At 44.0% G+C, this 56,869-nt stretch carries 58 protein-coding genes, 2 rRNA genes and 6 pseudogenes (1 of these 66 cut by a window edge); 24 read left to right on the top strand and 42 right to left on the bottom strand.

The window, feature by feature from the left end:
- The 3 genes in view from HADU_RS06095 to HADU_RS06085 are tightly spaced (at most 27 nt apart) and all read right to left on the bottom strand, a layout consistent with a single transcriptional unit that may run on beyond the window.
- A protein-coding gene (locus HADU_RS06095; protein WP_008304439.1) for a RidA family protein crosses the window boundary here: on the bottom strand, positions 1-205 show its 5' portion. The gene continues 155 nt to the left of window position 1, outside the view; 205 of the gene's 360 nt are visible here — the first part of the coding sequence; its start codon is at positions 203-205; its stop codon lies off the left edge, out of view.
- A gap of 27 nt (positions 206-232) precedes the next feature.
- Positions 233-1,366: an alanine racemase gene (gene alr / locus HADU_RS06090; protein ID WP_008304437.1), complete on the bottom strand. Its 1,134-nt coding sequence runs from the start codon at positions 1,364-1,366 to the stop codon at positions 233-235.
- 23 nt (positions 1,367-1,389) lie between these two features.
- Entirely contained in the window at positions 1,390-2,649 is a 1,260-nt protein-coding gene (locus tag HADU_RS06085) for a D-amino acid dehydrogenase (RefSeq protein WP_008304434.1), read from the bottom strand.
- A 139-nt stretch (positions 2,650-2,788) separates the two neighbouring features.
- Here HADU_RS06085 and HADU_RS06080 point away from each other — a divergent pair, with 139 nt between their 5' ends.
- Positions 2,789-3,256: an Lrp/AsnC ligand binding domain-containing protein gene (locus HADU_RS06080; RefSeq protein WP_008304432.1), complete on the top strand. Its 468-nt coding sequence runs from the start codon at positions 2,789-2,791 to the stop codon at positions 3,254-3,256.
- Positions 3,257-3,337: 81 nt separating this feature from the next.
- Here HADU_RS06080 and lysM read toward each other — a convergent pair whose 3' ends face one another.
- The 6 genes from lysM to HADU_RS06050 all read right to left on the bottom strand — a co-directional run bounded on the left by lysM (position 3,338) and on the right by HADU_RS06050 (position 7,121).
- Entirely contained in the window at positions 3,338-3,844 is a 507-nt protein-coding gene (gene lysM, locus HADU_RS06075) for a peptidoglycan-binding protein LysM (protein WP_004811186.1), read from the bottom strand.
- A 184-nt stretch (positions 3,845-4,028) separates the two neighbouring features.
- The gene (gene acpP / locus HADU_RS06070; RefSeq protein ID WP_004646101.1) at positions 4,029-4,265 is read right to left on the bottom strand and encodes an acyl carrier protein; all 237 of its coding nucleotides are present in this window, start codon (positions 4,263-4,265) and stop codon (positions 4,029-4,031) included.
- A gap of 86 nt (positions 4,266-4,351) precedes the next feature.
- Positions 4,352-5,086: a 3-oxoacyl-ACP reductase FabG gene (fabG, locus tag HADU_RS06065; protein ID WP_005221077.1), complete on the bottom strand. Its 735-nt coding sequence runs from the start codon at positions 5,084-5,086 to the stop codon at positions 4,352-4,354.
- Positions 5,083-6,069 (bottom strand): ACP S-malonyltransferase, encoded by a 987-nt coding sequence (fabD, locus tag HADU_RS06060; protein WP_005221075.1) that lies wholly within the window; start codon positions 6,067-6,069, stop codon positions 5,083-5,085. Before fabD ends, fabG begins: the two co-directional genes overlap by 4 nt.
- Positions 6,070-6,303: 234 nt before the next feature.
- Positions 6,304-6,486, bottom strand: coding sequence for a 50S ribosomal protein L32 (gene rpmF, locus HADU_RS06055; RefSeq protein WP_004279227.1), 183 nt, complete (start codon positions 6,484-6,486; stop codon positions 6,304-6,306).
- Positions 6,487-6,563: 77 nt separating this feature from the next.
- Positions 6,564-7,121, bottom strand: a complete 558-nt coding sequence (locus tag HADU_RS06050) for a YceD family protein (RefSeq protein ID WP_004811191.1) — start codon at positions 7,119-7,121, stop codon at positions 6,564-6,566.
- A gap of 99 nt (positions 7,122-7,220) precedes the next feature.
- Here HADU_RS06050 and HADU_RS06045 point away from each other — a divergent pair, with 99 nt between their 5' ends.
- The 3 genes from HADU_RS06045 (at position 7,221) to HADU_RS16065 (ending at position 8,890) form a co-directional block, all read left to right on the top strand.
- Positions 7,221-7,883 (top strand): elongation factor P hydroxylase, encoded by a 663-nt coding sequence (locus HADU_RS06045; protein WP_008304414.1) that lies wholly within the window; start codon positions 7,221-7,223, stop codon positions 7,881-7,883.
- A gap of 86 nt (positions 7,884-7,969) precedes the next feature.
- Positions 7,970-8,587 (top strand): L-threonylcarbamoyladenylate synthase, encoded by a 618-nt coding sequence (locus HADU_RS06040; protein ID WP_008304412.1) that lies wholly within the window; start codon positions 7,970-7,972, stop codon positions 8,585-8,587.
- A gap of 36 nt (positions 8,588-8,623) precedes the next feature.
- Positions 8,624-8,890 (top strand): hypothetical protein, encoded by a 267-nt coding sequence (locus HADU_RS16065; protein ID WP_005221073.1) that lies wholly within the window; start codon positions 8,624-8,626, stop codon positions 8,888-8,890.
- A gap of 13 nt (positions 8,891-8,903) precedes the next feature.
- Here HADU_RS16065 and HADU_RS06030 read toward each other — a convergent pair whose 3' ends face one another.
- Genes HADU_RS06030 through HADU_RS06020 form a run of 3 tightly spaced genes read right to left on the bottom strand, consistent with a single transcriptional unit; the run spans position 8,904 to position 9,947 of the window.
- Positions 8,904-9,155, bottom strand: coding sequence for a hypothetical protein (locus HADU_RS06030; protein ID WP_005221072.1), 252 nt, complete (start codon positions 9,153-9,155; stop codon positions 8,904-8,906).
- A gap of 18 nt (positions 9,156-9,173) precedes the next feature.
- Positions 9,174-9,365: a hypothetical protein gene (locus tag HADU_RS06025; protein WP_005221071.1), complete on the bottom strand. Its 192-nt coding sequence runs from the start codon at positions 9,363-9,365 to the stop codon at positions 9,174-9,176.
- Between the two features lie 18 nt (positions 9,366-9,383).
- Positions 9,384-9,947 (bottom strand): hypothetical protein, encoded by a 564-nt coding sequence (locus tag HADU_RS06020; protein WP_005221069.1) that lies wholly within the window; start codon positions 9,945-9,947, stop codon positions 9,384-9,386.
- A 449-nt stretch (positions 9,948-10,396) separates the two neighbouring features.
- Here HADU_RS06020 and HADU_RS06015 point away from each other — a divergent pair, with 449 nt between their 5' ends.
- From HADU_RS06015 to rluB, 3 genes and pseudogenes are all read left to right on the top strand, one after another.
- A complete protein-coding gene (locus HADU_RS06015; protein ID WP_026056761.1) occupies positions 10,397-11,191 on the top strand; it encodes a segregation and condensation protein A in 795 nt (264 codons plus the stop codon).
- Positions 11,188-11,777 (top strand): annotated as a pseudogene (gene scpB / locus HADU_RS06010) (SMC-Scp complex subunit ScpB). Before HADU_RS06015 ends, scpB begins: the two are co-directional and overlap by 4 nt.
- 41 nt (positions 11,778-11,818) lie before the next feature.
- Positions 11,819-12,892: a 23S rRNA pseudouridine(2605) synthase RluB gene (gene rluB / locus HADU_RS06005; RefSeq protein ID WP_004811208.1), complete on the top strand. Its 1,074-nt coding sequence runs from the start codon at positions 11,819-11,821 to the stop codon at positions 12,890-12,892.
- Positions 12,893-13,490: 598 nt separating this feature from the next.
- Here the strand turns inward: rluB and ftn are convergent.
- The 7 genes and pseudogenes from ftn to HADU_RS05965 all read right to left on the bottom strand — a co-directional run bounded on the left by ftn (position 13,491) and on the right by HADU_RS05965 (position 23,845).
- The gene (ftn, locus tag HADU_RS05995) at positions 13,491-13,955 is read right to left on the bottom strand and encodes a heteropolymeric bacterioferritin subunit Ftn (protein ID WP_004811213.1); all 465 of its coding nucleotides are present in this window, start codon (positions 13,953-13,955) and stop codon (positions 13,491-13,493) included.
- 402 nt (positions 13,956-14,357) lie between these two features.
- The gene (rlmF, locus tag HADU_RS05990; RefSeq protein ID WP_005221062.1) at positions 14,358-15,332 is read right to left on the bottom strand and encodes a 23S rRNA (adenine(1618)-N(6))-methyltransferase RlmF; all 975 of its coding nucleotides are present in this window, start codon (positions 15,330-15,332) and stop codon (positions 14,358-14,360) included.
- A 170-nt stretch (positions 15,333-15,502) separates the two neighbouring features.
- A pseudogene (gene ligA / locus HADU_RS05985) lies at positions 15,503-17,537 on the bottom strand (NAD-dependent DNA ligase LigA).
- Positions 17,538-17,627: 90 nt separating this feature from the next.
- Complete coding sequence (locus tag HADU_RS05980) at positions 17,628-18,614, bottom strand: cell division protein ZipA C-terminal FtsZ-binding domain-containing protein (RefSeq protein ID WP_005221058.1); 987 nt, start codon at positions 18,612-18,614, stop codon at positions 17,628-17,630.
- A 1-nt stretch (position 18,615) separates the two neighbouring features.
- Complete coding sequence (smc, locus tag HADU_RS05975) at positions 18,616-22,068, bottom strand: chromosome segregation protein SMC (RefSeq protein ID WP_005221056.1); 3,453 nt, start codon at positions 22,066-22,068, stop codon at positions 18,616-18,618.
- An 11-nt stretch (positions 22,069-22,079) separates the two neighbouring features.
- Positions 22,080-22,775: a GntR family transcriptional regulator gene (locus tag HADU_RS05970; RefSeq protein WP_005221054.1), complete on the bottom strand. Its 696-nt coding sequence runs from the start codon at positions 22,773-22,775 to the stop codon at positions 22,080-22,082.
- 260 nt (positions 22,776-23,035) lie between these two features.
- Positions 23,036-23,845: a sulfite exporter TauE/SafE family protein gene (locus tag HADU_RS05965; protein WP_005221053.1), complete on the bottom strand. Its 810-nt coding sequence runs from the start codon at positions 23,843-23,845 to the stop codon at positions 23,036-23,038.
- A 27-nt stretch (positions 23,846-23,872) separates the two neighbouring features.
- Between HADU_RS05965 and HADU_RS05960 the strand changes: the two genes are divergently transcribed.
- Together HADU_RS05960 and HADU_RS05955 are read left to right on the top strand one after the other, a co-directional pair.
- A complete protein-coding gene (locus tag HADU_RS05960; RefSeq protein ID WP_005221051.1) occupies positions 23,873-24,628 on the top strand; it encodes a biotin--[acetyl-CoA-carboxylase] ligase in 756 nt (251 codons plus the stop codon).
- A 10-nt stretch (positions 24,629-24,638) separates the two neighbouring features.
- A pseudogene (locus HADU_RS05955) lies at positions 24,639-25,386 on the top strand (type III pantothenate kinase).
- On the opposite strand, the gene HADU_RS05950 reads toward HADU_RS05955, so the two are convergent.
- The 3 genes from HADU_RS05950 to ffh all read right to left on the bottom strand — a co-directional run bounded on the left by HADU_RS05950 (position 25,334) and on the right by ffh (position 28,198).
- Positions 25,334-25,945 (bottom strand): RBBP9/YdeN family alpha/beta hydrolase, encoded by a 612-nt coding sequence (locus HADU_RS05950; RefSeq protein WP_005221048.1) that lies wholly within the window; start codon positions 25,943-25,945, stop codon positions 25,334-25,336. The pseudogene HADU_RS05955 and the gene HADU_RS05950 overlap by 53 nt on opposite strands.
- 136 nt (positions 25,946-26,081) lie before the next feature.
- Positions 26,082-26,648: an RBBP9/YdeN family alpha/beta hydrolase gene (locus HADU_RS05945; RefSeq protein WP_008304404.1), complete on the bottom strand. Its 567-nt coding sequence runs from the start codon at positions 26,646-26,648 to the stop codon at positions 26,082-26,084.
- Positions 26,649-26,791: 143 nt separating this feature from the next.
- Positions 26,792-28,198, bottom strand: coding sequence for a signal recognition particle protein (gene ffh / locus HADU_RS05940; protein WP_004811236.1), 1,407 nt, complete (start codon positions 28,196-28,198; stop codon positions 26,792-26,794).
- Positions 28,199-28,336: 138 nt separating this feature from the next.
- Between ffh and HADU_RS05935 the strand changes: the two genes are divergently transcribed.
- Positions 28,337-29,146, top strand: a complete 810-nt coding sequence (locus HADU_RS05935) for an inner membrane protein YpjD (protein ID WP_008304402.1) — start codon at positions 28,337-28,339, stop codon at positions 29,144-29,146.
- A gap of 66 nt (positions 29,147-29,212) precedes the next feature.
- Here HADU_RS05935 and HADU_RS05930 read toward each other — a convergent pair whose 3' ends face one another.
- Entirely contained in the window at positions 29,213-29,977 is a 765-nt protein-coding gene (locus tag HADU_RS05930; protein ID WP_008304401.1) for a class I SAM-dependent methyltransferase, read from the bottom strand.
- 211 nt (positions 29,978-30,188) lie between these two features.
- Between HADU_RS05930 and HADU_RS05925 the strand changes: the two genes are divergently transcribed.
- Complete coding sequence (locus HADU_RS05925; RefSeq protein WP_004811242.1) at positions 30,189-31,139, top strand: tRNA dihydrouridine synthase; 951 nt, start codon at positions 30,189-30,191, stop codon at positions 31,137-31,139.
- Between the two features lie 16 nt (positions 31,140-31,155).
- On the opposite strand, the gene HADU_RS05920 is transcribed toward HADU_RS05925, so the two are convergent.
- From HADU_RS05920 to rpe, 4 genes are all read right to left on the bottom strand, one after another.
- Positions 31,156-31,809, bottom strand: coding sequence for a nuclease-related domain-containing protein (locus HADU_RS05920; protein ID WP_004811243.1), 654 nt, complete (start codon positions 31,807-31,809; stop codon positions 31,156-31,158).
- A gap of 37 nt (positions 31,810-31,846) precedes the next feature.
- Entirely contained in the window at positions 31,847-32,329 is a 483-nt protein-coding gene (locus HADU_RS05915) for a methylated-DNA--[protein]-cysteine S-methyltransferase (protein WP_008304399.1), read from the bottom strand.
- A gap of 112 nt (positions 32,330-32,441) precedes the next feature.
- Positions 32,442-32,759, bottom strand: a complete 318-nt coding sequence (gene sugE, locus HADU_RS05910; RefSeq protein ID WP_004811247.1) for a quaternary ammonium compound efflux SMR transporter SugE — start codon at positions 32,757-32,759, stop codon at positions 32,442-32,444.
- 643 nt (positions 32,760-33,402) lie between these two features.
- Positions 33,403-34,089, bottom strand: coding sequence for a ribulose-phosphate 3-epimerase (rpe, locus tag HADU_RS05905; RefSeq protein WP_004811249.1), 687 nt, complete (start codon positions 34,087-34,089; stop codon positions 33,403-33,405).
- Positions 34,090-34,262: 173 nt separating this feature from the next.
- Here rpe and HADU_RS05900 point away from each other — a divergent pair, with 173 nt between their 5' ends.
- Positions 34,263-34,553 (top strand): DUF2218 domain-containing protein, encoded by a 291-nt coding sequence (locus HADU_RS05900; protein WP_004811251.1) that lies wholly within the window; start codon positions 34,263-34,265, stop codon positions 34,551-34,553.
- Positions 34,554-34,556: 3 nt separating this feature from the next.
- Here HADU_RS05900 and HADU_RS05895 read toward each other — a convergent pair whose 3' ends face one another.
- The 9 genes and pseudogenes from HADU_RS05895 to HADU_RS05855 all read right to left on the bottom strand — a co-directional run bounded on the left by HADU_RS05895 (position 34,557) and on the right by HADU_RS05855 (position 42,860).
- On the bottom strand, positions 34,557-35,597 hold the full coding sequence (locus HADU_RS05895) for a M48 family metallopeptidase (protein WP_008304397.1): 1,041 nt from the start codon (positions 35,595-35,597) through the stop codon (positions 34,557-34,559).
- 12 nt (positions 35,598-35,609) lie between these two features.
- Positions 35,610-36,729, bottom strand: a pseudogene (locus tag HADU_RS05890) (YjgN family protein).
- Between the two features lie 115 nt (positions 36,730-36,844).
- Positions 36,845-37,681: an S-formylglutathione hydrolase gene (fghA, locus tag HADU_RS05885; protein ID WP_004811257.1), complete on the bottom strand. Its 837-nt coding sequence runs from the start codon at positions 37,679-37,681 to the stop codon at positions 36,845-36,847.
- A 38-nt stretch (positions 37,682-37,719) separates the two neighbouring features.
- Positions 37,720-39,121 (bottom strand): annotated as a pseudogene (locus HADU_RS05880) (C13 family peptidase).
- 121 nt (positions 39,122-39,242) lie between these two features.
- Entirely contained in the window at positions 39,243-40,064 is an 822-nt protein-coding gene (locus tag HADU_RS05875; protein WP_008304391.1) for a class I SAM-dependent methyltransferase, read from the bottom strand.
- Positions 40,058-40,882 carry an undecaprenyl-diphosphate phosphatase gene (locus tag HADU_RS05870; protein WP_008304389.1) on the bottom strand — a complete coding sequence of 275 codons (825 nt, stop codon included), beginning with the start codon at positions 40,880-40,882 and terminating at the stop codon, positions 40,058-40,060. Before HADU_RS05870 ends, HADU_RS05875 begins: the two co-directional genes overlap by 7 nt.
- Before the next feature lie 16 nt (positions 40,883-40,898).
- Entirely contained in the window at positions 40,899-41,564 is a 666-nt protein-coding gene (gene tsaB / locus HADU_RS05865; protein WP_008304387.1) for a tRNA (adenosine(37)-N6)-threonylcarbamoyltransferase complex dimerization subunit type 1 TsaB, read from the bottom strand.
- Between the two features lie 135 nt (positions 41,565-41,699).
- Positions 41,700-42,230, bottom strand: coding sequence for a gamma carbonic anhydrase family protein (locus HADU_RS05860; RefSeq protein ID WP_008304386.1), 531 nt, complete (start codon positions 42,228-42,230; stop codon positions 41,700-41,702).
- 15 nt (positions 42,231-42,245) lie between these two features.
- Complete coding sequence (locus HADU_RS05855; RefSeq protein ID WP_004811271.1) at positions 42,246-42,860, bottom strand: NUDIX hydrolase; 615 nt, start codon at positions 42,858-42,860, stop codon at positions 42,246-42,248.
- 124 nt (positions 42,861-42,984) lie between these two features.
- On the opposite strand from HADU_RS05855, the gene HADU_RS05850 reads away from it, so the two are divergent.
- Complete coding sequence (locus HADU_RS05850) at positions 42,985-43,533, top strand: NUDIX hydrolase (protein WP_008304383.1); 549 nt, start codon at positions 42,985-42,987, stop codon at positions 43,531-43,533.
- 90 nt (positions 43,534-43,623) lie between these two features.
- On the opposite strand, the gene HADU_RS05845 is transcribed toward HADU_RS05850, so the two are convergent.
- A complete protein-coding gene (locus HADU_RS05845; protein WP_034424231.1) occupies positions 43,624-44,454 on the bottom strand; it encodes a lysophospholipid acyltransferase family protein in 831 nt (276 codons plus the stop codon).
- 187 nt (positions 44,455-44,641) lie between these two features.
- Between HADU_RS05845 and HADU_RS15995 the strand changes: the two genes are divergently transcribed.
- The 6 genes from HADU_RS15995 to HADU_RS05820 all read left to right on the top strand — a co-directional run bounded on the left by HADU_RS15995 (position 44,642) and on the right by HADU_RS05820 (position 48,779).
- Positions 44,642-44,773 carry a hypothetical protein gene (locus tag HADU_RS15995; RefSeq protein WP_004811279.1) on the top strand — a complete coding sequence of 44 codons (132 nt, stop codon included), beginning with the start codon at positions 44,642-44,644 and terminating at the stop codon, positions 44,771-44,773.
- Between the two features lie 91 nt (positions 44,774-44,864).
- Positions 44,865-46,205 (top strand): ribosome rescue GTPase HflX, encoded by a 1,341-nt coding sequence (gene hflX / locus HADU_RS05840; RefSeq protein WP_004811281.1) that lies wholly within the window; start codon positions 44,865-44,867, stop codon positions 46,203-46,205.
- A 32-nt stretch (positions 46,206-46,237) separates the two neighbouring features.
- Positions 46,238-46,609: a hypothetical protein gene (locus tag HADU_RS05835; protein ID WP_004811284.1), complete on the top strand. Its 372-nt coding sequence runs from the start codon at positions 46,238-46,240 to the stop codon at positions 46,607-46,609.
- Between the two features lie 9 nt (positions 46,610-46,618).
- Positions 46,619-47,293 (top strand): LrgB family protein, encoded by a 675-nt coding sequence (locus HADU_RS05830; protein WP_004811286.1) that lies wholly within the window; start codon positions 46,619-46,621, stop codon positions 47,291-47,293.
- A gap of 529 nt (positions 47,294-47,822) precedes the next feature.
- Positions 47,823-48,260, top strand: a complete 438-nt coding sequence (locus HADU_RS05825; protein ID WP_004811288.1) for a hypothetical protein — start codon at positions 47,823-47,825, stop codon at positions 48,258-48,260.
- A gap of 69 nt (positions 48,261-48,329) precedes the next feature.
- A complete protein-coding gene (locus tag HADU_RS05820) occupies positions 48,330-48,779 on the top strand; it encodes a DUF2147 domain-containing protein (protein ID WP_004811291.1) in 450 nt (149 codons plus the stop codon).
- Between the two features lie 61 nt (positions 48,780-48,840).
- On the opposite strand, the gene HADU_RS05815 is transcribed toward HADU_RS05820, so the two are convergent.
- The 3 genes from HADU_RS05815 to pdxA are packed head-to-tail and all read right to left on the bottom strand — an operon-like array spanning position 48,841 to position 51,503.
- Positions 48,841-49,686 (bottom strand): symmetrical bis(5'-nucleosyl)-tetraphosphatase, encoded by an 846-nt coding sequence (locus HADU_RS05815; protein ID WP_004811294.1) that lies wholly within the window; start codon positions 49,684-49,686, stop codon positions 48,841-48,843.
- Between the two features lie 5 nt (positions 49,687-49,691).
- The gene (gene rsmA / locus HADU_RS05810; RefSeq protein WP_004811295.1) at positions 49,692-50,504 is read right to left on the bottom strand and encodes a 16S rRNA (adenine(1518)-N(6)/adenine(1519)-N(6))-dimethyltransferase RsmA; all 813 of its coding nucleotides are present in this window, start codon (positions 50,502-50,504) and stop codon (positions 49,692-49,694) included.
- A gap of 30 nt (positions 50,505-50,534) precedes the next feature.
- Positions 50,535-51,503 (bottom strand): 4-hydroxythreonine-4-phosphate dehydrogenase PdxA, encoded by a 969-nt coding sequence (pdxA, locus tag HADU_RS05805; RefSeq protein WP_004811297.1) that lies wholly within the window; start codon positions 51,501-51,503, stop codon positions 50,535-50,537.
- A gap of 302 nt (positions 51,504-51,805) precedes the next feature.
- On the opposite strand from pdxA, the gene rplM reads away from it, so the two are divergent.
- From rplM to HADU_RS05780, 5 genes and pseudogenes are all read left to right on the top strand, one after another.
- Positions 51,806-52,234 carry a 50S ribosomal protein L13 gene (rplM, locus tag HADU_RS05800; protein WP_004811299.1) on the top strand — a complete coding sequence of 143 codons (429 nt, stop codon included), beginning with the start codon at positions 51,806-51,808 and terminating at the stop codon, positions 52,232-52,234.
- A gap of 12 nt (positions 52,235-52,246) precedes the next feature.
- Positions 52,247-52,633 carry a 30S ribosomal protein S9 gene (gene rpsI / locus HADU_RS05795; RefSeq protein ID WP_004811301.1) on the top strand — a complete coding sequence of 129 codons (387 nt, stop codon included), beginning with the start codon at positions 52,247-52,249 and terminating at the stop codon, positions 52,631-52,633.
- A 334-nt stretch (positions 52,634-52,967) separates the two neighbouring features.
- Entirely contained in the window at positions 52,968-53,618 is a 651-nt protein-coding gene (locus HADU_RS05790; RefSeq protein WP_004811304.1) for a glutathione S-transferase N-terminal domain-containing protein, read from the top strand.
- A gap of 13 nt (positions 53,619-53,631) precedes the next feature.
- Positions 53,632-54,059, top strand: a pseudogene (locus tag HADU_RS05785) (ClpXP protease specificity-enhancing factor).
- Positions 54,060-54,078: 19 nt separating this feature from the next.
- Positions 54,079-54,732 carry a hypothetical protein gene (locus HADU_RS05780; protein WP_004811309.1) on the top strand — a complete coding sequence of 218 codons (654 nt, stop codon included), beginning with the start codon at positions 54,079-54,081 and terminating at the stop codon, positions 54,730-54,732.
- Between the two features lie 487 nt (positions 54,733-55,219).
- On the opposite strand, the gene rrf is transcribed toward HADU_RS05780, so the two are convergent.
- Positions 55,220-55,334, bottom strand: a 5S ribosomal RNA gene (gene rrf / locus HADU_RS05775).
- Between the two features lie 207 nt (positions 55,335-55,541).
- Positions 55,542-56,869, bottom strand: a 23S ribosomal RNA gene (locus HADU_RS05770); the annotation flags it as partial.

Below are 56,869 nucleotides of genomic sequence, written 5' to 3'. Positions count from 1 at the left end.
ATTGCGCCGAAAGCAACCGGCTTTTATCAGTATTTGCCAGCGCAAGCAATTCTTCAATCTTGGCGAAGACCTCCAAGGTCTGTCCGTGTATATCCAGATCGGTACGTGTTGGTACCTGCCCTGATAAATACACGGTCTTGTTGTGAATAGTGGCAGCACTCATCACCTGATTGCTGCGGATACGTTGAATATCGCTATGTTCCATCATAAATTTTCCTCTCCATTTTTTCCGTTAATGGGTCAATATTGAATTTCCGGTTTCAAGCTGTACTGGCACACGGGCGGTAATGCCGCACATCAACTCATAGCCCACTGTTCCTGATCCTGCTGCAACTTCCTCAATGGGCAGCACTGTGCCGTGGGTCGACCGCCCCCAGAGCACTACTTCACTACCAATGTTCGTTTGAGGAAGTTCAGTCAGATCAACTGTCAGCATATCCATACTGACCCGGCCAATCGTCTGGGTTCTGACGCCATCTACCAGCACTGGTGTACCGGTCTGGCTAATACGCTGATAACCATCCGCGTAACCACAAGCCACAACACCAATTCGCATCGCCTGCTCCGCAACAAAGTTGGACCCATAACCGACACTTTGCCCAGCCTGAATATCTTGAATGGCAATGATTTCACTGCGTAAGCTCATACTTGGTTGGAGATTCCAGTCTTGAATACTATGGCTTGGATAATCTGGTGAACTGCCATAGAGCATGATGCCGCTACGTACAATATCGGAATGCAAGCTTTGATGATGGCGTAGAATGGCCGCACTATTACTGAGAGAGGTTTTAGCCTCAAGCCCCTGAATGGTCTGGCTAAAAATCAGGTTTTGATGCTCAATGCCATCCAATCCAAAACGCTGGCCATCCGCATCGGAAAAATGGGTCATATGCGTCATTGAGCGCACATTTTCAAATTGGCTTAACTGTTGCCAAACATCTGCATATTCATGCGACTGAAAACCTAAACGATTCATGCCGCTGTTCATTTTCAAGAACACATCAAACTGTGCATCCGGTGCTATTTCCGCAAACTGTTTCAGCCATTGCACTTGATGCCGGGAATGAATAGCAAAGCTCATGTCATGCTTTGCACATGCAAATAAATCCGCTAGCGTAAAAACACCCTCGAGCAACAGCAGCGGTTTTTTGCATCCCAGTGCACGTAGCCGCTTACCTTCTTCAATATCCAGAAAAGCAAAACCGTCTGCAGACTGAAATGCCGCATAAACCCGTTCAATGCCATGACCATAGGCATTGGCTTTGACCACAGCATACACTTCAGCATTTGGAGCAGAAGCTTTAGCAATATTCAGATTATGCTGCAATGCATCTAAATGCACTACAGCTTGAATTGGACGTGGCATAGATTCTTCCTTGAAACAGTAATTTAAGCCGCGTGTGAATAGCGTCCGAGTGACAGCCCTTCCGTGCTAATCTCGGTTTTATGATCCAGCACAATATCGCTGATTAACTTGCCCGAACCACAGGCCATGGTCCAACCCAAAGTGCCATGTCCGGTATTCAGGAACAGGTTTTTAAAACGGGTTTTTCCAATAATTGGCGTACTGTCTGGTGTCATTGGACGTAACCCCGTCCAGAAGCTGGCTTCAGCCAAATTACCACCCGGGAACAATTCCTGAGTGACCATTTCCAAAGTGGCACGTCGATTATCTTTTAAGTTGTGGTTAAAGCCACTTAGCTCAGCCATACCACCCACGCGGATGCGCTGGTCAAAGCGAGTGATGGCAATCTTATAGGTCTCATCCAGCACCGTAGATTGCGGCGCAAAATTGGCATCAACGATTGGAATCGTGAGTGAATAGCCTTTTACTGGATAAACTGGTAAATCCAGATGCAACGGTTTCAAGAAATCACGTGAATAACTACCAAATGCCAGCACGTATTTGTCCGCAGTGAATACCTGACCATTGACGACAACACCTTTAATTTCATTGCCCTCAGTTAGCAGATGTTCCACATTCTGGTTAAACTTGAACTGTACTCCCAATTCTTTGGCAACATTGGCTAAGGCGTTGGTAAATAGATAGCAATCACCGGTTTCATCATTGGGTAAATGTAAGCCACCGACCAGTTTATCTTGAGCGTGTGCCAAGGCAGGTTCAACTTTTGCCAAATCAGCTCCCAGTAATAATTCATGCGGCACACCACACTCTTGCAATACAGCGATATCACGTTGCACCATATCCAACTGGGCTTCATTACGAAATACCTGTAAAGTACCTTTGGAACGATGCTCATAGCTGATCCCGGTTTCTTTACGCAATTCACGTAAACAGTCACGGCTATATTCAGCCACACGGGTCATACGTTCTTTATTAATGGCATAGCTGGCTGGATTACAGTTTTTCAGCATTTGCGCCATCCAGTTCAACTGCCACATGCTGCCATCTAAATTAATCGCCAAGGGTGCGTGATGCTGAAACATCCATTTCACTGCTTTGAATGGAATGCCAGGTGCTGCCCACGGTGTCGAGTAACCTGGAGAGATTTGGCCTGCATTACCAAAACTGGTTTCTTCAGCAGGGCCAGTCTGACGGTCAAGTACAGTAACTTCTGCACCCTGCTGTGCCAGATAATAGGCACTTGCCACACCAATTACACCACTACCTAAGACCAAAACACGCATTGCCTTACCCTCAAAATCCTTCTAGTTGATTTAACTAGTATATTTTTGGATCAATAGTGAATTTCACTGTTTTAAAGTAATATATTCAGTGAATCCACTAGATTTCTCGCGTGATTTTAAAAAATTAAGGGAATAATGAATGCGCAAATTTGACCGTATTGATCGCATGATTCTAGACATCCTGCAACGCGATGGCCGGATTGCCATTAGCGAGCTGGCAGCTCGGGTGAACCTATCCACCACCCCGTGCTCTGAGCGTGTGAAGCGACTGGAACGCGATGGCATTATCATGGGCTATTACGCCCGACTCAATCCAGAAAAGCTGGAACGCAATTTACTGGTCTTTCTTGAAATCAAACTTTCAGCCAAATCCGGTGATGTATTTGAACAGGTCGCACGAGACCTGAGTGAAATTCCTGAAGTACTGGAATGCCATTTGATTTCTGGAGATTTTGATTATCTGGTCAAAGCGCGCCTGAAAGAGATGAGTGCTTATCGCCGCCTGCTGGGCGATCTATTAAAGAAACTACCCTCTTCCGCCTCTTCACACAGTTATGTGGTGATGGAGGAAGTAAAAGAGACGCTATATCTGGATGTCGGTATTTAATACTCTAGTTATCCACAATAACAACAAAGCTCCCAAAAGGAGCTTTGCCATTAATCTGAAAAATCTGAAAGTTTAAAAATATTAATCAGGAATACGTAGCACCTGACCCGGGAAAATATCATCAGCATCTTTTAATAATGGACGATTGGCTTCAAAAATCTTGTTGTATTGATTGGCATCGCCATAAAATTCTTTAGAAATTTTTGACAAACTGTCGCCTGATTTTACCGTGTAAAATTTACTTTCTGGTTCAGGGCTGCTCACCGTAAGCTGGTCATCCACTTTGGCCACATGATCAATATTTCCTACCGCGAGAATAATTTTTTCACGATCGGCCTGATTTTGTACCTGCCCACGCACAGTTGCCAGATCAGAAGTAGAGTTATAGCTAATCGACAAACCTTTAATTGGCAACCCTAAACTTTTAACATGACCCAATAACTTGTTGGCAATTTCTTGTGCCGATGGCTCTGCCGGAGCCGCTTTAGGCGCAGCCGCAGGTGCTTGTTGTGCAGCAGGTGTCTGTTGCGGTTCTGCCGCTGCGGTATTTTTCTTACCAATACCTTTTACAAAATCAAAAATACCCATGGAAGACTCCCTTATTGTCGTCTGATTTTTATCTCCCTATTGTTTATAGCGGAATTCACCTAAGCAGAAGTTAATCATTGGTAAGCTTCCTGTTAATGAATGTAAGTTACCATTAAGAAAAACACAGGCACAAAAAAACCACCTTGCGGTGGTCTTTAGGCTTAGCAGAGCTAAGAATCAACGATTAACCAAGTTTTTTAGAAACGTAGTCGATCGCAGATTGAACAGTTGTGATTTCGTTAGAATCTTCATCAGGAATTGTGATGTCGAAGTCATTTTCGAAAGACATTACCAGTTCAACTAGGTCTAGAGAGTCAGCACCCAAGTCATCCATGAAAGATGCTTCGTTTTTAATCTCTTCGATTTTGATACCAAGTTGTTCTGCAACCGCTTGCTTAACGCGTTGTTCGATATCGCTCACAGGAATTCTCCTCATTGCTTGTGGCGTTTTTAATGCCGTTAGTTTAATTGAATCTAAAAAATTTGGAAAGTTTATACTTAAGCCCCTTAGCTCATGTATAAACCACCATTTACGTGAATTACAGTACCTGTAATGTAACTTGCCTTGTCAGAAGCCAAGAAACTTACGGCATTTGCGATATCTTGTGGATCACCGAGACGGTTCAATGCCACTTGATCACTCATTTTCTTGCGAATTTCTTCACTTAACTGTTCAGTCATCTCAGTGGCAATAAAGCCTGGTGCCACAGAGTTTACCGTAATTTGACGGCTACCCATTTCTTTTGCAAGACTGCGGCTAAACGCTTCAATCCCTGCTTTGGCAGCAGAATAGTTCGCCTGACCCGGGTTAGCAAAATGCGCCACTACAGAACTGATGTTAATGATACGACCGAAACGTGCCTTGGTCATGCCTTTCAGGACACGCTTGGAAAGTCGATAAACGGCTTTCAGATGAATGTTCAGGATATCATCCCAGTCATCTTCTGACATACGCAGCAATAGGTTATCTTTGGTAATACCAGCATTGTTCACTAACGCAAGAACTGGACCATAGTTCTGTTCAATTTCAGTCACCAGTGCATCAATGGCTGCGCCATCACGCACATCAAGGACTTTACCTGCGCCATTTTCAGCAAACTGTGCAGATAATTTCTCAGCGCCAGCTTCAGAAGTGGCAGTTCCTACCACAAAGTAGCCATCCTGAATGAGTTGTTGCGCAATTGCAGCACCAATGCCGCGGCTTGCACCTGTCACCAAGGCAACTTTACGTTCCTGTGTCATGCAATTTTCCCTTCTGCCACCAATACGGTGTTTAATGCATCTTCCAGACGGGATTGATTGTCCAGTGGAAGTGCTTTTTCGATATTTGGTAAACGTTTTGCCATATTGGCAAGTACATTCCCCGGACCGCATTCCACGATATATGCAATACCTTCGTCTTGAAGGAATTGCAGGGTTTTGGTCCACTGTACAGATTCATACAATTGCGCAGTCAGTGCCTGACGTAATGCATTCACATCTGTTGCAATTTCCGCGCCCACATTTTGTATTACAGGAATACGTGGTAGCTCAATGGCAGTTTGTTCCAAAGCCGTAGCAAACTGTTCAGCGGCAGGTTTCATCAGTGAACAGTGGGATGGAACAGATACGGGCAATGCGATCGCTTTAGCGCCATTTTCTTTTGCCAGCTCAATCACCGCATCAACACGATCTTTGTTCCCTGCAACAACGACTTGACCTTTGGCATTGTAGTTGGCTGCTTCAACCGAACCTTCACCGGCTGCTGTTGCCTGTGCACAAAGCTCCACAACCTGAGCATCTTCCAGACCTAGAATTGCCGCCATTGCACCCACACCTTGTGGGACTGCATCTTGCATCAGCTTACCGCGCAGGTTGACCAGTTTCACTGCATCACCCAAGCTTAACGCACCAGATGCAACCAGTGCACTGTATTCACCTAAAGAATGGCCAGCCAGATACTTTGGTGCAACACCACCCAGTTCCAGCCATACACGCCATAATGCAATCGATGCAGTCAGAAGGACCGGTTGAGTGAATTCAGTCTGATTCAGACCTTCACCACTTTGTGCAATCTGCCACAGATCGAAGCCTACTGCTTCAGATGCCTCGGCAAATGTGTCACCTACACTACTAAACTGCTCAGCCAGTTCAGCGAGCATGCCCGCCTTCTGCGATCCCTGACCTGGGAATACAAATGCAGTTTTGGTTGCCTGAGCTGCTTGCTCGAGTTGTTTAGCAGACATAATAAAATCCTTTCAATTAAGAGGCGCTAATCTTCATAGAATTGATGAAAATTAACAGCTAAATACCACCTAACTCATTGTGGAGCGCAATTTAGCACGTAATTTTGGCTGGGGTAATTGCCAAATACAACAAAAAGCCCGACTTTATTAAAGCGCCTAAAAGTGACAGACAAAAAAAAGGGAGCTTAACGCTCCCATTTTTTCTATCAAGCTTGACGCTTAATACATCATTAATTATTCAGCAGATGCTTTAGCGAATAATTGACGACCACGGTAGATACCATCTTTAGATACGTGGTGACGACGATGAGTTTCACCAGTAGCTTGGTCTACAGTTAATGCATTCTCAGTTAAAGCGTCATGTGAACGGCGCATGTCACGGCGAGAGCGACTTTTACGGTTTTGCTGAACGGCCATGATGGCTCCTTACAAATATCGAAAAAATGGATCAGAACAAATTCGATTGTCTTATACGTATGAGTATAACACAAAAATTAGTTAAGTTTACCCTTCAAAGCTGCCAAAACTTCAAACGGATTGTCCCGTTTTTCTTCAACAACTTCTTCTTGAGCGGGTTGGTGCTTATGCTCACAAACATCATGCTTAGGAGACAACGGCATCAACAATAACAATTCATCTTCTATGAGTGCCAGTAAATCAGCGGTGGCAGGTGCATCATATGAACCTTTCGTCGTTGCTTCACTTTCACCTAAGACGATGAAATCAGCATCCTCATCCAAGCGCTCTATCAGTGATTCGTCATCCACAAGGGCAAGATGAAAATCTGAAACGAGTTCAATCTCAACGGTTTCCAGACAACGCTGGCATTCCATTGGAACTTTCGTTTCAACATGGCCATCTAGCCACACAATGCGATGATAAGCATCCATTGATAGCTTACAGTCTATGTTAATCAATTGATCATCAATTGATCCAACAGCTTCACGAGCAATACGAACAAAGCGGGATAAAGGCAGTTGACCTGACCATTTAAAGCCCTGTTCAGCCCATTTAAACGGCTCAATCTGTGCCGGAAAGGTATTTGCTGACATAATTAAGGCGGCAATTCTACAAATTCATCAGAACTCTGTCAAAGATTAAGATACAATTTTGTACTTATTTTTAGACAGACCAATTGGGTAATTTCAGTCATGCATCTGTTGCAGCCGCAAACAGAAGTGAATGTTTCATCACTCGTTAGCACACTTTCAACTCTGGATTCTGACAGCTCACTACAGCAAGTGCAACGCTTACCGTGGGCGAATGTATCGTCAGAAGCAGAACAGGTTGATTGGCTCATCTTACACTTTAATCACTGGTTTTCCCACCTAAATGTCACATTAGTCCGTGGTGATTTTGAACCAGAATATTTCCCGGCTACTGAAGATACCCCTGCCCGCATTCAATTTGCGCATGGTTTTTTCAATAGTGCCCTGCATGAGATCAGCCACTGGACCATTGCTGGTGACAAGCGTCGTCTATTGCCAGATCTGGGCTACTGGTATGCGCCAGATGGCCGCACCCAGGAACAGCAAGCTTTATTTGAACAGGTAGAAGTCAAGCCCCAGGCGATTGAATGGATGTTTGCCAAAGCCTTTGGGCGTAAATTTCGCGTGTCTTTAGACAACCTGACCGGTGAAGGCGGCAATGGAAGCAGCTTTAAAGATAATGTCTATGCACAGGTACAGCGTTATTTTAGCGGTGAAGCCAAACTACCTCGTGACGCAAAACGTTTTATTGATTGTATCTGTGCCTGTACACGGAATGGCAAAAGTTTACAATCCGACGAATTTATTCGTGAAATGCTTGATTAAATTATACAAATTTATCGTTATTGAGATTGCATGTCCGTCGCAGGCAATCTCATAATAAAGTCAGCACAGGATCGGAGACAGAGTTTATGTTGCATTTACGCTTACACCCAGACAATCCCCAACCACGTTTGATCAGTCAGGCCGTGGAACGTATCCGTGCCGGCGATGTAATTGTTTATCCAACTGATGCCGCTTATGCAATTGGCTGCCAGATCGGAAATAAAAATGCCATGGAGCGCATTGCCCAGATTCGTGGTCTAGGCCCTAAGCACCAATATGCCATTCTCTGCTGTGACTTGTCGGACATTGCGACCTATGCCAAAGTGGACAATGCCGTATATCGTTTGCTGAAAAATAATACGCCTGCTGTCACTACTTTTATTCTGCCAGCCACCAGTGAAGTACCTAAACGTTTAATGCATCCGAAGAAAAAAACCATCGGTTTACGTATCCCCAGCAATCCCGTATGTCAGATGCTGCTTCAAGAACTGGGTGAACCCCTGTTAACCTCAACCTTGATCCTGCCAGATCAGACTGATCCAATGGATGATCCATACGAGATTGAAATGCAGCTCGGCAAACGCATCGATGTATTTATTGATAGTGGCCTAGGTACATTAAGCACAACTTCTATCGTGGATTTATCGGGTGATCAACCTGAAGTAATTCGCCGTGGCGTCGGTGATGTAACTGCTTTTGAATAATTAAAACGTTTTAATTCAGTTTTAGGAGGAAATAAAGTGAATCTATTTTATCTCCTGCTAAACTTGAATGAACTTCCTGCCAATCATCTGATCTACGTCAAACGGCCTTGGACATTAGAATCTAAGGCAATTTCTATCGAAAAGAACTCTAAGCCTGTCTTAAGTCTGAATATCGACAATATTGAGTACCAGTATTTTCTTGAAGTTGCGATGACAAGAAAACTGCTGAACATTTATTCAACAAATAATCTCTGTCTAGCAGACACCTGCCAGCGAATAATTGAATATGCGTTAAAGCAGTAGGACCACAACATATTTATAACTGACTCAAAGTCATAAAATTTGGGCAATCTGCTAGTATCTGTTTATGCTCAAACACAGCCTTGCCAAATTTATTTTGAATGGTATAGCTGGATGAAACCTGATCTTCTTCAAGAACCGCTATATAGGCTTTTACCAAATCTGGCTCTTGACCTTGTAACTGGTCAACCTGCATACAACCAAGTTGTCGTACATGGCTTTGGATTTCTGCCGGTAATTGATTATCCGCTAAAGTGGTAAGTTTCATGTAAGTAATAATATTTGGCTACTGATTTAGTATATCTCCAGAGATGGGCAGACCACTATTTTCCAGTCGCTGTTGAGTCTGTGCATCCATGTGTACCTGTTTTAGATTATCTCGTGCCTGCTGTTGAAACTTATGCTCCCAATATTTTTCAGTTCCGAAAAATAGTCCGGCAATCACTAAAAGGCCAACAACAACAAATTTTATATTCATATTTTTATCCGTAGGATTTTAGCTTAAAGGTTGCGCAGCTTCTTCCGAAACCGATGCAGCAGGTGCAACCATGTCTACTGGGGCATTTTTTTGAGGTGGTGGGACATATTCTTCCCCAGCTTTTAATGCTCTCATTTGCAAAAAACTTGGACAATCCGACAGCTTTTGCTGATGTTGCATCATGTCCATACCAAATTTATTTTTGACATTCATATGAAAAACAATTTGATCTTCTTCAATCACATTTAAGACTGCAGTTCGAGACTTGTAATCAAAGTTTTGAAAAGCCTCTACAGAATCACAGGCTATGTTTTTGACATTCTGTTCACTCTTTACAGAAAGTTTTTTATTTTCATTTTCAAGCCAGCGTGTATAAAAGCGAATATTTGGATACTGATCCAGAATCGTAAGCTCTACCTTTTCTCTTTGAAGTATGGGTTGATACTTCGCTTCTAACTCGGCAAATTTACCTGATTGAAGCTGCTGACGTGCTTGGTCTTCAAGTTGCATCATTTCGTATTTTGGATAACCCCAGAATACCCCCAAGCCAATCACGGCAATAAGTACCAGCATAATAGCCATATTGATCACCCGTCCTGTTTTTAGTTGTTTTATTCATCAGTATATTTTTCTGAGATATTAGAATACTTTTTGAATGATAGATATCTGTTTTTAAGGTTTATTTTTTAAACTTTTACTTTTTAATTGCTGCTAAAGAAGGATTTTTCCTGATCTAATTCTCAATATTTGTCATTGCTCATGATCGATCTTAGGGGTTGCAAACCCAACTGGAGCTTAACTTCATTTCTATGAACCCTTAATTCAGAAAGGCATCCCTGTATTTGATATGATCAAAAACCGAAAAATAGCCGTAAAAGCTACTGTTTTTTTGTATCTAACTCCATATCCAATTTATTTAGAGGTATTTTTCGAGTACACTAAGATCAACTTTTTACATGCTTTTTCTTTCGATGTGAGATCGAAGAATCAGCCTTCATGCCTTTGAAAATTCGCGTGGCCAACAACTGTATATGAATCAAAGCATCCATAATATGATGGAACCTACTCCACACATCCGTGTACTGGATGAATGGCAGGAGACGATTCCTGAGGATCTTTACATTCCTCCTTCAGCGTTTGAAATCCTATTAGAGCATTTCGAAGGCCCGCTCGACTTTTTAATTTATCTGATCCAAAAAAATGGCTTTGACTTGCTGCAAGTCGACATTGCGCCGATTGCTGCCCAATACTTGTCCTATATGGATGCGATGAAGTCACTCAATATTGAGCTGACCGCAGACTATATGGTAATGGCGGCATTATTAGCGGACCTCAAATCCCGCTTACTTCTTCCAAAACCCAAAAGTATTTCTGCGACGGAACAAGATCCGAAACAGGAATTGATCGATCGTCTGGAAAATTATTTACGCATTAAACAGGCCGCAGAACGTCTGAACAAAATGAGTGTGCTTGAACGTGATACGTTTGAGACCAATGTCAGTCTGGGCGAGTTCATTCAACCGAATGAAGGTCATAACGTCAATCTGCTGCGTGATGCCCTGCTGTGTATCTTTAACCGTCCTGAGCCGGTGATTCATCAGGTGCAACAGGAACCGGTGCTACTTGAAGAACGCATTGCCTACATTGAAAGCTGCCTGGAAACTGGTGAAGTGCTTTCTTTTGCAGATTTACTCAAACCAAACCAGGGCCGGATGGGCATGGTCGTCACCTTCATGGCGGTTCTGGAACTGACACGTCAACAAAAAATTCAGATTATTGCTACAGGCGTTGAAGCCCCGCTCGCAATTCAGGGAGCACCTTTATGACCATTGACCATAGCTCAATCCTTACAGCGGAAGATAGTCTGCATGATGTTCTAATGCAGCTGGAAGCGATTATCTTTGCGAGTGATTCAGCGGTGTCTCTGGCACGTCTAAAAGAAGCTTTTCAGGATCGATATAGCAAGCAGGAATTACGTCAGTACCTACAGCAATTGTCTATGCTGATGCATGGCCGCTCAATTGAACTGATTGAAACTGCTCAAGGTTCCGTTTTCAAGTACGTGCGAAGTATCGTAATATTATTGCTCAGACATGGCCCGAGCGACCAGCGCGCTTGTCTCCTTCATTACTTGAAACTTTGGCCGTAATTGCCTATCACCAGCCGGTGACCCGGGCAGATATAGAACAAATTCGTGGTGTCACAAATAACAGTCAGATTTTGCGTTCGCTGTTTGACTGGAACTGGATTAAAGAATCTGGTTTTCGTGAACTCCCTGGAAGACCTGCGTTGTTAGTGACAACGCCACAATTTTTAAATGCGTTTGGCTTAACCAGTTTAGGCCAATTGCCTCCCCTGCAGGATGCCAAGGAAGCTTTTATGACCCTCGATGCAAATGCACCGAAGTCATAAATAGGTGAACTGTTGATAATTATTTCTAAGGTTATGCTGTCATGAGTGAAAAATTGCAAAAGGTGCTTGCACGTGTTGGTTTGGGTTCTCGCCGTTATATGGAAGAAGTCATTGCCGCTGGTCGTGTAAGTGTGAATGGGCAAGTTGCCCAAGTGGGTGAGCGTATCGAACCAGGTGATGAGCTTCGCATCGATGGTCGTAAGGTACAATTCCAGATTGAGGACGAAATCCGTCGTCGCGTACTGATTTACTATAAGCCTGAAGGCGAAATCTGTTCACGTAACGATCCTGAACAACGTCCGACTGTATTTGATAACCTGCCTGCGATCCAAGGTGATCGTTGGGTGATGGTTGGTCGTCTGGATATTAACTCAACTGGCCTGTTACTTTTCACAAATGACGGTGAACTGGCGAATCGTCTGATGCACCCTTCCAATGAAATCGAACGTGAATATGCAGTTCGTGTCATGGGTGAGGTAACGCCTGAGCTGAAAAATAACATGCTCAAAGGCGTCGTACTCGATGATGGCCCGGCAAAATTCGAATCATTCTCTGAACTGGGCGGTGACGGTATCAACCGCTGGTATCAGGTGGTGGTGAAAGAAGGACGTAACCGTGAAGTACGTCGTATCTTTGAATCTCAAGGTCTGAAAGTCAGCCGTCTGTTACGTACCCGTTATGGCACAGTAATTCTGCCACGCGAACTGCGTACTGGTCGCTGGATTGAACTGGATAAACAGGACATCGATAACCTGGCAAAAGCTGTTGAGCTTAAACCACGTCAAGGTACTGGTTTGTACGGCATGGCAAAACGCCGTTCTGAGCGTATGCAGGAAAAACCTATGGCAGCACGCCGTGGTGGTTTCCTGCGTCAGCAACGCCGTGACAGTGATGAACCGGCAGCGAATACTGGCCGTGAACGTCGTGAAGGTGGTTTTGGCCGTCGTGATAATAATCAAGCCGGCTCACAGTTTGGTCGTCGTGAAAACCAGAATGGTACTCAGTTTGTACGCCGTGACAATCGTCCCGAATCAGGTTTTGGCCGACGTGAAGAACGTGATGAAAACACACCACGTCGTCCTTATGGCGTAAACAAAGGCTTTAACAAGTTCTAAGCCTTTGTTAAGATAAAAACCAGGCAACTGCCTGGTTTTTTAGCTCTAAAAATAACAATATGAAAAGATCCTTCTACTGTCAAAGCTCATTGCATCCCTTTCTATGCTTAACTTATATCTTGATAAGTTATCTACTTTTTCAATTCAGCTATTATCTGCGAATCACTGATCAGGACTGGAACTTTAAGCTTGCAATACTAAGTCAGTGGTTCTCGGCTGTTTTTTATCAACCTGCTCAATATACTGATCACTACATCAGTATTATCACCTTGACCATAATGATGGCCTATTTGGTACTTTATGGAATCAGCAAGTTCAAGAAACTGGAGATAGACGCAGATCAAATTTATTGGTCTTTGGGTCATATGAAAATCGGTCAAATCTTTCCACTGAATGCCAGCACTGAAATTCAGTGCATTTTAATTCCTCCACACAGCCCCGACATTCATCTATTTAAACTTAAAACTGGTCAGGAAGAATTTGATATTAACATGAGTCAGTTTTCAGCTGAGGATCAACAAACCATCCAAATGGTATTAAAATCCTTGAAAATTCGATGTTAAAAAAATCCCGCTCAAATGGCGGGATTTTGCAAATCTTACATCTGGGACTGAATATAATTTTGCAGACCAATCAGCTCAATTAAACGTAATTGCTTTTCAAGCCAGTAAGTATGATCTTCTTCTGTATCTGACATTTGCTGACGTAACATATCACGCGTCACGTAGTCACCCTTCTCTTCACACAGTTTCACGCCTGTTGCCAGTTTTTGACGAACTTCATATTCCAGTTTCAGGTCGGCTTTCAGACAGCTCACCACATCTTCACCGATTTCTACATCATCACGGGTCATGTTCGGTGTACCTTCCAGGAACAGAACACGGCGAATAATTGCGTCCGCATGCTGTGCTTCTTCCTGCATTTCATGATCAATACGTTCAAAGATTTTGGTCAGGCCCCAATCTTCGTACATACGAGAGTGGATCAGGTATTGGTCGCGAGCAGCCAGTTCGCCACCGATCAACATATTCAAATAATCTACGACTTCTGGATTACCACGCATTTTTATAACTCCCTACCTTTATGGACTTATTATGGAGAAAATCATCTGGATTTGCAAAATAAAATTTCCGTAAATATATGATTTTTAAATAATTAAAATGAGAAGTACTTGCATTTACAGTTCTAGTTGAATAAATTCCCATTTATAAAACAATATCTTGCACTCAGTAATCAGCTTAGATGAACAAGATCAAAGTACTTTTATAATGTATTGGTTTTTTGTAACTAGATTCAAAATCATTGTGGCATATATTCATTGAACTGTATGCGTATCAAATCAGAAACGCTGAGTGCATCGGCATCAAGTTATCATATAAGCAAAAATTGAGCTTGTTCATTGCTATAAACAAGCCAAATCTTCGTCATGTGCCGACAAGCTCACTCATCCTCGGCAAAAATAAGCTTAAGCTGAAGTCCAACGTGCATTTCTCCATGCATGTTGTTGCTTTGAATCTAAAAAAGTCCAAGCGACAAAACGACTTTCTTTTTGCCCCTGCGTCATTTTAATGGTTTTCACATCTACTGCTCCGCTCTTACGCAACGCATTTAAAAGCACAGGCAATGTGGTTTTCTTAGAAACGAGTGTGCTAAACCAAAGGCATTGCTCAGCAAACTGTATGCTCTCTTGTACCATTTGGCAGACAAAGCGTTCTTCACCACCGTCACACCAGAGTTCATTTTTTTGACCACCAAAGTTTAACACCACCTTTGTCCGATCAACCGGCTTGCCGAGTTTTCTTAATTTTTGTGTTGTTGTGGCATTTGCTTCATCTTGCGAGGCATGAAATGGCGGGTTACACATCGTCAAATCAAAACGATCTGTGGGTTTAATCACACCGTTGAAAATATTGCTTGAGTTCTTCTGCAATCGAATCTGAATCCCTTTACGTAGATTTGGATTCGCCTCGACAATAAATTGAGCACTTTTAACGGATGCAGAATGAATGTCTGAGCCGACAAATTTCCAACCATAGCTACGATGACCAATGATTGGATAAATACAGTTCGCACCAACCCCAATATCTAAGACTTGAACTGCAGGTCCTGTTGGAATCTGACCTTGATGATTGGCACTCAACAAGTCAGCCAAATAGTGGATATAGTCGGCTCTACCCGGAATAGGCGGACAAAGAAAATCTTGAGGAATATCCCAATATTGAATGCCATAAAAATGTTTCAGCAATGCTTTATTGAGCATTTTCACAGCTTGGGGATCAGAAAAGTCTATAGAAAGATCGTTATATGGATTTAGGCGGACAAAAGGTGCAAGTTCCGGACAAGTCTTTATTAACTGAGGGAAATCGTAACGACTGCGATGCAGATTTCGTACATGTAATTCCGATTTTTGTTGCGGAAAAGTTTTCTTTGCTTGCGCCATGTGTATGCCAATCATCAACGGGAGAACAGAATCATCTGATGAGACAGGCTCTATACCTGTCAATAGATCGATATTGTACGTGAATTCAGCTCATCGTGACGAGCCCAACCCAATCAAGCCATTAAAAAAGACATCCTCGGATGTCTTTTTTAATTCATACTTAAGATCGATTAAGCAGAAAGTTGACCATGCTCTTTCATTAAGGCAATAAACTGTTCTTCATTTAATACTGGCACGCCAAGCTTTTCTGCCTTATCCAGCTTCGAACCAGCTTTCTCACCTGCAACCACACATTTGGTTTTACTCGACACACTGCCACTCACACGTGCGCCTAAGGCTTGCAGCAATTGAGTTGCTTCATCACGCCCCATAGAGCTTAAAGTTCCAGTCACTACCCAGCTTTCACCATTCAGTGGTTGGCGCGTTGGTGCAATTGGCGCATCCCAATGAATACCGGCAGCCAACAAGCGATCCAATACTTCCAAGTTATGCGGTGCCTGGAAGAAATCAACAATCCATTCTGCGGTAATATCACCCACATCCGGTGTTTTCTTTAAAGCGTCTACATCAGCACTACGCAAAGCGTCGAGAGTCTGGAAAGTGTTGGCCAGCATACGTGCTGTGGTTTCACCTACACCGCGAATACCGAGTGCATAAATAAACGCTGCCAATGTAGTTTTCTTACTGTTTTCAATCGAATCAATGAGATTCTGCACGGATTTTTCACCCATTTTTTCGATTTGCAGCAATTGCTCACGATGCTCATGCAAGTGATAAATATCCGAGACATCTTTTAAAAGATTGAGATGTAACAGTGACTCCACCCAGCGATCGCCCAGACCTTCGATATCCATGGCCTTACGTGAAACAAAGTGGCGAATGGTCTCGATGCGCTGCGCCGCACAATACAGCTCACCTGAACAGCGTGCCAATGCCTCACCCTCCGGCATCACCACAGGAGAATCACAGACCGGACAGTTCTCAGGTAAATACACTTCTACCGCATCGGCAGGACGAAATTCTGGCCAGACTTTTTCAACCTTAGGAATTACGTCACCACTACGATAGACACTGACGGTATCCCCGATTCTTACATCCAGACGGTGAATTTCACCAATATTATGCAGGGTCACATTGGAAACCGTCACGCCGCCCACAGCAACCGGATTCAATCGTGCCACAGGCGTTAGAGTCCCGGTACGGCCCACTTGCCAGTCAATATTTTCGACGGTGGTCAATGCAGCCACTGCAGGGAATTTATAAGCTGTCGCCCAGCGTGGTGCTCTACTAATAAATCCTAATTTTTTTTGTTGCTCTAAGCTATTTACTTTTACAACCATTCCATCAATTTCAACACTTAAATTAGGTCTCTCGATAATTAGTTGTTCATATTTAGCTTGTACTTCCTCAATACTGTTTACTACCCAATGGTTATAATTTTCAAATCCAAATTGCTCTAACCAATCTAAATTTTCTGCAATCGTTTCTATATTATTTCCAGGTTGACACTGAGCAATTCCATAAGCATAAAAAGCTAAGGGACGTGTTTTTGTTATTTGACAATCTAATTGTCTTAAACTACCTGCAGCAGCATTACGTGGATTTGCAAATTCTTTTTCACCATGCTTTTTAAATGTTTATTTAATTTTTAAAACCTGCTTTCGGCATTAAAACTTCACCACGTACTTCTAGTAGTTCTGGAGGTTTACAATTCCCTTCGCATAAAATTTTTGGCAGGTTACGGATAGTTTTGACATTCTGGGTAATATCTTCGCCAGTTTCCCCATCACCCCGGGTGACACCACGAACCAGTACGCCATGTTCATACCAGAGTGAAATCGCCAGACCGTCAAATTTCAGTTCAACATCGTATTCGATCTTTTGATTGGGTAAACGCTCTTCAATACGGCGGGCAAAAGCAAATAGTTCTTCTTTGTTAAATACGTTACCTAAAGACAGCATTGGCACCGCATGCGTTACGGTCACGAATTTAGAAAGGGCTTGTCCACCTACTTTGACTGTCGGTGTGTCCGGCTGCTGTAAATGTGGATATTGTTCTTCTAAAGCTTTGAGCTGGTGAAAGAGCTGATCATATTCACTGTCTTCAATCGTAGGTTGATCCATCACATAATAAGCATGATTATGTTTGGCAATCAGTTGAATCAATTGACGCATTTGCGCAATGACAGTGGCATCTTGGGTCATAATTTCACCATAAAAAAGGGCGGAAAAGCCCGCCCTGTATATTCTTCAGTTTTGGCTATTAAAAAATCTTAATATCTAGTTTCAAGAAGCTTAAACTTCTGCAGTCTGCCCAGCACGATAATCAATCGCCTGATGACGCCAGAATTCACGCAGCTGTGGTGTAAACTCCTGCTGGTTTTGATCATAGACAATACCGTCTACTTCACGGGCAATCAGACGTGAAATACTGTCCATGGTATCAAAAGCATTTTGTACATCGCTGTGTGGCAGTGCCAGGAAGAATGCCAGACCTTTTACTTCTTCAGTTGACAAAGTTTCCAGATCAAAACCTTCCATACCGGTATCGGTGATCTGCAATACCGAGAATAGCAGTTTAGAACCATCTTCGCTGTAGCGATGGAAACAAGCCAGCTCACCATAGCGTAGGCCATATTTCAGCAGAACTTTTAGCGTTTTTTCACCAGACAATACACGGCCTTGTGGAATGACACTCAGCGAAATAATCATTTCTGCATTTGCCAATGCGCACTCATCATCCACGACTTTCTGTTCATGCAGATGCGCGTCGAGAATACTGCTTTCATCTTCAAAGTCTGAAATTTCAGCTTTTTCAATATTACTGTTCAGGCTAAATTCAGCAGGTTTGACTTCCTCTGTAACAGCATTTTCAGCCTTAACTTCTTCAGCAGATGATTCTTTTACTTCAGCTTTTGCGACTTCTGCTTCAGTCTCTTGAACGATTGGCGTATCCAGCGGGCTTGCAGATTGTGCTACAGGCTTGGCTGTTTCCGTCAATGTCGGCTCTACTTTTGCTGCTTCTTTTGGTTCCGTAGCCGGTGCTGTGCTTTCAACAGTTTCTGCATTCAGGCTCGGTTCAACACGTTGCGCCTCTGCCTCCTGTGCTGACAGCTGGGCACGCACATGACGCGGAATAACCGGTGTCTGACTGTCCGGATCAATATGTAATTCCGAATCCAATGATGGTGCTGCATCAGCAGGTTTTTTCATGATCATTCGAATGCCCAAGAGCATAATCACGACTGCTACAACAATCCCGAGAATAGTAGTGATTTCCATTTTATGCCTCCGCAGCTAAGCCGTATTCTTTTGCCTGTTCCAAATTCACTGTAACCAGTTTTGAGGTGCCCGGTTCAGGCATGGTCACACCCAAGAGGTCTGTTGCCATCATCATTGCAAGCTTATTATGTGTGATGTAAATAAATTGCACTTGTTCTGAAAGCTCTTTGACTAAATTACAAAAACGCCCCACGTTCGCATCGTCCAATGGTGCATCGACTTCATCGAGCACACAGAATGGCGCCGGATTGAGACGAAAAATCGCAAACACCAGAGCCAATGCTGTTAATGCTTTTTCGCCACCAGACAATAAAGCCAATGAACTGTTACGCTTACCCGGTGGTCGTGCCATCAGTTTTACACCTGATTGCCATCCGTCTTCAAGACTTAAGCTCGCTTCGCCGCCATTAAATACTTTCGGGAACAGGTTTTGCAATTCAGCATTGACCTGATCAAAAGTATGCATAAACAGCTTGCGCGTTTCCTGATCGATGCTCTTCATGGCCGCCTGCAGCTGCTCGACGGTATTTTCCAGATCCTGAATCTGATGGCTCAGCTCATTATAGCGTTTTGAGACCTCTTCATATTCTTCAGATGCTGCAAGATTCACCGCTCCGAGCTTGTCGAACTGCGATTGGGCTTTTTCCAGCTTGGCCTGATGTACTTTAACTTCGATATTCAGACCAGTAATGACTTCACTATTCAATTCTTTTAACTGCTCAGAATAGTGTTGCAGATCAGATTTAGCTGCCTGCCAAGCCAGGCGTTTCTGTTCCAGTGTATTCCGCAGTATTTCATCCTGCTGCTGGAACTGATGGCGCTGTTCAGTGAGCTGCTGTTGTTTATTTTGTACCTGATTCAGCTCGACCTGCCATTCCAACCAGGTTTTTTGCAGTTTTGCTGTCAATTCCACCTGCTGGTTAAACTGGCTTTCCAGATGCGGCAGTTCTAACTGTACCGGATCAATAAATTTCTTGGCCTGTTCAATCTGTTGGAGAATTTGTTGATACTGCTCTTTCAGGAATACTCGGTCTTTTTGTAGCAATTCGACTTGCTGTTTGGACTGAACCGATTGACGACGGGTAATTTCCAGTTCCTGCTGAGCATTGTGGGTTTGCTGCTGGCAATCTTCCAGTTGTGTAGTCAGTTCATCCAGCTGGAATTGCAAGGTCTTATAATTCGGTAAAGCCTGTTCCAGTTTTAGATTTAATGCATGCAGATCAATTTCCAGATCATCTTTTTGCATTGCATCTTCTTCCAGCTGTTCATCTAGCTGCTGGAGCTGGTTTTGTAATTGTTGCTTTTGGACTGCAAAAGCCTGAGCAGTGCTTTGTACTTTGGCAATATTTAAGTCCAGCTGTTGCAGCTGCTTCTGTGCCTGTTGCTGTTGACTGGTGATTTGCTGTAGCTGAATTTGCAGCGCTGTCAGCTGTTCTTTTGATTCAGCCAGATGCTGTTCAGCTTGGCGGGATTGCTCTTCCAGCTTAGCTAGTTGTACTCCAATTTCATCCAGACGAATCCGGTGGCTCAGTGCGCCTTGACCTGCCTGGCTGGCTTCATCAAACTCTAGTCCAATCACCCAGTCTGGACCGACATGATAAGCATCTAAACTAAGGATGGATTGACCCAACTGCAATTGGTCTTGTAGTTGTAGCGCTTGCTGCAGGGTTTCCACTACGGCGACCTGCTGCCATAAAGAATAGTGTGGCTCTTCAATCCAGTCCGCCAGCGATTGAACATTTACTAGCTGGATTTTAGCAGGCGATTGCTGTGCTTTCAGTTGACGTGCTGTATTTTCCAGAAAATGATCTGAATCTGAAAGTACCTGAGCAGACAGCCATTTTGCCAGAAATTTCTCGATCAGGCTGGCATGGGCTTTGCCCTGCTCATTCAGTTTTAGCACATGCATCAGTTGCACGGCATCCGCTTTAGCTGCCGGATTAGCTTTCGTCAGAAGTTGGGAAAGGTTTTTCTTTTCTGCATTCAATACTTGCAATTCAGATTTCAAATGCATCTGTCGTTGCTGTTGTTCGCTATGTGCCTGTTTAACCTGTTCCAGCTGCTGGCTCAGTTCAGCATGATGGCTTTCTAGGCAAACCAGCTGTTGTTCAGTATCAGCTTTCTCCTGCTGATACTGTTCCAGCTCATCTTGCTGTGCTTGATTCTGAATCTGGGCGGACTGTTGCTGCAAGGTTTCTTTTTGCTGCTCGATACGAACAATATTTTTAGCTAATTGCTCGCTTTGTGCCAGCATCTGCATCTTGCGCTGCTGTTGCTGTTCGACTTGAGTTTTAATCTGGGCAAATTGGGTCGCGACTGAAGCCTGTTGAGATTTCAGTTCCTGCAAACCTTGTTGCTGATCCTGACTTAAACCTTCCTGTTGCTGTAACTGTGTGGTTTGATCTTCTAGTTGCTCTTGTAGGGTATCCAGTTGTAATTCAATCAACTGCAAACGTTCTTTGGTTTGAGCTTTCTGTTGTTCTAGTTGTACCAGACTGGTTGAGTTTTGCTCCAGCAGAGACTGTTTCTGCTTCAGGTTTATTTCCAGTTCAGCCAGCTTTTTCTCGGCCTGTTGCCATTCATTTTGCAATGGGGTGGACTGCTGGATCAGACGCTGAAACAGCTCACTGGTCGTTCCCAGATCGTGCTCAACCGTGGTCAGTTCAGAACGTACTAACTTGAAGCTGTCGCCTAGCGTGTTCATCTCAACGGTATATTCTTCCTGCAAGCGTTGGCTTTGCTCGCACTGGAATGACAGGATTTCAACTTTCAGGGTACGGATCTGCCCTTCGAGTTCTTTATATTGAATTGCAGTTTCGGACTGGCGTTTTAAGGTTTTGAGTTGAGACTTGAGTTCGGAAGCAATATCTTCTAAGCGAGACAGATTCTGGGTGGTATGTTCCAGATGCTGCATGGTTTCGCGACGGCGGGCCTGATAGCGCGATACGCCCGCTGCCTCTTCGATATAAACCCGCATTTCTTCAGGCTTGGCATCGACCAGACGGTTAATCATACCCTGTTCGATAATGGCGTAGGAACGTGGTCCCAGACCGGTACCCAGGAAAATATCAGTGATGTCACGACGACGACATTTGGTACCATTCAGGAAATATTCAGACTTGCCATCCCGGTTGACCTGACGGCGTACGGCCAGCTCATTATAGGCATTATACGCACCGCCGAGCTTGCCATAGGTATTTTCAAAGCGTAGTTCTACACTCGCCACACCCACTGGCTTACGCTTCGCAGTCCCGGTAAAAATGACATCCTGCATGCTGCCGCCTCGTAACTGGCGCGCACTCGATTCCCCCATTACCCAGCGAATTGCATCGATGACGTTGGACTTGCCACAACCATTGGGCCCCACAACGGCAGTCCGGTTATCTTTAAAGTGTAAAGTTGTACTATCGGCAAAAGATTTGAAGCCTGAAAGTTTTAAACTGCTTAAACGCATAATGTCCTGATTTAACGGCGCGAGCGTCTCGCCCACGCAAGTTCAATTTGTTTCATCCGTGTTAGTGATTCCAACACAAGGTTGCGCAAGTGTCGACAAAAATCTTCCATAAATAAAGTGGCCTGATGTGATTTTCGGCTCAGAATTGCATCAGTTACCAGCTTAAACAGATCAAAAGATTCCTGTAGCTCGCGCTTGGAAATATTCAGGGTTAAAAAGTAACTGCGCCGCAGTGAAGGCAGTAGCTCATGGTAGTAACGCATCAGATAGGGATTGCCAACCATGTCCTGCTGCTGCGCCAGCCCCTGAAAGATCAAATCATAAAACTTTTCGGTGTGACCTTGGCGGGTTTCCGCTTCTAGTTGTTCTAATAATAGCTGAACACGCTCTGCCTCATGCGGGCGCCAGGTTTCAGCCATACGCTGCACGATCTGACCTAGCAGAAGACAGCACATTTCAAACAGGGCACGAACTTGCAGTGCAGACATTTCTGAGACAATGGCACCGCGACGCGGATAGATTTCGATGAGCTGGGTGCGTTCCAGCAATAATAATGCTTCACGTACAGAACCACGACTGACATCAAGTTCTGATGCAACTCTCAGTTCCTGGATCCGCTCACCTTCCACAAGCTCACCACGAATAATCTGTTCACTGATATGCCTGGCGATCTGCTCAGACAAGCTGTTTGCTTTTTCCTCGTGCATGGCCATCCTGTCTTTATTTTTATTGATGCAGTTCTTGTCATGCTGAATGACTTTTCATTTATTTAACCTATTTTATTAAAGGAATGCTTTGACATTGTCAGACAATATTCTGTCTATGCAGCCAACCAGCCTCTATATAAACCAGCTTAGCGGTTGTTTATGCTGTTTTTTATTCTCTTTATCAGCATAAACATATTGATCAAATAAAAAAAGAGAGTACTTAAACTCTCTTTTCTGCAATCTGTATTAAATAAATTACCTTACAGAAAGGCACTGATACCCTGATAAATAAAATAGCTACCGACAACGCTTAATAAGGCCGCAAAACATTTCTTCAACATGACCGGTGACAATAGATGTGCCACTTTTGCCCCCACTTTGGCAGTAAAGAAACTCATAATACTGATGCCGATAAAGGCATAAATATGAATATAGCCAATGGTATTCGGTACCGTAACATCCGACTGCTTACCAAACCACATAAATCCGAGTGCGCCAGCAATCGCTATGGGGAGTCCACATGCAGCTGAAGTCGCCACAGCTTTTTGCATTACTACGCCACAACGGTTTAAAAATGGCACTGTCAGACTGCCGCCGCCAATTCCAAAGATTGCAGAGGCAATACCAATTCCAGCCCCAGTCGCCATTTGTTTTGGCGTAGAAGGTAGTGTGCTTGCTGGATCAATCTTGACATTGGCACGGCTAAACATTCGTAAAGCTACCCATACTGCAAAGAAACCGATCAGAAGCTGCAGGCCTTGACCCGGTAAATAGTCTGCAATGCCTGCACCGAGAAACGATCCAATCACCAAACCAGGTGCCAGATTACGGAAAACAGGCCAAAGTACTGCACCTTTGAGATGATGTGCCATGACCGAACTGATTGAGGTCACAATAATCGTCGCCAAAGAGGTTCCTACTGCCATGTGCATGATGACACTTGGATCGTACTGGAGCTGGGTAAATACAATGTACAGAATTGGCACAATAATCAGGCCACCACCGACTCCAAACAGGCCTGCGGTGAAACCAGCAATTGCACCAATCAACAAATATATGATTAACTCCATAACGACATTTACCACGTTTAAATTCAGATGGATGTAGAAACTCGCGAACTGCAGCAGCTGCTTAAAGATGCAGGACAACTGCCTGAAGTCCTGTTGCTGAAACCCGTCACCACTTCGACCAATGATGATGTCCGGGATCTCGCTCAAAAGGGCATTCGACAGGTATTGGTCAGCAGTCGTGCCCAAACTCAGGGCCGAGGCCAGCGTCAACGCCAATGGATTTCTCCAGAAGGCAATATCTATTTAAGCACATTGCTGAATACAGAGATACCGATTGATGGTCGTCTCGCGCTTGAAGTTGCACTCAATATTCTGCAAATGCCTAGCTTGCAAAAGCTTGATCTGCAAGTGAAATGGCCAAATGATTTATATAGTCAGAATGCCAAATGGGGCGGCATTCTGGTAGAGCCGCTCTCTACCCATCAGGCAGTGGTCGGTGTGGGAATTAACCTGGCCCCGATTGAAGCAGAACAATTGGATCAGCCGATCACTTCCCTCTCTGAACTGGGCCTGGCTACAGTGACACGCAACCAGCTGATTGCTGAACTCTATCAGGCCATTCAACAGGCAGGTCAATGGTTTAATCATGGCAGCCATAATCTGGCAGCACGCTTTAACCATCATGCAGCTTTCATTCAACAACAGGTGGAATTTACTGACCTACAAGGACAATATGCAGGCATCTTTGTAGGCATTCAGGAAGATGGCGCGGTGCAGATTGAGACTGAATCTGGTATTCAGACCTTTTATCAAGGGCAATTACGTTTAAAGACTGGTAGCTAAGGCAAGATCAATGAAAAAATTATGGCTGGATATTGGCAATACACGTCTTAAATACTGGATCACGGAACAAGACCGTATCATTGAACATGCGGCTGAAATGCATCTACAGTCTCCGGCGGATTTACTGCTGGGTCTGATTCAACACTTTATGGGATCTGGCCTGCATCAGGTGGGAATCTCTTCTGTGCTAGATAAGCAAAATAATGACCGTATCCTGAAAATTCTAAAACGCCTGAATATTCCAGTGATCTTTGCCAAAGTTCATGCTGAATATGCAGGCCTGATCTGTGGTTATGATGATCCGGCTCAACTCGGAATTGACCGTTGGTTACAGGTGTTGGCAGTTGCAACATCGAATACACAAAACTATTGCGTCATTAGCTGTGGTACCGCTCTCACCATTGACTTGGCTCAAGGGCAAAAACATCTGGGGGGTTTTTATCCTGCCAAACTTACATCTACAGCGGGATGCCCTGATTCAGAATACCAAAGGCATTAAAATTCCAGATGCTGCGTTTGAAGAGCTGAGCCCGGGACGCAATACCATTGATGCCGTACATCACGGTATTCTGCTCGGGCTACTCAGCACCATTGAAAAGGTGTTGAGTGACTTTCCTGCCCAGCTGATTCTCACGGGTGGTGATGCGCCGCTGTTTGCACAGCATTTACAATCCTTCCAGCCCGTGATTGAACCCGACCTGTTACTTAAAGGCCTGCAGCATTTTGCAGCTCATTTAGACCATACAGCCGCTGGATGACTTCCAGTAGCTGTGGGAAATCTGCATAGCCATCAGTTTTTTCAAAATGTCCGGCCTGCAAGACTTCAAAAATCTGGGTATTGAGAAGTCGATGGGCCAGACTTAAAGACATGGCAGTGGGTACATGTGGATCATTGTTAGAAATGTACATAACCCCGTATTTATAGCTTTTGGAAAGTGTTTTGAAATCCAGTTTTACACTGCGCACCAGATCATTCAGTTCTGACCACATCACCAGCGGCTGATCAAAACCTGCCACCATCACTACTCCCCGAATAGCTTTACGGTGAGTCAGATAGTGCTGTTCTACGAATTTCAACACACTCAGGCAGCTCAACCCGTGTGCTACCAGAATGGTGTCGGCATCCATTTGCGGAATCTGTACCGCCAGACTTTGTTGCCAATCCTGCATTTTCGGTTCTAATGGATTGGCTAACATGATGCGCTTGGCATCAATACCAAGTTTCTTGACCTGTCGACTTAACCACGGATACCAATGGTCATTGGAGGTCGACTGATAGTCATGAATGATATAAACGTTCCCTGATTTATTTGTCATCGCTGTATACTTATACTAATTGTTAAAATAATGATGCTCCTGGCTCATTGTTTTAACATGTTTTACAAAGCTTTCAAGCAAATTTCCAGACCACTGGCATCCATTTTGTAAACTTTATCTTTCAGCCTCGAAACACTTATTGGCGTATAAGATTTGATTCAATACTTTGCCAGACTTCAGGCAGTTCAGTACAGCCTTGCGAATCAATAAAATGACCAAAATGCTGAGCCTTAATCACTTGTGCATCCAGACTTTCTGCCTGTTCCAGACTAAATTTTGGTGCTACCCGATCATCACCTTCAGAATAGATGACCACTCGTTCCTGAATCTGCTGTTTCAATAAATCAAAGTCAATTTGGGCAGCATCAATAAATGGATTCACTTCTTCCAGACGTCCGAGTCGACCATTAAAACCAGCAATGAGTACGAGTTGCCTGATTTTCTGCTGTTTTAATTTATGAGATAAATAATGCAAAGCCGCAATAGTGCCTAAGCTGTGAGCGATAAAGATACTGTTCTCATCGACGCTTTCTATCTGCTCCTGCATCTGCTTTTGCCAGGTTTCCAGCCGAGGTGTGGTAGAGGGATCAAGTCGTAAAACTTTTAGGCTTACATGTTCTTCCTTAGCTTTTTGCTGAATCCAGGGATACCAGTTTTCATCTGGACCAGCCGTATAGCCGTGTACCACAATCACTTGCGTCATTTTATTACTCCTGTGTTTGCATTTTTTAAAGAGTCTGCCTCAGCTAACGACAGGATTGGGTAAGTAAATGTATGCTTTGATTAAACTGTATATCTTAAAAAGCAAAAAAAGGCGCATGAAGCGCCTTTTTTTAAACAAAGAACTTATTTCTTGTCGTTGCCGCCGAACAGTGGACCCATGCCACCACCGCCGCCAAACTGTTTCTGCAAGCCGCCGAGTGACTTCATCATTTTTGCCATACCTGATGGATTGGCAAATTTCTTCATCATTTTCGCCATCTGGGCATGCTGCTTGATCAGTTTATTCACTTCAGCAACATCCATACCACAGCCTGCTGCAATACGCTTCTTACGGCTTGGGTTCATCAAGTCAGGGTTACGACGCTCTTTAACAGTCATAGACTGGATGATCGCTTCCATTTTCTTGATTTGTTTTTCAGGGTTGGCTTGAGCAATTGCATCCTGAAGGCCAGCACTGCTCATCCCTGGAAGTTTATCCAGGAAGCCCATCATGCCACCCATCTTGTTCATTTGCTCAAACTGCATCAGCATATCTTCAAAGTTGAAGCTGCCGCCTTTCTGCAGTTTTTTCGCCATTTTCTCGGCTTTTTCTTTATCGATTTTGCGTTCAACTTCTTCGACCAGAGAAAGCACGTCACCCATGCCAAGAATACGCTGTGCCACACGTTCCGGATGGAATGGCTCAAGCGCATCCAGCTTTTCACCCATCCCCAGGAACTTGATTGGCTTGCCGGTAATGGCACGAACAGAAAGTGCTGCACCACCACGAGCATCACCATCAGTCTTGGTCAGGATTACACCGGTCAAAGGTAGAGCATCGTTAAAAGCTTTTGCAGTATTTGCCGCATCCTGACCAGTCATGGCATCGACCACGAATAGGGTTTCAGTTGGGCTAATCGCAGCGTGCAACTCTTTGATCTCATCCATCATGTCATCATCGACATGCAGACGGCCTGCGGTATCGACAATCAGGACATCAGCAAACTGGATTTTTGCTTGTTCGATGGCACGGTTGGCAATATCAATTGGACGTTCATTGGCATTCGATTCAAAGAAAATCGCACCGACTTCACCCGCAACCGTTTGTAGCTGCTTGATTGCTGCTGGACGGTATACATCGGCAGACACCATCGCGACTTTTTTCTTTTGACGTTCTTGTAAGAAGCGTGCAAGTTTTGCAGCAGTCGTGGTTTTACCCGCGCCCTGCAAACCAGCAAGTAGCACAACCACAGGTGGTTTTGCTGCCAGGTCGAGGCTCTCGTTCGCCGCGCCCATCATCTTGGTTAATTCGTCATAGACAATCTTGACGAAGGCCTGGCCTGGAGATAACTGAGTCATCACTTCCTGGCCCAATGCTTCTTCCTTAACTTTCGCGATAAATTCACGAGTTACAGGTAACGCAACGTCGGCTTCAAGAAGTGCCATACGTACTTCACGTAACGTATCTTTAATATTGTCTTCGGTTAGCTGCCCTGAGCCAGTAACATTTCTTAAACTCTGCGTGAGTCGTTCTGTTAAGGTATCAAACATTGCAAAATCCGCTTAAAATAGCCGTGAGCAAAAAATTGTTTCTTAAAATAGAAAATTTATGCATAGAATGCTATAGGATACTGTAGTTCGCATCGAATTTATATAAATGAATATTCATCACCCTTAAAAAGGTTAGACATGGTTAGCCTCCCTCTGGTTTATACAATTTTGGCATTAGTCGCCTATACCGCATCTTTCTGGTATTTGTTTGTTCATTTAATGTCGAAACGTATTCCAAATCAGTGGTTTGTCGGTATCACGGCCGCTCTTGGTCTGGTGTTACATGGCATGGTTCTTTATGGTGACATGCACACCCCGATGGGGATAAATTATGATGTCTTTGTTCTGGTTTCGTTTACTTCCGGACTGATGCTTTTACTGAGTCTGGCTTATAGTACCTATCGCCCTATTCTGCCATTGAATCTGATTGGTATTCCGGTTGCAGCGACTGGCCTGATTTTAGGCTTTGCTTTTACCCCACAAGCCAAAATCATTGTGCAGAACTCGCTTGGTCTTGATATTCATATTATCCTGTCATTATCTGCCTATGCAGTGCTGCTGATGGCCACCATTCAGGCGGTGATTCTGCGTTTTCAGGACCGTGAACTCAAGAAAAAACAGAAACGCCGGGTCTGGGTCAATCTGTTACCATCGTATCAGGATATGGAATCATTGCTGTTTGATATGCTGATGACCGGTTTTGTCTTACTGACTATTGCCTTAGGTTTCGGCTTCTTTACCATTGATGATTTCTTCGCCCAACACCTTGCACATAAAACAGCATTTAGTATTATTTCCTGGCTGGTTTATGGCGCTTTACTGATTGGTCACTGGAAATTTGGCTGGCGTGGACAAAAGGCTGTTCGTTTTACTTTAATCGGTTTTGGTTTGCTGGCTTTAGGTTTTATCGGTTCCAAGTTTGTGCTGGAAATGTTGTTGAATAAGTAAGTTTAAGATTTTTTTAAAATTAATATTTTCATAAGCCCAACTACTGGGCTTTTTATTTGCCAAAACTTAATCTGGATTTACTCTGCCTACCCGTACCGACAGAGGCCAGCGGATGACTCTGGGCAATTCCGGATCTTCCCATTCGGATAACATGGTATCTGCCAGTATATTGAGTGGATTATGTCCTAAAGCTTTGGTGGCTGCTTTAACAGCTGACCATGTACTCATATAACCAATCAGCTGGTAAAAGTTCCATTCAACTTGCAGCACAGGGGGCGAAATTGAAATTTCTTCAAATGGGAATATCAGATTCTGATAACCTTCATCTACATGAGGACGTTCTGGCGGCCAGTATGAAGCAAGTGTCACTTCATAAAAATGCCTGAAATAATGATTCAAATGCTCCTCATCAACATTAAAAACACCATAAGTAATCAAAGCCAGAATGGCATTTGGTTTCGCAATACGTTGTACTTCTGCATAAAACTTGTCCAGGTCCAGCCAATGTGCAGCTTGCGCTACCGAAATCAGATCAACACTCTGGTCAGCCAGAGGAATATCTTCTGCTCTAGCTTGAAGATATTGTATTTTTGAATGAGGCTTGGCTTGGGCAAGCTGTTCAGCACTGCCATCAATCGCAATCACCTGATCGAAGTAATTTGCCAAGACCTCTGAAAACTGCCCTGAGCCACAACCAACGTCTAGAGCCAGTTGTATATCAGGTGACAGCTCTGACAATATCTTGCCCAACATGTCTGGATAATGTGGACGAAACAAGGCGTAGTCCTGTGACTGCTGGGAGAAATAATCCTTGAAATGAGGCTGTTCCATACTGCCATCCTGAAAATTTATTGTTCTTTTCAATATAGCCATCAATATTTAAAACTCTATTATTTTATTGTGCTGAAGACAGCTGATCTGTTGATATGTACTAAATCCATTCTCACGCTCCCTCCCTTTATAAGCATGAAATTTAAACTGCCTGGACATTCAGGCGAAAAAGCCGTATAACACCGTTTTTCAAATTCACAGGTGTTGACCGTTGAAACTTGTTCTTGCACCCATGGAAGGCTTAACGGACCCGATTATGCGCGATGTACTGACATCCGTCGGAAGCTTTGACTGGTGTGTGACCGAGTTTATTCGTGTCACAGATTCGCTGTTGCCGGACCATGTTTACCATAATTATTGCCCTGAACTCCTAAATGAAGGTAAAACTGCAGCCGGTACACCGGTACATGTACAGTTCTTGGGGAATAATCCGGAAATGCTGGCAGCCAATGCAGTCAAAGTTGCTGCTATGGGTGCACCCGCAATTGATATGAATTTTGGCTGTCCGGCTAAAACCGTCAACCGTCATCGTGGTGGTTCAGTACTGCTGGATGAACCTGAAGTCGTGTATGAGCTGGTGAAAGCTGTGCGTGATGCGGTTCCTGCACATATTCCGGTATCCGCAAAAATGCGGCTTGGCTATATGGACCGTAACTTTATGCTGGAAAATGCCCATGCCATTGAAGATGCTGGTGCTGCCTGGGTAACAGTGCATGCGCGGACTAAAGCGGATGGCTATACCCCACCTGCATTCTGGGACCAGCTACAACCGATCCGTGAAGCCTTAAAAATTAATGTCATTGCCAATGGTGAAATCTGGACAAATGCCGATGCCAAGCAATGTCAGCTAGAATCTGGTTGTGAAGATCTGATGATTGGACGCGGTGCAGTAACGACGCCTGATCTGACTCAATGTATCCGTAAAAATAGTGATGATCCACTCATTAGCTGGAACGAACTGCTTGGTCTGCAAATTCGTTTTCTGAATGGTTCCTATAAAAAAGAAATGAATATGGTCGGTCGTTATAAGCAGTGGCTCGGCATGATGTCCAAGCATTATCCTGAAGCGAAGTCGCTGTGGGATGAAGTAAAACGGGTAAAACCGCTGGAAGAAATTACCGAAAAGCTCAGATATGCTCAGCATTCCGCTAAAAATCCCTGAACTTTTCAGGGATTTTTTATTTAACTTGCTTACGCTGCTTTAAGCCCTCTATATGTTGACGATTGGTCTGTCTGGATTTCTCCAGCATAGCCTTCTCCAGATGCAGCTGAATCCGATTGAGTTTGGTTTCAGAAATTACCGGCTCCTGAAAGCTTTTCACGTAATCCGTCCAGCTGGCATTACGAAAAACATTTGCTGGCATCGCGGTCTTAAACTCAGCTTCTGGCATAAACACCACCAGTGAATGGATATGTTCTGGACTTAAAACGTCTGTCAGAACCTGTTCCAGCACTTTGACGTGTTTATAGTTCTGATGCAGCGGATTCTGGAATTTATAACTCTGTTTATAAATTTTTTGAGTCCACATTTTTTGACGTTCACCCCCAAAAATCCAGCCTTTATAATTCTTGGTTTCAATCACAAATAGCCCAAATGGGCTTAACAGTAGATGATCAATCTGGGTAGTAGTCCCTTGCCCATCCTCAAAGGTCAGGTCATTCATCAAAATATAATGCGGCTGTTTAAGATAGCGTTTAGCATGCACAATAACGGCAAACTCACCGAATTTCCCTTTGAGATATGGTTTAAATAGCTTGAATAAAGCTGCTAAGGAAAATAAAAGAAACAGCCACCAGAAACTTTCAATCACTGGGGCGAAAAATGGATTCATTTTGTTGGGTCAGATTTTTATTAGGATAGAATATATCTTACTTATTTTGTTCAATATTTAACAGGATTTCCTTGCGGTCCAGTCCACCTGCAAAACCCACCAAAGCGCCATTGGCACCAATCACACGATGGCATGGAGCAATAATCGAAATCGGATTACGACCGTTGGCAGCCCCCACGGCACGAACCGCTTTCGGATTACCAATTTCCAGGGCAATATCACGATAGGTTCGAGTTTCTCCATAAGGAATATTCAGCAAGGCCTGCCAGACACTTTTCTGAAATGGTGTACCGGCAAAGTCCAAAGGCACATCGAAACAGCTACGTTGACCAGCAAAATATTGTTCCAACTGCACTTTAGTCACAACCAGAATAGGATGCCCAGGATCTTCCATTAAAGTTGCCAGCTTGACCCGGTTCGGCTTTTCACAGTCCCAAAGCACCGCAACCAGTGCTTTAGTACTCGCCACCAATTGCAATTGCCCCACAGGTGAATCCATATAGATATAGCTTAAGTTCATGTCCTCACCCTGTTGCATTGCCACAGAAAGATTATATTTTAACGTAATGCTCAATAGAAGGTTGATATAAATAAATACTGAAACATTTACATTAGGGTACACCCTATAAACTTTAAGAAGATGAGAGTTTCATCAAGACCAGACCGGAAATAATCAAGACAGCTGCCAGCATGCGCATGGCAGTCGCAGGTTCTCCCAAAATAAAAATCCCAATCAGGAAAGAACCAACCGCACCAATTCCGGTCCAGATGGTATAGGCGGTGCCTAAAGGTAGCGTACGCATAGCGTAAGCCAGCAGTGCAAAACTTAGAAACATGAAAAAGATAGTAATAATGCTGGGGGTCAGTTTGCTGAAGCCTTCCGATAGCTTCATTGAGTAGGCCCACACTACCTCAAAAAGACCTGCCAGTATGAGTAAAAACCAGGCCATATGCCCTCCTTCATGAATTAAGAAATCAGGCCGTCCTGACGATTTTTCCTGAGTAAAAGCAATATTTTACATCAAGGGAGGTCGTTCCTCCTAAAACTGTGAGATTGTATAAAATTACTTGCAAAAATATAGGGCAGATTACAAAAATTGACCGTATGAGATGTAACTTAACTCAGCTTAACTCAAGCACCCAAGACAGCCCTTAAAAAACTCGCTACTTTAGACATACAGTTGAGAACAAAACAGAGTTCTCATTTGCTTTAAAAATGACAACAAGGTGCTCAGCACTGCTCCAAAACAAGAAGCTTATCCACATCAAATAATTAAGTTATGCACATGAATTAAATTTAAAATTGTTCGGAGAAGTTACACAATGAAACACGAATTTAAAATAAGTTGATCACTTTTTATAAAGCTTGATTTGTAAGCATAGGTGAATAAAACACCAGAATTTGTAAGTCTTTCAAAATAGAAAAAGAACCCAAATTGAGTTCTTTTTATACATATTTTGTATAATGCTTAAACAACCAAGCTACAATTGATTACAATTTATGCTGGATATCCATAGGGTTACCCACATAGATATCCATATACTTATCCATAAAGTTATCCACAGATTGCTGTGAATAACATAAAATTCCGATCAGACAGTGACTTGTCCTACTTTCGCCAGTTCTGCACGCATTTCATCAATCACAGCTTTATAATCCGGTTTACCGAAGATCGCTGAACCTGCTACAAACATATCCGCACCTGCTTGTGCAATTTCGCGGATATTGGCTGGTCCTACCCCACCATCTACTTCTAGACGGATATCACGACCAGAAGCATCAATGATCTTGCGTGCCTGACGTAATTTATCCAAAGTCATCGGAATGAATTTCTGACCACCAAAGCCCGGGTTTACACTCATTAACAGGATCTGATCCACTTTATCCAGTACATAATCAAGGTAATGCAAAGGTGTTGCCGGATTAAATACCAGACCTGCCTGAGCACCGCCAGATTTAATCAGCTGCAAAGAACGGTCAACGTGATCAGAAGCTTCCGGATGAAAAGTAATAATGTCCGCACCGGCTTCAAGGAAATCACCAATCATGCGATCGACCGGTTTAACCATCAGATGCACATCAATCGGCGCCTTAATACCATATTTTTTCAATGCCTTACACACACCTGCCCCAAAAGTCAGGTTTGGCACATAGTGGTTGTCCATGACATCAAAATGAACAACATCAGCACCTGCTGCCAGTACATTTTCAACTTCTTCACCTAAGCGGGCAAAGTCAGCAGACAAAATAGAAGGTGCAATTAAATACGGCTTGGACATGAAAGAACCTGGCTGAATATGAGATGAATACCGTATTATAACAAATTGTATTTGCGCCTGCGTCTGTTCGCCTGAATAATCGCATCCGTTTAACAAATTGTTATAGGACAAGACTTGCCGGTTATGGATGCTCCCGCCTATGATGAATACCTCTCAACAAGATCATTCAAACTATGCAAGAAAGTTATACTGATATTCCGACCTTACAAGCTCAACGTATTGCCTTACGGTTAATGAAACATTGGCAACACAAATTTGAAGTGGCCTCGACTGAACAGAATATTCAAATTCACATGCCAAATGCGACGGTGGAAATGATACCTATGGATCAGCATTTACGGGTACAGATTCGGGTACAGCAGGAAGATGTCGACCTGCCGCGACTACAGCAGGTGGTCATTGAGCATCTCGAACGGATGGGTCAGGAGCCTTTACAGGCAGAATGGCAAATTCAGCAACTCTAAGCCTCAGGGCTGTCGTAGTGTATGTTCTGCCTCAAATGCTTTTACCGCCTTAATCCGCTCTTGTGTTGCAGGATGGCTACTAAAGAAATCCCATACTGAGCTTTCGGCCTCCTTATCTTCCCCACTGTCTTTAGCCAGGCGTTCCAGAAAGTTGGCAAAATGAATGGTGGGAATATGCTGGGCCTGCATCGCATTTAAAGCATAGTCATCTGCTTCAGCCTCAAAATTACGCGAATAGCTGGCGCCGACCATGGCTACCGGTAAATTGGTCAGCAAGTCTGAACCATCACCGGTAATCATGATTAAAATTACGCTAAACCCTAAACTGGAAAGTGCCTGTTGCAGGCTATGCCGCTGTACCAGATGGCCCTGTTCATGCGCCAACACCCCCATAATTTCCCGATCATCCTGAGCCAGTGCGACCAGTTCATCAGTCAGGATAATGGTATTATTTGGAATCGCCAGTGCATTGGCACCGATTGCTCCGCCTTGACGGAACACCACTTTCGCCGGCTGATCTCCTGCAACCAGTTGCTGATATTGCGTAACAATCTTCTGCTGACGTGCCTTAGGCAATTTAGTATCTTCAGTCATCTTCAAGACATAGCTTTCTGCTTCATCGCCCATACGCGTCAAAGTGTTGGCAGGCAGATGATGAGCCACATGATAGGAAGCTGCTGGAATGCCCCATTTAATTGTCGCAAAACCCAGTGCCAGTACAAATGCCACACTAAACAGAATTAAAGCCGGGGTGCGTTCCAGTTTCCAGATCGAGTGCTGTAATCCCTTACGCTGTAAATTAAACCATTCTGGCAGCTCAGAAGAAAACTCCAGGCGGGCATCATCTTTGAGTTCAATCACTGGCTGAATTTTTCCAAGTGCTCCAATCAGCTGCATGTCTGCATACAGATAACGCCGCTGCTGTGCATAAGCTTCGCCGTAACGAATCAGTACCGACTGATCATCAATCCGGGACACCTGCGCCGGTTGCGGTTTTGAGACAATGCCATCATAGAAAATGACGTCAGTGACCTGAGCAGACATACTTTTCTCCTGTTATAACGACACATCAATATCGAAGATGTCACTGATCTCTTCTGCCAGCGCACTGTGATCCTGCTGTGCTCTGTTCATCATCATGTCCGGATCATTACGTAAATTCAGGGTTAATGATTCCACCTGATAACGATATAGACGAATCGCTGCCCATGGTGTAAGCAAACCTAAACTCAGAATACGTGCAATCCAGTTAGTCACCAGAATCCAGGTATAGTGCCATTGAGTACACTCGGTCTTGAACTGGCTACGACTGATAGAGGTATTGTTCCAAGTGGTAATAAAAATCCGGGCCTGCATCAGGGGGAAAATGATGAAAAAACCAAAGAGATAAATCGCCACAATCCAGCCGATTAGCGAGCTTAAAACTCCAGGATTGCCAAGATTGGCAAAACTGGAACCTATGCCAAAGATCATCACCGCAACCAGAAAACCCATGAAAATAAACAGCGGGACATACATGGCCTTCATGTAATCGCCCCACTGTGGCATTCAGCCTGAAGTTCAACTGGCCTGCATAGAGATGATCAAAGCAATAACGTTTATATAGCCAGACCAATACCGGGAAAAAGATCCCTAGGGTCAGGATATAAATCAGGATGGCTTTGATAAAGGTCCAGTAAGCTTCCTTATTAGTGCCGCCAAAATAAAACCGGGCATTGCCAAATTTACTGTTGCGGGCATTAAATCGTAGTGTCGCCCGAATTAGCCAGGGTACTGCCAGATAAAGAATCAGCAACCCGACCAGTGTCGCTGTAGTAGACAGGTTTGAAGCAATCGAAATGGCAAAATATAGCCCCAGCGCAATCAGACGCCCCATCAAAATTTTGACTGGTACCCCGGTAAAGTCGAAACGGCGTTGTACAAATTCAGTATTACCATAAAAATAACGCAGACGGCGTACCTTGGCCCAAGGTGAATACAATCCTAAAGTGACGATTGTCAGCAGGATATTCACAATCCAAATACCGAAATATTCACTGGCGGTCCCATAAAAACGAAACTGCTGTAATCCGCCTACCCGTACAGGTCTTACTTCCGGCGTGGCTGGAATATCAGGTGGGAATGGTGGAATGACTGGAGGAATTGTAGATGCGTCTATATCACTGGTATTTTGCATAAACTGCCTTGTTTTTATTATATAAATCTTTGCAAGCATAGCGCATGATCAGACATGGATACCAGCATATTTGCATCCATGCCATGAGTCATTTGCTTTGGGTTATAGCTAAAAATCAGTTTTCGAGCTGTACCGCATGGAACTGTAGATGGTCATCAACAAAGCTCTGAATAAAGTAATAACCGTGATCATAGCCCTGATGTTCACGCAAGGTGAGCTTTTGTCCCACGGCATCACAAGCTTGCTGGAATAAGGCAGGATTCAGCTGGTTATAGAACTGATCATTAAAGCCTTGGTCAATCAGGATATCCGGATAAAGTGCACCTTTGGCTTTGACCAGTTCAGTCGCATCATGTTTGGCCCATTCTGCACGATCTTCACCTAAATAATTGCTAAAGGCCTTTTCACCCCAAGGGCATTGGCTTGGTGCACAGATCGGAGCGAAGGCAGAAACAGAGACAAATTTTTCTGGATATTTAAATGCCAAGGTTAATGCGCCATGCCCCCCCATCGAATGTCCAAAGATACCGATTTTGCCTGGCTGAATTTCAAATTCTTCATTCACTAATGGATAAAGCTCATTCATGAGGAACCTTTCCATCTGGAAGTGTTCAGCCCAAGGAGACTGCGTTGCATTGATATAGAAACCGGCACCCTGTCCGATGTCCCAGTTATCCCCTTCAGCTACCCCTTCACCACGTGGCGAGGTATCTGGTGTAATCAGAATCAGGCCCAGCTGTGCTGCCAGACGCTGCGCATGCGCTTTAATCGCAAAGGTTTCTTCAGTACAGGTCAGACCTGCCAAATAAAATAACGCTGGACAGCTTTGTCCTGCCAAGGCTTGCGGCGGCAGAAATATACCAAAGCGCGCTGAATTTTTTAACACTTTAGAATTAAAGCGATAGATTCGCTGTTCACCTTCAAAACTTCTATTATTCTGTAGCAGTTCCATCATGATTCCTTTTCTATTTTCTAAAGTCATTGATCAGTTTAGGGCGCCAAAGCGACTGACTGGGAAGCTGAAGCTGTTGTCGCTGGCGGGAAAAGACGTTGTTCAAGCTGAGGTAACATCAACTCCATATTCTTACCGATGACCCACTGCGGCTCAGAAGGTTCAAAACCTTGTGCACTTTCCCACTTCGCTACCGTCTGGCTGGCTTGTGTAAAAGCTTCCTTTAAGCTGTCCTGCTCACGCATGGCTTCATCAAAGAAGGCACGGCCAAAGTAGGTATAGTCGGCTTCATTCGAGCAGCCAAAGGACTGGCGATCTGCTGCTGAAGCGGTGATGATCAAGGTATTTTCATTTTGCAGTGCAGAAACAAAACTGCCGGAATAACAGGCAGAAATCACAATGACTCGCCAGCGGATGCCGGATGCATCCAGCGTGTCACGCAGCCACTTTGGATCGACCTGTGCCAGATCTAGCGGTGCATTTTCCATTTCAAATACGTTTGGCAAACCATGCGAGGTCATGTACAGGAAGAGCACATCACTTTCGCGATTCATCTGCTGGCCAATACGGCGTAAAGCCAGTTCCATACTGGTTTTGGAAGCAATTGGCATCTCGGTACGAGCTGCTGGGTGATTTACCAAGGCAATCGAACGACCAAAGGTTCCAAAGCGGGTATCAAACTGTTCCTTGATCCGTTCAATCTCTGAATAGAATACATCTTGATAGCTGGCACCTGCCACACCCACAAAAATACCAGTGTGACTGCGCAAACTCGCCATATTCAATAGAATCCAGCGCTTTGTTTAGTAAATTAGGTTGTGCATAGAAGGCATCTTCAGCAAAGCTGGGCGGGACTTCTTCCACTTTCCAGATCGGCTGATCTTTGACAGAAATCTGCCAAACGACCAAGGTAAACAGGGTTGCCAGCATAATTAGTGCCCGCTCCCACCACGGCCATTTCAGTTCACGTGAGAATACCCAGACCACAGCCAGACTTTGCCAGACAAACAGCATCACAAATAAGGTCGGGATATAGTCATACAGGATGTACGGCAGATAGTCGAGATCGCCCAGATACTGAATCAGACACTGGAACAGCATGATGTGCGTATCCAGTACCAGCCAGAGCAGGGCCGGCACCAGCATCAAACGCGGATTATTGATCCGCTGTGACAGAAAAATCCCGACAATCAGGGCAATAAAAGGCCAGAGTGCGTAGCTAACCAGACCTTGGGAGTTAAATTCCCCAATCCGGCCTGAACTGAGCCAGCTGAACAGGCTGTTGGCACAACCGCCCAGAATGCCCCAGAACACCAGTTGAAGAATGGAGGGACGTACCATTTGCAGGGAACGCCTCGACCCCAGAAACAACCATATTCCGGCAATTTGATTGCTCTTAAAATCGTGCCAAAAATTAATGGATGGTTTGAAGTCGATCATAGGATTTCGGGGAGATCAAGTGGCTCGCTAATTCGCAGAATAAGTTTATGCTTGATAGGACTTTTATCAATGCTATTTTTAACTATATAACAAATCCTTGGCGAATTTTGAAGCAATTATCTTATTCAGCTACAAGATCATGCTGAAAATACGCATCAAAGCGACAAGCATCCCCTTGCCATTGATGATCGGGTGCTTTATCAGCCAGAAAAACGGCAAGACGCGGACGCTTCACCACCACCCGTTTAGCAATTTTCTGTGCCAGTTCCAGCAGGTTATCGCCAAGGTCCATTTCACCATCTTCAGGCAAAAGCATATGCAATAGCTGCATCTGTTTTTTCACCTGTGCCTGTTTCTTGGGTGCCTGCTGATTCTGGTCACGCTGCGGGAACATCGGATCCAGATAAACGACATCCACCATGGCGCTTTCTGCTGCCTGCTGGATTAAATAGTCAGCAGAATCAGAGAAGACCAGATGAATACGCGATACAACCGGATTCAGGAAAGCATCATTCTGCGCACGCGTATGGGTATCTTCCAGCAAGGTAAACAGAATCGGATGACGTTCGACCAGAGTGACATGCGCACCAAGATGTGCCATCAACAGGCTGTCATGACCAAGACCGGCAGTCGCATCAATTAGGGTCGGCTTTTCACCTAGGTTGCAAGCACGTGCAATCATTTCCGACTTCAGTGAAGCACGTTTTAAACGCCCCACTTCCGCTTTCCAGTCCGGTTGCATTTTCATGCCATTGGCACATAGCCATAAACCGTCCGCATCAACACACAGTGCCAGTTCGGGATTCAGGCGAAAGAAACGCGCATTGAGTTTTTCTACGGTCTCAATCTGAACCTGTACACCACGAGAAGAAAGCACAGCCTCAAAGTGCTGTGCTTTCTCGATATATGCAGTTTCAGTGTATAAGCGAATCTCGCTTACCATAATGTCCAGCCTGTGTATGCAAACAATAAAATGAGCAGTCCCGATACAATACGGTACCAGGCAAAAATCATAAAATCACGCTTCGCGACATAAGCGACTAACGCACGGATCAATAACAATGCTGAAATAAAGGATACTAAAAGACCAACAGTGAGTACCACCCAGTCCTGCGTCCCGCTAAACACGTCATAGCTCTGGTATAAGTCTAACAGGCCTGCACCGACAATTACCGGGATACCCAGAAAGAAGGAAAACTCAGTCGCTGCCTTACGTGATACACCGAGGAACATCGCACCGATAATGGTGGCACCAGAACGTGAAGTACCTGGAATCAGCGATAAAACCTGAATCAGACCAATCCAGATAGCATCTTTAATGGTCAGGTCTTCAACTTCTTGGGCACGGACTTGAGGTGGATTCTTTTCAATCCAAATAATGATCAGACCACCGACAATCAAGCCAATCGCAATTGCAATATTGTTGAATAACAATTCTTTTACAGTCTGACCAAAAGTCAGCCCGATAAGTATGATTGGAATCGAAGCCAAAATCAGACCAATACCGAGACGGCGTCCTTGTGGCTCACCACTGACAATCCCGGTGGCGGCTCCCCACAGACGTATCCAGTATTCATAAATCACTGCTGCGATTGCCCCCATCTGGATGGCAATCACGAAAACATCACTCTTTTCCTTGGTCCAGAAATTCATTAATTCTGAAGCCAGAATCAAATGCCCTGTACTGGAAATCGGTAAGAACTCAGTAATACCCTCAACAATACCCATGATTGCCGCTTTCAGCAGCAGTAATAGATCCATGCTTAATCCTGATTAATTATGCTTTGCCTTGTTCTGGAATTTTTTTCCATGCGTTATCGCGTAAATAGACCGGCAGTGCCAATTCAGCACTGACCCAGTTTTCTGATGCTGCTGCCACACGCGCTATCGTGGCAATATCCTGTGCAGTCGCACTGACATCTTTGTATTCAGTGGCTTCTGTTTGAACCAGATGAGCGCCTGAGCCGACTACAGCAAATTTTACTGTGGCGCTACCCTGTTCATAACCAAGCAACTGTTCTTCATCTACTGGCTGCATAATGCCTTGAGCATCCAGCTGATAGCTGGCGATATAAACTTCATTCATACGTGCATCGAGTACCGCAGTCACTTCCGTCAGGCCATGCAAACGGTATGCTGCCTGTGCCAAGGCCTGTAAGGTCGAAACGGGTACCACAGGCAGGTCATTCGACCAAGCCAAGGCTTGTGTTACCGCGGCATTAATACGCACACCGCTAAATGAACCCGGTCCACGACTAAATGCAATCGCAGTCAAATCAGAAACCGCTAGGCTTAAATCTTTTAAAGCCTGCTCGATCATTGGGAGAATTGTTTGCGTTTGTGCCTTTGCGCGCGCATCAAGTTGGAAAAATAATTCTTGAGTGTCATCAATCACAGAAACGGAACACTGCTCATTGGCAGTTTCCAATGCCAGCACTTTCATGCACAACCTTAATTCAGAGAATATAAAAAACGCGGATATGATACTCCACTCATATCCGCTACGCGAGATTTTCCCGAAACAGATACAAAAAAACCTGGCCATCGCCAGGTCAATAAATACAGGTAGAAGAGTTGCTTAAAGCTCAACCTGTTCCAATGGCTGGAACTTCTGAAAATGGTTGGCATAATGCAGTGCGCTCATTTTCAGCTTTTGTACAGTATCTTCATCTAGGGTTTTTATCACTTTGCCCGGCGATCCCATCACCACAGAATTGTCCGGAATCACTTTTCCTTCCGGAATCAGCGCATTCGCGCCAATGATACAGTTTTTACCAATCACGGCATTATTGAGAATTACAGCCTGAATCCCGATCAGGCTATTATCACCAATGGTACAGCCATGCAGCATGGCTTGGTGACCAATCGTCACATAATCACCAATATGCATTTCAATCCCCGCATCAGTATGCAGTACGGCATTTTCCTGTACATTGGTATAGTCCCCAAGATGGATTTTGCTGTTATCACCACGCACCACGGCGCCAAACCAGATACTGACCTGTCTGCCCAATTCAACCTGACCAATCACGGTCGCTGTGGGTGCGACCCAACCATCCCATGGTTGTTGCAGCGCTTTTGGAGAATGTCCCTGAAATTTGTACAACATGCCTGAATATCCTCTTCAGTCCTGAAAGAATTTTGATCGTTTAAAAGCTGGTGAATTAAGTAAGAATGGCCAGTCTTTTTTATAGTCGAGGCCATACTGGAATAAAGAAATCAGCATACGCGCAGTCAGCCCCCAGACCACTTCATTTTCCACGCGCATACTCGGGAAATATAACGACTGCTGGGCAAAGCGTACTTCATAAGGTGTGGGTTTGGCTTCAAGTAAATGCCGTAGTGAGGCAAAGAAAATCCGGTCAATTTCAGTGGGTTGTGGAATCAGCTGAACTTTTGGTGGAATCAGTCCAACAATCGGTTTTACCAACATGCCATTTCGTGCCTTTTGCATGGGCAGATCACCAATGAGCTGCACATCGAAAGGGTTCAGTGCGGTTTCCTCATAGGCTTCGCGTAGCGCTACGACGATATTGCTGGTGTCCTGCGGATCACGCTTACCGCCCGGAAAAGAAACCTCACCGGCATGATTAGACAGATAAGCCGAACGGCGGGTGAGTAAGACCTTGGGATCCGACTCATCCGTAATCGCAATTAACACGGCAGCATGCGCTGGCTGAATCCGCCTGGAAAAGCGCAAACGTTGCTGTAATCTGTGTGTTAAATTGCGTTCATCCATCCACGCTTTCCTCATTCTCATTATGATTTCATCATAGCTGATTTTTGATTCCTGAGGATAGAATTGATGCCAAATTTCAATTTTTCAGTTATCCTGAGTCTACTTTTTGTCATTGATGATGAATATGAACTTCTGTACGGCCTGTGGACATAAGACAACTGAAAAAATACCTTTAGGTGATCAAAAACTTCGTCATGTCTGCAGCTCCTGTGGTTTTATTCATTATATTAATCCAAAGATTATTTGCGGATCCCTAGTGGTCTGGGAAGACAAAGTACTGCTATGCCGACGTGCGATTGAACCTCGTTATGGCCTGTGGACTTTACCTGCCGGCTATATGGAACTGTTTGAAACCATGGAACAAGGCGCAGCACGTGAAACCCGTGAAGAAGCCGAAGCTGAAGTGGAAATCGAACAGCTGTACTGTATGTACAATATTCCACGTATCGGTCAGATTTATGTGCTGTTTAAAACTCAACTGGTGGAAGGCAAATTTGGTGCTGGTGAAGAAACCATTGAATCACGCCTGTTTGACGAAGTGGATATTCCTTGGGCAGAACTAGCATTCCCGAGTGTAGAAAGGACCTTACGTCATTATTTTGAAGACCGTAAAAATAATGTTTTCCCGATGCATCTCGAAACCCTAGGTTCACGTCTGGATCACACTGGTTAAAACAACAAACTACTGAATGCTACATATAAAAAAATGAGCGCCAATAAACGCTCATTTTAGTTTTTTGGAAAATAATTCTGTTTGTTTTACCTACGAAACTGATGCAGTAACTTCCAAGGGTGTTTTCAGGACCTTATTCTGTAAATACTTCAGACCTTCATTCATCTTTTCCTGCACCAACGGCGTCAGCGTATCCACCGTATGACCTTCTGTAGAAATCCCGGGTAATGCCATTAAATGTGCCGTGACATTTGGCATCTCTAACACTTTACGTACATGCTCAGCGAAACCGACCTGACCAATAAAAGGCGCAACTGTATCCAGTTCCCCCTGCTGATTGACATAACAAATCAGGCAAATCTGTACCGGGCGCTTTGCTTCAATTGCTGCACCCAGAATCCGGCCATGGACCTTCTTGATTGCACGTCCATCTGAAGTGGTGGCTTCAGGGAAAAACAGCACTGGAATGTCCTGTTTTAAAAATCCGGTAATCTGCTCACGGATCCGGAGTGAATCTCCCGACCCTCGCTTGATAAATAAAGTTCCCCCGCCCTTCGCCAGTTTGCCAAGCAGCGGCCACTGTTCAATCTCGGCTTTAGCCAGGAAAAACACCCGTGCACTAGAACCGAGTACTGCAATATCCAGCCAGGACACATGATTACTCACCCAAAGTGCGGGTTCTCGTGGAATGGTGCCATGTACCTGCACTTCAATATTAAATACCTTGCATAGCTGACGACAGAAATACTGCACATATCGCGTGTTATGTGGATTATTCGGATTCTTGTATAAACCGTGTCGGTAAACCAGATAGAACCCTTCACTCACCGCTGCGACAGAGGCAACCATTTTTCTGCTATAGAGCAAAAATTTTGCTAAACCACGAATTTCAGATGTTTCATTATTTATAGTCGAGTGCATACAAGGATCACTATTTCCAGGTCGATTCAGGTCATCATCTTCACGTATCTTTACCATTCTATACTGTTCATTCTGAACATGCATTGATTATAAAAACCGTTCAGACGGATTAAATTTTGCAATTTTTATTCAATTAAACGATGAATTATTATATTTCCATTGAATGAGTAAATTATGGAGTTTTATCATGCAGCAAGATCCAAAGGTTACGCTTGAAACCCTTCAACTCACACAAGCACTGAAATACATTTTTGTGGCAACCGCATTTTATGCGGCTGTTTTAGTCGGCCTGGCGCAATTTTTTGTTGCTGCACTCTAACCCAAAACTCACAGAGCAATGCTACCTGTCCCTGTCTTTTTCCACTAAAATGAATTCTATTAAAAAAGTTTTTAAGTAGAGTGTGGACTGAGTGGAATATTTTGAACAGCATCGTGCCAAAGATCGTGTCATTCTGGTCAGTGTGACCGTGCAGATGCTGGAGGATCTGGATGCAGAAGAATTTCACCTGTTGGCCAGTTCAGCAGGGGCAGAAATTCTTGAGCATATGCATGCTCAGCGTTTAAGACCCGATCCTAAATATTTTATCGGCTCCGGCAAGGCTGAGGAAATTGCAGAAAAAGTTGAAGCTCTTGAAGCTGATCTGGTGATTTTTGATCATACCCTGACCCCTGCGCAGGCACGTAACCTTGAACGCGTTGTTAAATGCCGGGTGGTCGACCGTACTGAACTCATTCTGGATATTTTCGCGCTGCGCGCCCGTACTTATGAAGGTAAATTACAGGTCGAACTGGCCCAGTTACAGCATCTTTCTTCTCGCCTGATTCGTAGTCGTGGTAATCTGGATAGCCAGAAAGGGGGTATTGGTTTACGTGGTCCTGGTGAAACTTTACTGGAAACTGACCGACGTTTGCTGCGCGTACGGATGGGGCAACTGAAAGCTCGACTGGATAAAGTCCGTCAAACCCGGATGCAAGGTCGTGTAGCCCGTCAGAAAGCTGCTGTACCTACCATTTCTCTGGTTGGTTATACCAACGCCGGTAAATCTACCCTGTTTAATATTCTTGCAGATAGCGATGTTTATGCAGCTGACCAGCTGTTTGCCACTCTGGATCCGACCTTGCGCCGTCTGGACTGGGAAGGCATTGGCACTGTAGTACTGGCAGATACGGTAGGATTCGTACGTAACCTGTCTCACTCACTGGTAGAATCTTTTAAAGCGACTTTGGAAGAAACCTTAGAAGCCACCCTGTTGCTGCACGTGATTGATTCCAGCAGTCCGGAAATTCTGGAACAGATTGATGCAGTAGAAAGTGTGCTCAAGGAAATTGGGGCTAATGTTCCAGTACTTCGTGTCTATAATAAAATTGACCAAAGCGGTGAAGAAGCCAAGATTATCTATCACAAACCCAATCAGCCAGAACGGGTGTATGTGTCTGCTCACACTGGAGAAGGGATTGACCTGCTACGTAAGGCGGTACATGAAGCGTTGATGGGAGAACTGCAAAAGTTTGAACTTAAGTTACAGCCTGCACATGGCAAACTGCGTAATCAACTTTATGATCTGAATGTGATTCAGTCCGAGCATTATGACGAGCAAGGTCAGCTGCATTTGCAGGTCAGTATTGCTCCACAGAAACTGGCACAGATCATTCGCCAGGCACATCTCTCCCTAGAAGATATTTTGGGTGAGCAAGCAGTTCAGTTTCAACGGCCACTTGAAGAATTTGAAATACCGCGTAAGATCGACTAAAACTCGATAAATCAAATTAAATAGACTCTAAAATGAACTGGATTAAGCATATAGATTGGCCAGCATGGATCGGCACGCTGCTTCTGATTATTGTCTTTCGGGAAGCAGCAGTATGGATCATGACCCAGTTAGAGCACCCTGAGTTAGGCAATCTGGTCGGTTTGATCAGCCTGCTCATCGTCCTGTTTAGCTGGCGTCGCTGGAGCAAAATTCCTGCCCGACTGGTGGATACCAATAACAAGATTATGAAAGAAAGTGCCTTTGCATTTTTACCTGTCAGCGCCGGCTCATTGATGATGCTGGTGCATATGGGACATAAAATTCCAGCCTTTCTGCTGATTCTGTTTGTTAGTACGCTCATTCCATTATGGGTCTATGCAAAAATGGCCAAGCGCTGGCTTTAGGAGATCATTATGTTATCTGTACTCTATGGTTTCCTGATCACGCTAGTGGCCTATCTTGCGGCTAAACCATGTAACCGTGTGATTCCTAAAATTCCGGTCATTGTCTTTGGCATGTTCTTTGTGCTGGCTATTCTGTTTGTACTGGGTGTTCCTTATGAACATTATACGGAAGACACCAATCCCCTGTTTAACCGTCTTTTAGGTTATGTTACGGTGGCCTTGGCAATTCCTCTGGCAGCGATGCGCTATGATGACCTGCCATTAAAAGGTGTGATTGGAATTCTGATCTTCGCCAGTATCAGTGCAGTTGCCCTGCCCATGGGACTCGCTTATCTGTTACATATGGCAGCCGGTGACATCATGGCCTTTGCCACTCGTGCAGTTACTACCCCAATTGCGATTAATATCGCGACTTTACTGGATGCACCAATTAGCCTGGTGATTCTGATTGTAATTCTGTCTGGTGTCATTGGGGCTGCGTTTTCCCCTCTCATTCTGCGTCATATCAATGACGAACGTGCTTCTGGTCTTGCACTGGGCCTTGCCGCTCATGCGATTGGCACAGCACAAGCCTGGCAGCGTGGTAGTGTTGCAGGTCGATACGCAGCATTTGGTATGGCAGTGAATGCTGTCTTTACGGCCCTCTGGCTACCGACTTTTATTCTATATCTTCAGAATCTTTAATCTGACCACATCGTCATTTTTAGATGACTATATCTATTTTATTATAGTCATCTTATTCTTATATCGATTTAGATAAAAATATGAACTATTAAATTCTAATGACAAATTAGTCACTTCATAAATTCATTTAAGTTTCATACCAGTAATTAAATTGACCTAAATGACAGATTTTAACTTAGTAATTTTATATATTTATAATCTTTTCAATCGTTTTAATATTACTAATTCCCCTATTTTCGACTTGGCTACACGCTGTCTCTTTGGTCAGTTATTTTAAATATTTTTCTCTCACTTTCCTATACATCATTCAATATGGGTTAAAAATCACGTTTCCACCCACAAGAATATTGTTATAATCTTTAAGACTTAAGTATGAATCTCTGCCTATATTCAACTTGCATTTTTTTATATAAGGTTGTATGAATAATAAACATACAGATTTTTTTAATCTTTGTGTATTAAAACTTCATATACAGCAAGAGTGAAGCAAATCAAATGGATATTTGATTTTGAAATACAAGGAAATTGAATGAAAACAATGAGTGTTTTCAGGACATCTGGTGTTGCTTTAAACCCAATTTCTTGTGGAGAGAATTGGATAAATATTTGGCAGCAGATGCATGACAAGACAGATCCGGCCATGATCCTGATTAAATCGGCGAAATATAATAGAGGTGGCTTATCTAGAAATTTAGGCAACTCATTATCCCACCCACTTTTTGGTAATAAGCCAAGAAAACAAGGTGCTGATCATTTGCCCTCCACTCAGTACTCATTTGAAATACTGGAGCCAGAAGCCTTCAACAAATTGAAATTCACTGCATTACATCATGCTGGAAACGCTACGCTGCAATCAGCATCCGATATACATATTCATGACCTGATTAATCAGGTCGCTGTCGATGGAAATTCCTTAAATTTATATGACCATACTCAAGTTTCGGTCATGGGACTTAAACACAACTGAATTCTTAGTGCAGACTGATCAAAAAATAACTAGTGACTGTCTGTAACAAACCACATGGGGATGATTAATATGAAAAAATCTAAAATCGCAATGATGCTAATGGGTGCATGTATGACTGTGTCAGCTTTTGCACAGGATTTGACCGGCACTTGGCAACAAATTGATGATAAAACTGGCTCCCCTAAAGCCATTATTGAAATTCGTCAAGAAAATAACGGTACCTACGTGGGTAAAATCGTGAAAGTAACGCCTCGCCCTGGTTATACCCCACAAAAAAGCTGTAACAACTGCCCGGCACCGTATACCAATCAACCGATTCTAGGCATGGATGTACTTACCGGCTTAAAACAAGTAGGTAAAGCCAATAACTATGATAAGGGTCGGATCATCGATCCACTGACCGGCAAAGTTTATGATGCCAAAGCTCGCCTGAATGCGACTGGCAAGCGTCTCACCTTACGTGGCTATATCGGTGTATCGACATTAGGCCGTAGTCAGACCTGGATTCGTCAGGATTAATTTACATTATTTCTGCTATAAAAAAGCCACGTTGAAACGTGGCTTTTTAGTTCTGGATATCTTAAAGCACGGGATTATGAACCGCGAACATCTGCTGGTCTTCTAATCGATAAGCCAGCAACTGATTGCCCCAAACACAGCCACCATCGACATTTTGAACATGTTCGGAAATCGTCTTACCCTGTAATCCTGCCCAATGCCCGAAGATAATTTGATGCGTCTTGGCAGCTTTCGACTCAAACTCAAACCAGGGTCTGAAGCCTTCTGGCATTGGATCATTCAGAGAGTCTTTAAAACTGTATTCTAAACGTCCTTCTATATCGGTTAAACGCATCCGCGTCAGGTAATTCACGATACAACGTATACGCTCATGACCCTCTAACTCATCTGACCAGAGTGCTGGCTCTTTGCCAAACATGTCGCTCAGGAACGCATCCATGACTTCAAAATCATCATGACCTATGACTGCTTCTACTTCTTTAGCTAACTCAGCAGTCTTGGCAACATCCCAAAGTTTAGGAATACCGGCATGCGTGAGCACTGTCTGTTCATTCGGGAACAGACACATAGGCTGTTTCCGCAGCCAGTCAATCAGATCATCACTGTCGATGGCATCAATCACATCACGGACATTGTCCTTGTCTTTAATCGGCTTAATGCCGCGTGCATAAGCCAATAAAGTCAAATCATGGTTGCCCAGCACTGTTGCAGCGACACCATTATCGACCAACTTTTTAATGAAGCGCAACGCGCCCAGCGAGTTTTCACCCCGAGCGACCAGGTCACCCGCAAACCAGATAAAATCCTGATCCGGATCAAAGCGGATTTCTTTCAGTAATGCCTTCAAGGCCTCAAAACAGCCTTGCACATCACCAATCACATAATTGTATCGAACAGTGCGAGTCATTCTTTTTAAGCTACCATTTGATCAGATAAAGCCACAAATTGAGCAAGTGTCAGAGTCTCTGGACGTGCCATTGGGTCTACACCTGCCTTTTCAAAACCATCTTCAACCAACATGCCTTTCAGACTATTACGCAAAGTTTTACGGCGCTGGGTAAATACGTGGGATACCAGACGTGCCAAAGCTTTTTCATTTTTCGCCACGATCGGTTTAACGTCATAGGGTTCTAAACGGAATACCGCAGAAGTCACTTTTGGCGGCGGATTAAACGAACCTGGTGGCACTTCAAACAAGAATGTCGGTTTGCAGTAATACTGAATCATCACCGACAAACGGCCATATTCTTTGGTGTTCGGTGAAGCGGTAATACGATCGACTACTTCTTTTTGCAGCATGAAGTGCATGTCTTTAACTTTGTCACCGAATTCCAAGAGATGGAACAATAATGGTGTCGAAATGTTATATGGCAGATTACCAACTACACGTAATGGACGACCTTCTTTAAATAAATTGGTGAAGTCGTACTTCAATGCATCTGTTTCAACAATCGTTAAACGCTCAGGATGCGGAACACGACCCGGCAAACCTGCAGCCAAGTCACGATCAAGCTCCAGAACGGTTAAAGCATCACATTCACCAATCAAAGGTGAAGTTAAAGCGGCCAGACCTGGACCAATTTCAACAATATTTTCGCCTGCACGCGGATTGACTGAACGGACAATTTTGGCAATGACACGTTGGTCATGTAAGAAGTTTTGACCAAAACGCTTACGCGTGTGATGCCCTTCATCTTTCGGGTTTAAGGCATTAATCTGATACATAGACATTTCCAACGTGTAATAAAGACGAGATCATTGACGCGCTAAATCCAGCGCCAAATCCACAGCCACATGCAAGCTTGAGCTTTTCGCAAGGCCTGTACCTGCGAGGGAGAGTGCTGTGCCGTGATCGACAGAAGTTCGGATAAACGGTAAGCCCAAAGTAATATTGATGGCTTCACCAAAGCCCTGAGATTTTAACACAGGTAAACCCTGATCGTGATACATCGCCAGTACCGCATCGGTATCTTTCAAGTTTTCAGGAGTAAATAAAGTATCTGCAGGTAGGCTCAGGCTCATATTGATACCTTGCGCACGATAAGTTTCCAGCACAGGATTGATCACTTCAATCTCTTCCATCCCCAAATAACCGCCCTCGCCTGCATGCGGATTTAAACCACAGACCAGAATCTTTGGCTGTTTGATTTTAAATTTGGATTGTAAATCATGAATCAGGATATCAATCACCTGATGCAGACGCTCAGGCGTAATTGCATCCGCGACTGCCCGTAACGGAAGATGCGTTGTTGCTAAAGCGACACGTAAGGTTTTAGTTGCCAGCATCATCACGACACGAGGCACACCAGCAAATTCCTGATAATATTCAGTATGCCCACTGAAATGGATTCCGGCATCATTAATGACTGACTTTTGCACTGGTGCTGTTGCCACACCAACACTTTTCCCGGTCATGGCATAGTCAGCTGAACGACGTAATTGTTCCAATACATAAGCAGCGTTATGGCTATTGAGCTCACCCAATATCACTTGTTGTTTCAAAGGTACATGCTCGACATAGAGCTGACCTTCTTCAGAAGAAGACTCTTGTCCCTTATATTCAATCAGCTCTATTGCCAGATTTAAATGCTGGGCACGCTGACCCAACATTTCTAGATCCGCAAGTACCACAATCGGACGCTCATCAACCCGATTTGCCAGACTCAAGCAGATATCAGGACCAATTCCGGCAGGTTCACCGCTGGTGACATATAAAGGCAGCATCTTCTTCTCTATTCACTAAGGCCTTCAATAGTATAGCCTGTTTCAAACAGGCTTGCGTGCAGCGATCTGTACAGTGTTTTGGACTGTTGTGATTCTCAGAGAAATCTGCGTTACAAATCTTGCCAGTTATTTTTATGCATTCTGCTTAATTTTTCTTCCCTTATGCTCGTAGATTATATAAAATACAGCGCTTGAAATTTTTAATTTTCATTTGTGATTCTTCACGTATTCGTTTAGAATCTCGTCTCCTTTTGTTTGGACAGATTCCACCGTCCAAACCAACTATAATAGGTAGTGGTTTAATGAAAACTCTCAGTGCTAAGCCAGCTGAAGTTCAACACGACTGGTACGTTGTTGATGCTTCTGGCAAAACTCTAGGCCGTCTTGCGACGGAAATCGCTCGTCGTTTACGCGGTAAGCACAAAACTTCTTATACTCCTCACGTTGACACTGGCGATTACATCGTTGTTATTAATGCTGAGCAAGTTCAAGTGACTGGTAAAAAATCACTTGATAAGAAATACTATCGCCATACTGGTTTCCCTGGTGGTATCCGTGAAACTAACTTCGAGAAATTAGTTGCACACAAACCAGAAGAGATCTTCCAACGCGCTGTTAAAGGCATGTTGCCAAAAGGTCCTCTTGGTTATGCAATGATCAAGAAAATGAAAGTGTACGCTGGTACTGAGCATCCTCACACAGCTCAACAGCCACAAGTTTTGGACATCTAAGGGATACAGCACATGGCTACAAACTATGGTACAGGTCGCCGTAAGACCGCAACTGCACGTGTTTTCCTATCTGCTGGTACTGGTAAACTCGTAATTAACAACCGTTCTTTAGAACAATACTTCGGTCGTGAGACTGCTCGTATGGTTGTTAACCAACCGTTAGAACTTCTTGAAGCAACTAACAAATACGACCTTTACATCACTGTTGCTGGTGGTGGTATCGGTGGTCAAGCAGGCGCTATCCGTCACGGTATTACTCGTGCATTGATCGCTGCTGACGAAACTCTTAAACCTGCTCTTCGTCAAGCTGGTTTCGTTACTCGTGATGCTCGTGAAGTTGAACGTAAGAAACTTGGTTTACGTAAAGCTCGTAAACGTCCTCAATTCTCTAAACGTTAATTCGTTTACCGAATCGGACAAAAAACCCTGGTTTATTCCAGGGTTTTTTTATGGCTTTAAATTTACCACTGAATAGAATTGTATATATTATTGTTCATGAACATCTTTACCCCATACCCCTTCATGACACCAGAAGGACTTGGTCAGATAATAGTTGGCTATACCTATAATCACAAACACTATGATTAAACCTAAATTCATGATCATCTTGTTCTGCTCCTTTCATTTTTTCTTATAATCTACCCTGTCAAAAGCCAATTGGTCTTTTATGCTTCGTGCTTTTTAGGTTGATTTTTAGTATCCTATTCTACTCACTAAAATTTGCTCAGGATTTATGTCAGTCGAAAGCGCGCCACTTCAAGGAATCACCTTATATAGCCATGCCGATGACTTTCGTTCCCATTGGATTCGCTACGTTCTTACCGAAAAACAAATTAAATATCATTTAATCTTGGTCGATAGTGACGATGAGGACTTGGCCAGTCTAAATCCTTATAATCAGCTACCGATGCTGATTGAAAATGATCTGAAATTATTTATTAGCCAGATTATTTCTGAATATATTGATGATCGCTATCGTCAGAACAAGCTCTATGCCGATGCACCGATGCCGCGAGCCGAGCAACGCCAATATCTATGGCGCTTCGAACATGACTGGCTTAAACTGGCCGATATCATGCTCAAACACCCGGATTCTTTAGATCCCGCTGCGAAAGCTCAGGCGCAAAAACAGCTTCGCGATATTCTGGTATCCCTGATGCCACTATTTCAGCACTTTCCCTATTTCATGTCAGAGCAGTTCAGTATCTTGGACTGCATGCTTGCGCCGATGTTTATCCGTTTGCACAGTATGGGTGTAGAATTACCTAAACAGCAATGCCGCCCATTCTATCTGTATTGCCAGCGAATCTTTAGCCGTCCTGCTTTTATCAAATCAATGACGTTGCAGGAAAAGAACCGCTACGCTGCCCAGTTATCAAATTAATCGAGTACTCATTATGTCTGAACAGGAATTCAACCTCACGCCTACACGTCCTTATATGTCTCGTGCGATTTATGAATGGATCTGTGATAACAATATGACACCATACCTGTTGGTTGATGCTACGCGTCCAAATACCATGGTTCCAGAACAGTTTATTAAAGATGGCCAGATCATTCTAAATATCGTACCGCACGCCGTACATGCGCTACATATGAGCAATGACGCGATTACATTCTCAGCACGTTTCGGTGGTGTATCACGTGATATTTATGTACCAATGGCTGCGGTACTGGGTATCTATGCACGTGAAAATGGTCAGGGACTATTCTTTGATCCAAATGAATATGAGCATACACAAACTGAAGAAGATGCTTTAAAATCAAACATTGAAGAAGAACCTGAAACACCAAAGAAAAACCAAGCCTCAGGTTATTAGATTAAATAAGAACGGAGTAAGTGAATGGCTTTTGATTTAGTACAATATTTTGTTGAACAGATAGAAACTCAAAAGCCTGAGCTTCTAAGTCAGTATCCAAAGCAGGAACGTCGTGCATACATTGCCGAAATCAGTGCGCTGACTTTAGGTAAGCTGGTTAGTGAATGGAAGCTTAATCCGAATAAGATCTATAATGAAATTAATCATCCTGATGAACTATATATTCAGGAAATTGCCCGTCATCTGAGTACACTTAAATCCAATCAGTCTACTCTTTCTCGTGAAGTACAAGAAGCTAATATTTATGAGATTTTCAAACTTCAGCTCATAGAGCTTAAACAGCTACATGATACCGGCAATCATAATCTGAACAGTATTCAGGAACTGTTATATGGTCAGATCGAGCATCTTTCTGGTCAAGCAGATGATTGGGTTTGGACAACAAATAATCTGTTAGAACTGAAAGGCTCTAAACCAATGCCACAAGAAGAGCTATCATTGGAGGCAACGATGAAGGAGTTTAATCAGATGGTCAGCCAAAACAATCAGTCCCTAGAACATGACGTTGAAGATGTGGTTGTAGTCAATGCGCCAACTTGGGCAAAAATTGCAGAGCCTGTAGTGGCGATTGTGATCCTATGGGTACTTCTAGATCAGGTTATGAAAGTGTTTGCTTAAATTATCCATCTAATAAAAAACCAGCTTTGAGCTGGTTTTTTATTTCTATGTAAACATACAGCATATGACTAGAAATAATATTTATATGTAAATCTTTAATCCTTTATGAAATATACACCGTAAATATCAATGCACTTCATATAAGGCGTTTGAGTCCATACAGCTACAAGTCTATCTACCGATAGCTCGCAAAACGTTCTATTACCACTAGGGTGGTAGGTAAAACAAAGTTATTCACCTTCCACCCGTCCTCCTAGGCACTGTAGGTACGTATTTAATAGCGATACAGCACTTAGCATCAGCTAAAAAAACTACCAAAATCAATTACAGGGAATCCATCCTAGAAGATAGCAACCACTATGAATTTATATAGTGTGCAGATTTTCTGCTATGGGTTTAGATTAAAAATCAATATTTAGATACTTTCTTAAATCCTAGACATAAAAAAACACCCCCTGTCATTTGACAGGGGGTGTTTAGAATAATGAGCTGGCGATGACTTACTCTCACATGGGAAACCCCACACTACCATCAGCGCTAAGAGGTTTCACTTCTGAGTTCGGGAAGGGATCAGGTGGTTCACTCTTGCTATGGTCGCCAGCACAACTGTTTATGACTTTGCGTTTGGTCTTATTTAGATGCCAATGCTTGGTCAAATCTTGCACTCGTTCAAAACAGTGTTTTGAACATCGTTCATTAATAGAAATATCTGAGTTGCAGTAGTTTGTTCTTTAGCGTTCACTAAATCAAGCTGTTTTGCTTAATATCGAATCAATTGAGCTTTTATACAACAACTGTTTGGGTGTTGTATAGTCAAGCCTCACGAGCAATTAGTATTGGTCAGCTTCATGTATCGCTACACTTCCACATCCAACCTATCAACGTCGTAGTCTTCAACGGCTCTTTAGGTGACATAAAGTCACAGGGAAATCTTATCTTGAGGTAGGCTTCCCGCTTAGATGCTTTCAGCGGTTATCCCTTCCGAACATAGCTACCCGGCGATGCGACTGGCGTCACAACCGGTACACCAGAGGTTCGTCCACTCTGGTCCTCTCGTACTAGGAGCAGATCCTCTCAAATTTCCAGCGCCCACGGTAGATAGGGACCGAACTGTCTCACGACGTTCTAAACCCAGCTCGCGTACCTCTTTAAATGGCGAACAGCCATACCCTTGGGACCTGCTTCAGCCCCAGGATGAGATGAGCCGACATCGAGGTGCCAAACACCGCCGTCGATATGAACTCTTGGGCGGTATCAGCCTGTTATCCCCAGAGTACCTTTTATCCGTTGAGCGATGGCCCTTCCATACAGAACCACCGGATCACTAAGACCTACTTTCGTACCTGCTCGACTTGTGGGTCTCGCAGTTAAGCGCGCTTTTGCCTTTATACTCTACGCGTGATTTCCGACCACGCTGAGCGCACCTTCGTACTCCTCCGTTACTCTTTAGGAGGAGACCGCCCCAGTCAAACTACCCACCAGACATGGTCCTCGTCCCGGATAACGGGACAGAGTTAGAACCTCAATATTACCAGGGTGGTATTTCAAGGACGGCTCCATGGCAACTAGCGTCGCCACTTCAAAGCCTCCCACCTATCCTACACAAGTAAGATCAAAGTTCAATGTCAAGCTGCAGTAAAGGTTCACGGGGTCTTTCCGTCTAGCCGCGGGTACACCGCATCTTCACGGCGATTTCGATTTCACTGAGCCTCTGCTGGAGACAGCGCCCCCATCATTATGCCATTCGTGCAGGTCGGAACTTACCCGACAAGGAATTTCGCTACCTTAGGACCGTTATAGTTACGGCCGCCGTTTACTGGGGCTTCGATCAAGAGCTTCGCTTACGCTAACCCCATCAATTAACCTTCCAGCACCGGGCAGGCATCACACCCTATACGTCCACTTTCGTGTTTGCAGAGTGCTATGTTTTTAATAAACAGTTGCAGGGGCCTGGTTTCTGAGGCTGCCAACAGCTCAAGGAGCAAGTCCTATCACCGCCGGCAGCGTACCTTCTCCCGAAGTTACGGTACCATTTTGCCTAGTTCCTTCAGCAGAGTTCTCTCAAGCGCTTTGGTCTACTCGACCTGACCACCTGTGTCGGTTTCGGGTACGATTCCTGTTTAACTGAAGCTTAGAG

It is taken from the genome of Acinetobacter sp. HA, assembly GCF_000264725.1.
GTDB lineage: Bacteria > Pseudomonadota > Gammaproteobacteria > Pseudomonadales > Moraxellaceae > Acinetobacter > Acinetobacter schindleri.
This window is presented reverse-complemented; position numbering and strand designations above follow the sequence as displayed.

Excerpts from the sequence above, each read along its gene's own strand:
- HADU_RS05825 (WP_004811288.1), top strand. The coding sequence starts at position 47,823 with ATGAAAACAATGAGTGTTTTCAGGACATCTGGTGTTGCTTTAAACCCA.
- HADU_RS06030 (WP_005221072.1), bottom strand. The coding sequence starts at position 9,155 with ATGAAACTTACCACTTTAGCGGATAATCAATTACCGGCAGAAATCCAA.
- HADU_RS15995 (WP_004811279.1), top strand. The coding sequence starts at position 44,642 with ATGCAGCAAGATCCAAAGGTTACGCTTGAAACCCTTCAACTCACACAA.
- HADU_RS06050 (WP_004811191.1), bottom strand. The coding sequence starts at position 7,121 with ATGTCAGCAAATACCTTTCCGGCACAGATTGAGCCGTTTAAATGGGCT.
- tsaB (WP_008304387.1), bottom strand. The coding sequence starts at position 41,564 with ATGAAAGTGCTGGCATTGGAAACTGCCAATGAGCAGTGTTCCGTTTCT.
- HADU_RS05830 (WP_004811286.1), top strand. The coding sequence starts at position 46,619 with ATGTTATCTGTACTCTATGGTTTCCTGATCACGCTAGTGGCCTATCTT.
- HADU_RS05895 (WP_008304397.1), bottom strand. The coding sequence starts at position 35,597 with ATGTCTGCTCAGGTCACTGACGTCATTTTCTATGATGGCATTGTCTCA.
- HADU_RS05845 (WP_034424231.1), bottom strand. The coding sequence starts at position 44,454 with ATGCACTCGACTATAAATAATGAAACATCTGAAATTCGTGGTTTAGCA.
- HADU_RS05965 (WP_005221053.1), bottom strand. The coding sequence starts at position 23,845 with ATGGAGTTAATCATATATTTGTTGATTGGTGCAATTGCTGGTTTCACC.
- HADU_RS05920 (WP_004811243.1), bottom strand. The coding sequence starts at position 31,809 with ATGAATCCATTTTTCGCCCCAGTGATTGAAAGTTTCTGGTGGCTGTTT.
- sugE (WP_004811247.1), bottom strand. The coding sequence starts at position 32,759 with ATGGCCTGGTTTTTACTCATACTGGCAGGTCTTTTTGAGGTAGTGTGG.
- HADU_RS06020 (WP_005221069.1), bottom strand. The coding sequence starts at position 9,947 with ATGGCTATTATGCTGGTACTTATTGCCGTGATTGGCTTGGGGGTATTC.
- HADU_RS05960 (WP_005221051.1), top strand. The coding sequence starts at position 23,873 with ATGGATGTAGAAACTCGCGAACTGCAGCAGCTGCTTAAAGATGCAGGA.
- HADU_RS06085 (WP_008304434.1), bottom strand. The coding sequence starts at position 2,649 with ATGCGTGTTTTGGTCTTAGGTAGTGGTGTAATTGGTGTGGCAAGTGCC.
- HADU_RS05970 (WP_005221054.1), bottom strand. The coding sequence starts at position 22,775 with ATGCACGAGGAAAAAGCAAACAGCTTGTCTGAGCAGATCGCCAGGCAT.
- HADU_RS06080 (WP_008304432.1), top strand. The coding sequence starts at position 2,789 with ATGCGCAAATTTGACCGTATTGATCGCATGATTCTAGACATCCTGCAA.
- rluB (WP_004811208.1), top strand. The coding sequence starts at position 11,819 with ATGAGTGAAAAATTGCAAAAGGTGCTTGCACGTGTTGGTTTGGGTTCT.
- HADU_RS05930 (WP_008304401.1), bottom strand. The coding sequence starts at position 29,977 with ATGGAACAGCCTCATTTCAAGGATTATTTCTCCCAGCAGTCACAGGAC.
- HADU_RS05900 (WP_004811251.1), top strand. The coding sequence starts at position 34,263 with ATGCAAGAAAGTTATACTGATATTCCGACCTTACAAGCTCAACGTATT.
- HADU_RS05815 (WP_004811294.1), bottom strand. The coding sequence starts at position 49,686 with ATGACTCGCACTGTTCGATACAATTATGTGATTGGTGATGTGCAAGGC.
- HADU_RS06045 (WP_008304414.1), top strand. The coding sequence starts at position 7,221 with ATGCATCTGTTGCAGCCGCAAACAGAAGTGAATGTTTCATCACTCGTT.
- ffh (WP_004811236.1), bottom strand. The coding sequence starts at position 28,198 with ATGTTTGATACCTTAACAGAACGACTCACGCAGAGTTTAAGAAATGTT.
- HADU_RS05950 (WP_005221048.1), bottom strand. The coding sequence starts at position 25,945 with ATGACAAATAAATCAGGGAACGTTTATATCATTCATGACTATCAGTCG.
- HADU_RS05780 (WP_004811309.1), top strand. The coding sequence starts at position 54,079 with ATGGCTTTTGATTTAGTACAATATTTTGTTGAACAGATAGAAACTCAA.
- fabD (WP_005221075.1), bottom strand. The coding sequence starts at position 6,069 with ATGTCTGCTAAACAACTCGAGCAAGCAGCTCAGGCAACCAAAACTGCA.
- HADU_RS05870 (WP_008304389.1), bottom strand. The coding sequence starts at position 40,882 with ATGGATCTATTACTGCTGCTGAAAGCGGCAATCATGGGTATTGTTGAG.
- rplM (WP_004811299.1), top strand. The coding sequence starts at position 51,806 with ATGAAAACTCTCAGTGCTAAGCCAGCTGAAGTTCAACACGACTGGTAC.
- HADU_RS06025 (WP_005221071.1), bottom strand. The coding sequence starts at position 9,365 with ATGAATATAAAATTTGTTGTTGTTGGCCTTTTAGTGATTGCCGGACTA.
- HADU_RS05935 (WP_008304402.1), top strand. The coding sequence starts at position 28,337 with ATGGTTAGCCTCCCTCTGGTTTATACAATTTTGGCATTAGTCGCCTAT.
- HADU_RS05820 (WP_004811291.1), top strand. The coding sequence starts at position 48,330 with ATGAAAAAATCTAAAATCGCAATGATGCTAATGGGTGCATGTATGACT.
- lysM (WP_004811186.1), bottom strand. The coding sequence starts at position 3,844 with ATGGGTATTTTTGATTTTGTAAAAGGTATTGGTAAGAAAAATACCGCA.
- rsmA (WP_004811295.1), bottom strand. The coding sequence starts at position 50,504 with ATGTATCAGATTAATGCCTTAAACCCGAAAGATGAAGGGCATCACACG.
- HADU_RS05915 (WP_008304399.1), bottom strand. The coding sequence starts at position 32,329 with ATGAACTTAAGCTATATCTATATGGATTCACCTGTGGGGCAATTGCAA.
- fghA (WP_004811257.1), bottom strand. The coding sequence starts at position 37,681 with ATGGAACTGCTACAGAATAATAGAAGTTTTGAAGGTGAACAGCGAATC.
- HADU_RS06015 (WP_026056761.1), top strand. The coding sequence starts at position 10,397 with ATGAATCAAAGCATCCATAATATGATGGAACCTACTCCACACATCCGT.
- HADU_RS05790 (WP_004811304.1), top strand. The coding sequence starts at position 52,968 with ATGTCAGTCGAAAGCGCGCCACTTCAAGGAATCACCTTATATAGCCAT.
- HADU_RS05945 (WP_008304404.1), bottom strand. The coding sequence starts at position 26,648 with ATGACGCAAGTGATTGTGGTACACGGCTATACGGCTGGTCCAGATGAA.
- HADU_RS05875 (WP_008304391.1), bottom strand. The coding sequence starts at position 40,064 with ATGGTAAGCGAGATTCGCTTATACACTGAAACTGCATATATCGAGAAA.
- smc (WP_005221056.1), bottom strand. The coding sequence starts at position 22,068 with ATGCGTTTAAGCAGTTTAAAACTTTCAGGCTTCAAATCTTTTGCCGAT.
- HADU_RS05850 (WP_008304383.1), top strand. The coding sequence starts at position 42,985 with ATGAACTTCTGTACGGCCTGTGGACATAAGACAACTGAAAAAATACCT.
- fabG (WP_005221077.1), bottom strand. The coding sequence starts at position 5,086 with ATGACACAGGAACGTAAAGTTGCCTTGGTGACAGGTGCAAGCCGCGGC.
- rlmF (WP_005221062.1), bottom strand. The coding sequence starts at position 15,332 with ATGGCGCAAGCAAAGAAAACTTTTCCGCAACAAAAATCGGAATTACAT.
- HADU_RS06040 (WP_008304412.1), top strand. The coding sequence starts at position 7,970 with ATGTTGCATTTACGCTTACACCCAGACAATCCCCAACCACGTTTGATC.
- pdxA (WP_004811297.1), bottom strand. The coding sequence starts at position 51,503 with ATGCTGCCTTTATATGTCACCAGCGGTGAACCTGCCGGAATTGGTCCT.
- HADU_RS05980 (WP_005221058.1), bottom strand. The coding sequence starts at position 18,614 with ATGGAAATCACTACTATTCTCGGGATTGTTGTAGCAGTCGTGATTATG.
- rpsI (WP_004811301.1), top strand. The coding sequence starts at position 52,247 with ATGGCTACAAACTATGGTACAGGTCGCCGTAAGACCGCAACTGCACGT.
- rpe (WP_004811249.1), bottom strand. The coding sequence starts at position 34,089 with ATGTCCAAGCCGTATTTAATTGCACCTTCTATTTTGTCTGCTGACTTT.
- HADU_RS05835 (WP_004811284.1), top strand. The coding sequence starts at position 46,238 with ATGAACTGGATTAAGCATATAGATTGGCCAGCATGGATCGGCACGCTG.
- alr (WP_008304437.1), bottom strand. The coding sequence starts at position 1,366 with ATGCCACGTCCAATTCAAGCTGTAGTGCATTTAGATGCATTGCAGCAT.
- HADU_RS05855 (WP_004811271.1), bottom strand. The coding sequence starts at position 42,860 with ATGGATGAACGCAATTTAACACACAGATTACAGCAACGTTTGCGCTTT.
- ftn (WP_004811213.1), bottom strand. The coding sequence starts at position 13,955 with ATGCGTGGTAATCCAGAAGTCGTAGATTATTTGAATATGTTGATCGGT.
- HADU_RS05860 (WP_008304386.1), bottom strand. The coding sequence starts at position 42,230 with ATGTTGTACAAATTTCAGGGACATTCTCCAAAAGCGCTGCAACAACCA.
- rpmF (WP_004279227.1), bottom strand. The coding sequence starts at position 6,486 with ATGGCCGTTCAGCAAAACCGTAAAAGTCGCTCTCGCCGTGACATGCGC.